Origin of the sequence: Quyinboa mangrovi, assembly GCF_042219825.1 — a bacterium.
In the GTDB taxonomy this organism is placed as follows: domain Bacteria; phylum Bacteroidota; class Bacteroidia; order Bacteroidales; family UBA5342; genus JBHJHP01.
In genome coordinates this window covers 576,716-634,386 of sequence record NZ_JBHJHQ010000002.1, presented here as the reverse complement: position 1 = coordinate 634,386, position 57,671 = coordinate 576,716, and the positions used below count along the sequence as shown (strand labels likewise).

Genomic DNA, 57,671 nt, shown 5'->3' with positions numbered 1-57,671 from the left:
CTGAGCTGTTAAAGGCACAAGCCAATATGTACAGTTTAAAACAACAAGTAATATTAATCTGATACATTTCGACATAATCCTAAAAAAGGTTGTCAATTGGTGTTTGACAACCTTTTCAATGCTAAAGTAGTATTTTTTTTATAAATCTTCAACCAAAGAATACACCACTTCGATGTAATAGTAACCTGCCTGTGCATAATCCACAGCGTTACCTAAAGCAATATCATCAAGTGCTACAGTTGAATTAGGGAATGTTGCAGGAACATTTGGTTTCAACCTGTAAGAAATTCTGAATTTATGTGTGGTTGGATTTCCATCTGCAGTACCGGGAGCACCATTTTCGTCCACTCCTGCGAGCGTGTTGTCACCACCCATTAAAAACTGTGTATTGGCGTCAGGAGTTGCATCATCCATACCAGAGTTGGTTAAACCTTTTAAAGATACAAGGTTGTTATCCAGACCAACACCACCTGTAATTGCCGAGTTATCGTAAGAAGAATTAATCTCAAGAATCTCAGCAGGTAAAACAGCTGCACCATTAGTTGAATAAGCTTCAACCTGTGTCCAGGTATCAGAAGCTGCATACACATACATGTCCCACGCAACGGTTGCATCAACCTCAAGCTGGGTCGCATTATACTTAACAATACCTTGCTTATATTCTGCTATGCTGCTAAAACTAAAATCAACCTGTGGATTAGTTGTCATAGTCAGGTTTAGGATTCCTTGCAAATCCATGGTAATATAAGCATACTCTTCGTCAGACAATTGAGCATATCCCGAAAACACACCCAATCCTGCAACAAACATTACTAAAGTTAATAATCTTTTTTTCATCTCATGAATTTTATAGTTATTCTGATACAAATTTACATTTATTTTACATTTAGAACAAATTAAATTATTATTTTTTTAACTATAAGTAAATGCAATGAATATACCTGCCTGAAATATTTCACGTATAATACTCTCTAGCAATACCTTACAGAGAAACAATTTATTTACACAAAAAGATTAATTTATAATAAATCTTAAAAAGACAATTTAAAATACGGGTTTTCAGTTTATAAGATGTAAACAAGCAATTTGATCCAAATTCCCGTTAATCATATTTATTTTTACATATCTTTCAGATACTTATTCAGTGCCATCAGGGCATTGGTGGCAGTCCGTTCTATGTTAACCTGGCGGGAGTAAGGCAATGAGAGTTTCTTTGCAAAACAATCTCCTTTTATGCACCACCCTAACCAAATAGTACCGACCGGTTTTTCAGGGGTACCTCCATCGGGACCGGCAATACCACTGGTTGCGATACCTATCGCGGTATTTAAGCGCCGGCTTACTCCCAATGCCATGGCAATGACGACCTCTTCTGAAACAGCACCATAATTAATAATCAATTCCTCCGGCACATCCAGCATATCCATTTTCACTGCATTATCGTAAGCAACCACTGAACCTTTAAAATACTTTGAACTTCCGGGTACAGACGTTATCTTATGCGCTATAAGACCACCGGTACAACTTTCTGCCGTGGCTACAGTCAGATTCTTATCCGATATCAGTCTGGCCAGAATCCGTTCAGGCAATATTTCATCTTCAGATACCAATATGCTGCCCACCTCATGCTTCAACCTGTTTAAATACGTATCATAAGCAGAACCTGCATTTTTTCCGGTCAGTCGTAGTTTGATATATCCGGGAGATGGTAAGTAAGCCAGACTAATACTTTCGGGCAAATCATATTCAAATTCGGACAGATTTTCAGCCAGCTCGGCTTCCGTGATTCCTGAAACCACAATAGTTTTATATATGTTCAGGTTCTGAAGGTTAAATTTCTGTATCAGCTGAGGAACGACATCCAATTCCATGGATTTTTTCATTTCATACGGAACACCGGGCATTGATACCACAACCCTGCCCTTTTCTTCAAACCACATAATCGGTGCTGTACCTAATGAGTTCATAATAATCCTGGCTTTTTCAGGTACTTCGGCCTGTGACCGGTTATGCGCATTGATATGTCCTATCCGCGGCAAAATAATGCGTTCAACATTTTCCAAAACGTCCTCATTAAACACAAATCCGGAATTAAAGTACGCTGCCAGAACTTTTTTTGTAATATCATCGTTTGTCGGTCCGAGTCCACCGGTTATTAACACCACATCAGAATTTTCCAGTGCGTAATCAAGTGCACTTACAATAGAGTTTCTTTCATCTTTTACACTTTGTTTTCCCGTAACCTCAAAGCCTTCTTTTGAGAGGTATTCTCCTATCCAGGCAGAATTTGTATCAATCACCTGACCAATCAGCAATTCATCGCCAATTGTAATTATATGAACGCGAACCATCTTCTGTTGTTATAAACCTGTTATACCGAATTCCAGTTTTAACAGCGACTGGAAGTTCTTAATCACTTTAAAAATCTCTTTCAGGGTAATTTGTTCAACCTGCGTTAATTTTGCCGGCTCAATAAAATTCGTAGGTTCAAGGTAATCGTGAATAATATTCTTTGCCTGAGCCTTTAAACGTAACCCCATCAGATAATAGTAGGCCTGGCTAAACTCCCTGTAATTATCCTGGTTCAGGATTCCTTTTTCCCGCAATGCCTGCAAACGCTCACCAGTATTGGTCTTATTAATTCCGTTTCGCAAACAAAGCATCCGTGCCAGGTCAACTATCGGCGTCATCGCTTTCTTAATATCAACAACCTTCCGCTCATTATCCTCAAAAGTCCGGATAGTATTGAATAATGTAATAGGCGGTTCGTACAAAAGAGCATTGTTTGCCATACTCCAATAGAACTTAGAACTGGCCTTTTCAAGCAACGCATTCACATGTAAGAATAGCCCGGTGAGCAATTCCGGTTCACCATGAATAAACCGGCAATCAAAAAACGTGGTTACATTAATAGCAGACTGCTTTCCAGCCTGATTGATCCACTCTTCGTAATTCCTTTTCCAATGCGATAATGAATGTGTCCAGTCAGGATTTTTTGCCATGTATCCACCTTTGCAAAAGCTAAAACCAATCCGGTCGAGCCGTTCAGAGACCAATGTGGCAAAGTGCAAAAAGTACTCCCGAACTTCTTCCCTGTGTTCATTGGCTTTGTCTTCGTATATAATGGCATTGTCCTGATCTGTCAATAACGTTTGTTCCTTGCGGCCTTCACTTCCCAGTACAAAAAAAGCAAATTTTGCAGGTGGCTCAGGAACAACCTTCAGCACACCCTCGATGACACGGTGCAGTATTGAATCGGAAATGGTAGTCACAATCTGGTTCACCACTGCGGCATTCACCCCACGTCCCAAAAGCTGATTCACAATTTCCGGTACCTGATCCCATTTTTCTTTCAGATCCTTAACAGACCACGCAGATTTAACAGACTGAATAAACAATAAAGGAGACTGTGCGTGTTCTGACAACAAACGGTGACGGTCGAGTACACCAACATGATCACCGGTTCGCACCAAAATATAGTTAATTTTTTCACGGAACATGGTCAGGATTGCCTCATAAACCAGAGTTTCACCTGACATTTCTACAACAGGTGTTTCCATAATTGCTTCTACAAAACCATCCGGAGAGAAATTTTCAGCCAGCCCTTTCTCAATGATGCTTCTATGTGTTACAAAACCGAGATAACGACCTTTTTCCTCCACGAACAGACATGGTACATTGTTCTGCTTCATTATTTTAGCTGCATCACGTAAGGAGGTATAGGGTGCACAAAAAACCACGTCGCGGGATTCAAACGCATTCAGTCTGCGGCTGTAGATCTGATCAGCATCCAGAAAATTTCCTTCCCTGGTATTATGTCGTCTGACAAAATGAGCATATTCATCGTTCAGGACTTTTTGCGCAAAAAGGGTTGTAAAATAGTTAAAGAAGCTACTGAAACTCCGGCATACTTCCTTAAATTCAACCTTATCCATAAAAAGAATCCGTGTTCCCTTTTTAGCAACCACCGTACGGATAGAAACTTTTTTATTCAGCAAAACTGAGCCACCGCCAAACACATAGCCGGTTTTATATACTTCATCCAGGCGCTGAACATTATTGCTGTCGTAAAAAAATGCATCGTATTGCCCCTCCACAATAATATCAATACCTTCCAGTTTGGTCTCATCCTGACGGTATATCAATGTTTCCTTAGTATAATACTTCTCTTCCATCAGTTCGGCCACATGCTCCAGAACCTCTTCGGGCAGTAAATCGAATGGCCGGGTCTGCCTTAAAAAATCTATCCGCTCTTCTTTCGTCATCCTTTTTTACATTACATATTTTAAAATCAACACAATGGCCGTCACAACAATCAGCCACAACAGGATATTCGCTATCCGTAGGGCAACAACATTCCGTTTTAATCCAATCTTTTGTACCTGATCCGAAATTACCTGATCCGTTATTATACCCCGTTTCTGAAGTTCAAAAAAACAGGACGCTGTAGTTTCTGCATCGTTCAGTGCATTATGAGGATTCTGTTGATTTTTATTGAATAATTTTCGGTATAGATCCTGCAATCTCAGGTATTGCGATCCTGAAGGAGCCAAACCTGCATCATGTGTAAGCTGCATGGTACAAAATGTTTTTAAGCGATCCGGATCATGCTGCACTCCTGACCTGTGAAATCCAACGTCCAGCATTTTACGGTCAAATTCAAGGAAATGGCCAACCACCAAAGGCTGATAAAATTCAAAATCCGCTGCCAATAGCTCTACAACCTCTTTACGGTCTTCGCCTATTTTCTCAAGCTTTTTTAAAGTGATCCCATGAATTCTACGGGATGATTTTTTAATCCTGATCCTTCCGGGTTTAATGTAGTGATTTTCGCTTTTAACTTTTTTACCAACTTCGTCATAAATCACCCAACTGATCTGCAGAATATAAGGCCACTTTTTTTCAAACAGAACCGGGTTATCCCAGTGCTTAGGAACGCCTGATGTCTCTGTATCTAAAAAAAGGATGTATTTCATAAATGGCAGCCCTCAATTCCGGATCAATACAAAATTGGTAAAATAAATTGACTAATGTACTGATTACTAAAAATCATTCTTAATTTTAATTATTTAAATATAATTTCATAAATTTACTTTTAATTATCATGTATTTTAAAACTATATATTTTAATTATCATGTATTTAAGAAAACAAATATTTGAAGAATCAGAAAATGAAAGTTTATTTCTTTGGGGTGCCAGACAAACTGGTAAAAGCACATTATTAAAATCTTTGTTTAACGATTCATTATGGTTTGACCTTCTAAAAACCGATATATTTGAACAGTTAAACCGAAAGCCTTCACAACTTAGAGAAATTATTTTGGCAACCCAACCACAAAAACCAATAATTATTGATGAGATACAAAAAATCCCTGCACTACTTAACGAAATCCATTGGCTTATAGAAAATAACCATAATATTTTTATTTTGAGTGGCTCCAGTCCAAGGAAAATTATTCGTAGCGAATCCAATCTACTCGGAGGAAGAGCTTTGCGTTACGAATTATTCCCGCTAACAAGTGCAGAAATACCAGATTTCGATTTAAAAAGGGCATTAAATAATGGTCTGCTCCCAAGACATTATCTATCTAACAATCCTAAGAAATTGATATCTGCATATATTGGGAATTATCTAAAGGAGGAAATAATAGCGGAAGCACGAATAAGAAACGCCTCTCTTTTTTCATTGTTCCTGGAAATGGCGGCCTTCTCAAACGGAGAAATAATTAACTATTCAAATATTGCTTCAGAATGTGGTGTAAGTGCTCCAACAGTCAGGGAATATTTTCAGATACTAATCGATACATTAACCGGAAGATTTCTTCCTTCCTTTCAAAAAAAACCAAAAAGAAGAGTAATACAAGCTCCAAAATTTTATTTTTTCGATATCGGAATTGTTAACTATTTATTGAAACGCGGTGAAATTGAAATTGGAAGCGAAGCTTTCGGGCATGCGTTTGAACACTTTATTTACCAGGAAATTACTGCCCACAGTCATTATAGTGGACTAAATTATCCTGTTCGTTATTGGCGTACAGCTTCACAAATTGAGGTAGACTTTATTTTAGGAGACCATGAAACAGCCATTGAAGTGAAATCAACCCGCAACGCCATTCCACGCCATGCAAAAGGGTTACAGCATTTTGCAGAAGAATATACTGTAAAAAATCAAATATTAATTACTAATGATACATATCCTCGTAAAATGGGGGACTGCCTGGTTTTACCATGGCAAATTTTTCTACAAAAATTATGGGCAGGAGAAATAATATCCTAAACATTTTGTATAGCATACTTACCCTAATGCAAAAACTTATACAAGTTACCGATATGGAAGTTATCAATTTTCGTATAGATTGCTTCTTTCAGACCTTTTGCAAAAATAAAGGAATCTCTATCTTTAACCAGAACAAAACAACCACTGCCGGAAGATTACCAACAGTGGCTGAATTGTTTGTTATAGCAAGAATTAAACAGATATCAGAACATCTGCGAACTATATTTATTGTTTAACTTTTCCAAAATTTTAAACTTTGGAAAAGCTCATTATCCGTTTCAACCCGCACCCCTCAATCCCCTAGGGGGATGTCATACACATACAGATGATTAATTGTCTCCTTTTTGAGGAGTCAGATGTCCTACTTGTTAGAGAGTCTTTACCGACAAATAGAAATGATGCTTAAACTTATATCGTAACACGATAATTTACTTCGCTTTGCTCATAATCGAACAATGCGGTTGATAAGTAGCGTTCTCCTGTATCGGGTAGCAAAATAACAATCGTTTTTCCTCTACTTTCAGGTCTGGATGCAATTTCAAGGCCTGCAGCAAGCGCTCCTCCTGATGAAATACCAACCAGAATCCCTTCATTTACGCCGAGCTTTCGGGCCGCATCTATTGCATCATCCTCGTTGACCCGAACAATTTCATCGTAAATTTCTGTATTTAGAATCTCAGGTACAAAACCGGCACCAATACCCTGTATTTTATGTGGCCCCGGATCTCCACCTGACAGTACAGGTGATTTTTCAGGCTCAACAGCCACGATTTTCACATCGCCTTTTTTACTTTTCAGAACTTCACCCACTCCGGTTATGGTTCCACCGGTTCCAATTCCTGCCACAAACACATCCACATCTCCTTTTGTATCTTCCCAAATCTCCCGAGCAGTTGTCTGACGATGTATATCAGGATTCGCCGTGTTCTTAAACTGTTGAGGAATAAAAGTTTTATCATATTTCTCTGCCAGTTCAAAAGAACGTGATATGGCACCTTTCATACCTCCCTCTTTTGGCGTCAGTTCAAGTTCTGCACCTAAGGCTTTTAGAATTTTTCGTCGTTCAATACTCATGCTTTCCGGCATGGTAAGGATCAAACGATATCCTTTTGAAGCACTGACCAAAGCCAGTCCGATACCGGTATTCCCGCTGGTTGGTTCAATGATAACGGTATCTTTATCCAACAATCCATCTTTCTCTGCCTGCTCTATCATATTTTTAGCGATCCTGTCTTTCACTGAACTACCCGGATTAAAGGCTTCCAGCTTAACCAATACATTTACACCTTCCGGTGCTAGTTTATTGAGTTTTACCAATGGTGTTTTACCAATTGTTTCTGTGATATTATTATAAATCATGATACTATATTTTAGTTTGAATAAGCAACTTTACGATTAAGGTTCAGATGTAAAGGTGTTGGGTTAGTAAGGTTATCATTTACCGGACAGCGTTGCTTAATAACCTTTACCCAATGATCCAGCTCTTCTTCGGAAGCTACAGTTACCGGTTCAAAATCCACTACTATGTTTTTGAAGCCTGCTCTGTCTTCCGTTTCATTACCGAATAATTTATCAGGATTCAGATTCCCGCTTACACTGATCTTCAATCCCTGCAGCACAATACCCAGTTCCTTTGCTGTAAGGTGAGCCACCACATTTAAACAACCTGCATAGCTTGCCAACAGATATTCCACCGGATTAGCTCCTTTATCTTCACCACCCAACGCAGGTGGCTCATCCACTACAATACTAAAATCCCTTGCAACTGCATTCAGGCGTGTTGCTGTTTCAGAACTCCCGTTAACTTTAAAATTTAAATCTGCCATTTTATTGAAATTAAAAACTTAAAAACGAAAAAAGCCCCCCGCAACTTGCGGAGGGCTTTCATATCTAACACTATTTATTTCTACTTCATATCAGACAATGAGATTTCCTTCCGCAAGGTTTTGCAGAACATCATACAACAACACATCATATTGGTATGGAAATATCTCATTTATCCTACTAATTTTATAGGGTACAAATTAAACCTATTTAGATTTAATTGACAAAATAAAATAACGCCTTTTTACAAATTAATTCTCAGAGCTCACCTGAAATATCTGACAACCAGCTCTCTATGCGTCTGTTTGTCAACTCGGGTTCGGAGTCTTCATCAATAGCCAAACCGACGAATTTGTCATCTACTATGGCTTTTGATTCATTAAAAGCATACCCATCTGTTGAAGTTTCACCAATAATCTGCAGTCCGGCAGCTTCCAGCTTTTTCTTCATATACATCATGTCGTCCACAAAGTTATCGGGATAAAGTACCTGATTACCCAGTCCTAAAAGCGCACCTTTTTTACCATCAAGGCGGATATTTTTTTGCTCCATATCTGCAAAGAAAGGTCTCCAGTCCATTTCTGTTTCTTTATTACTCCAGTAATCGGCACCAACAGTTGAACCACCGAAAATATAAGCATCAAAATCATTCAACTGCTCTGTTGTCATATCTTCCACACAGATAAAAGACACTGAAAAACCAGTAAGCTTCTCGTTGATGATGTTGGCAACATGTTCAACGCTACCACCTTTAGGCCAATAAATTAATGCAAGTTTTTTCATTTGTACTTTTTTAGATACAAGACACAAGAATCAAGACACAAGACGACTTATCAAATAACGTCTGAGAGTATATTCCTGATATCATATAATAGTTTTAATAATTCAGTAAATATCGGTTTTTATGATTAAAAAACAATAGGATAAGTGCAGTTGTTCAACAGCTATTTTATACCTGTTTTAGTTTACCCGCAATGTTACATAAAAAACAAATGGCGTAGCCATATAGACTACGCCAAACTTTGATTTTTTGTGATCAGATTAACACGAAATTATCCAAACACTTTTTAGTTTATAATAATTTTCTCTGTTTTTGTAAAGCCGCTACCGGAAATCTGAACAAGTAAAATACCTGTATTAAATGCAGAGAGATCATATGTAGAAGTTCCTTTCTGTGTATCATGGTAAAGAACCTTTCCTGTGATATCGATTATTTGTATTTTATAAGCTTCTTTTAAATCCATTTCAATTTTCAACATATTATTATAGCACGTCATGTGAATCATTTCATCCTTCCCACTATAATTTAAACCGTCATAAACCTGGGTGGATTGAATATTTGATCGTATTTCAACCTGATCAAGATTTACTGATTTAAGTCCGGAATTACACTCATTTGCGTAATTATCCGCAACAATGGCATAATATAAATCACCCAATGGAGGATTATGATCCGTATAGGAGTACACATTACCTGCTACATCTGCAATTTTAAACAGGTTATCCTGTGCAGATCCCCTGTAAATGCTATAGGTTCCTATGTCAACTCCTTCGTATGCCGTCCAAAGAAGGTTCCATGTTGAATTTAATCCTTTATTTAGCATCAGATGAATTGTCTTATGTAATGCACTCAGCGGTGTTTCGTAATCACACGTATTATCAAAAACTGAAATCTTGTACTGATATGGTTGTGTTGTACAATCTGATGTTTCATCTGTAAACTGAGAGACTGAAGCATCCACTGCCCCGATCTTCACATAATTGTTAATCTGGGATGTTCCTCTGTAAATATATACAGAATCGATACTTTCATCACTAACGGCGGACCAGAAAGGAATAGCCCGATTGTCTGAATTTACACTCACTCCACATAAAGATTTGGTCTCAGGCAATTTTAAAATATCAATGGCATAAGTAGAGTCAACACTTTCACATCCTTCTGTTTGTACAATTAATATAAAAGTATGACTTCCCTCTGTGTTCCATTTTACCTCATATGGTCCAGATCCACTTCCCGACTGTACAACCCCATTACCAAATACCCACATAAAATCTGCAGACAAATCTGCCTCCCCTTTAAATTCAATTTTAACACCTTCGTTCTGACATGCAACTGTTTCATAATCCAAAGTAAGCACTGGTGTCATTTTAACGGTAACAGAAAGATTCAAGGAGTCTACTACATTTAAGCTATTGTCATAAAGTATGGCCCATAAATGGTAATTTGTTGCATTTTGAAACCTAATGTCAAAAAATCCATTTTGATTTTTTAATGCTTCAATTTGTCCATCACAAAACCACTTAATACTATCCACATTATCATAATAATGCTCGATGTGATATTGAGCCAACACTCCTTTGCCGCAAACCGTTCTTGGGCCTAAAATCTTGACTGGCTTCACATAAAAACTGTCAATATCAGCCCAATCTGAACCATGTAAGGTATTATTTATAGATCTAACTGACCAGTACATCCAACCGGTATCGGCAACATTAGTTTGGTATCTGTAGCCCGGCGTATTAAGGTAAGCTTTAGATGGTAATCTGGCAGAGTTAGAAGTATTTTGAACTGATATTAAATTTGCTAATCTGTTATAGTCTTTGTTTATTTTAATCTCATTCCTCAGAATACGCATAAAACCCGGATTATTTTCCTCCCATGAAAAGGTAAAAAGATTATCCGTTTCACTGTATTCAGCTATAAGAGAAGTAGGCTTATTGGTTTTTTCAAAAGGATCTGCAATCATATTTGCTAAGTAAATATGATTTGACAATATTGCATCAGTATAATTATCATTATTTAAATCTACTATTCTGAGATCATTATTATATGATGGTGAATAAGTAAAAAGAGGTTCTTTATTTTCCAGTACCTTATGAATACTTATTTCATCCCATGTCAGCTCTGAAGAACTGCTGGCTAAATATGTTTTCACTCCATCATATTTCTTAACACTGTAAATAAGATCAAAGGAATTATTAAAATTGAAGCCGCAAAAGAACCAACTAAAATTTTCAAAATCTTCATCCAGAACAATCTCTGTTACAACAATTTCTTTACGATACAACGAAGAATAATATTTAAAAATTACATGATCAGCATATTCAATCCAAATTTTATCCAAAGTACCATCATTGTCTGCATCTAAATAAATCACATCATCAATATCATAGTCCCTTTCAAAAATCTGATAGCGAAACTTTAGGACAGAATCACTTTTTTCATCTACCGACATTAAGTATAATGTTCCATCATTTGAAACAATACTTTCATAGTATAGATTTACTCCCCCTAGATTTCCCGGATTATAAAATTTATTATTTCTAAAACTTAGTTTTGGCCAATTCTTAATAATTTTAGGCTCCTTGAATACGGAACCATTAAAAACAAATATTTTATCACCTGAAACAATATCCAGATCATTATCTTTATCCACATCCATAAAAACAAAGCGGTCAGTTATAGTTTCACCATCAGCCATTCCAGAGTCCCAAACAAAAGCCTCAGTGAAGTTATGGCCTTCATTATTTTTATATACATAAATGTACTCCTTTTGATCTGAGGCATAAAACATAACCAACATATCCGTATAGGTATCTGCATCATAGTCTCCGGCCATTATATATATTTCTTCAGGATTCACATAATGAATGTCCAAACTATTCAATAATGTGAAATTTGCAGAATTATCATTAGAAAATACAGAAAGTTTGCCCGCACTCCAATCGCAAGCAATAATATCAATTGATCCGTTATTATCAAAATCAAAAACCTCTAAACGTGTACTATCATTTTGAGGGATGCCTGTACCAGTAAGCTCTGTAAACAGATTTTCTTCCTGAGCTTTTAACAACGATCCTGATAACAGAATTAAAAAAGCAAATAATAATCTTTTCATGGTCATAAGTTTTTAAATTCAACAAAACAATACTGCTAATTTAGAAATAATGTTTTAAACTAAGTCAGTCAGGAGATCATAAAATCAGTATTTCTACAATTAACACTATATCAAACCTCTTGACCACAACCAAATATAAAAATGGCGTAGCCAAAGACTACGCCAAACTGTGATTGGAACGAGGGTTTCACTCAAGTGAAGCCCTCGTTAACGATTAAATTATTTATATTCCGCAATAATATCGGCTACCATTTCGGGAGCAACGCGGCCATAGGTCTTTTCTCCTACCATAACAACCGGTGCCAGTCCACAGGCGCCTACACAACGCAGGCAACTCAGCGAAAATTCGCCATCGGTTGTCACCTCACCCACTTCAATACTCAGTTGCTTTTTAAATTCATCCAGTACATTTTCTGCACCACGAACATAGCACGCTGTTCCGGTACAGATTGAGATTGGATTTTTACCCTTAGGTACCATGGTGAAGAAGGAGTAAAAGGTCACAACACCATAGACCTTGGCCACTGACATTTTCAGTTCTGCAGCGATCAATTCCTGAACCTCTGCAGGTAAATAGCCGAAGTGTTCCTGGGTTTTGTGCAATACATTTATCAGTTCACCTTTATCGTTTCTGAATTCCGCACAAATCTTTTTGATGAATTCAGTATCCTGTTTCTTAAGTTTTATTGTGATGTTATCTGCCATGATTCATGCTTTATTCGTTAACTTCTTCCTGAAATTTCACCTGTCTGTCAAAATAATTGGTATGCAACAGATGATGCGCTTTTTCACTCATAGGCTCACCCAGAAATTCTTCATACAGTTTAATGATGTACGGATTCTGGTGTGATTTACGGATTGGTTTTCCGGCATCCTCACGGTAAATAGCTTCCACCCGTTTTTTAAGAATAGAACTTTTTCCATGATGCAAGGGTTGACCACCTCCCCCGATACAACCGCCGGGACAGGACATTATTTCTATGGCATGATAGACGCATTTCCCGGTCTGAATGCATTCAAGCAATTTCCGTGCATTTCCAAGTCCGTGAGCGATACCGATATGAATGGGCGTGCCATCAAAATCGATGGTTGCCTGACGGAAACCTTCCATACCGCGCAGTTGTTTGAAGTCCACTTTTTCAAGTTCCTTGCCTGTATAAAGTTCGTAAGCTGTACGCACGGCCGCTTCAATAACACCTCCCGTTGCACCAAAGATAACAGCGGCACCGGATGAGTCACCCATTGGGCGGTCGAAATCTTTTTTCGGCAGTGATTTGAATTCTACATTCGCCCGTTTCACCAGATTGGCCAGCTCGCGGGTCGATAAAACATAGTTTACGTCAGGATCATTTTTTACTTTAAATTCATCACGCTGACGCTCATATTTTTTAGCCAGGCAGGGCATGATGGAAACCACAATCAGTTTTTCTCTTTGTATACCCAGTTTATCCGCAAAATAGGTTTTTGCAATTGAACCGAACATCTGTTGCGGTGACCTTGCTGTAGATGGAATATCGATCAAATCGGGGAACTGCTTTTCGAAGAAATTTACCCAGGCCGGACAACAGGACGTCAGGATCGGCAATTTAACCGATTCATCGCCTTTCAGATGTTTTTCCAAACGGGATAACAGCTCCGTTCCTTCTTCCATAATGGTCAGGTCGGCAGCAAAGTCGGTATCAAATACATAATCGAATCCCAGCTCTTTTAACGCTGAAACCATCTGGCCGGTCACCAGTGTACCGGCCTCATAACCAAACTCTTCTCCAAGGGCTGCTCTAACTGCTGGTGCTGTCTGAACAATGACTGTTTTATCCGGATCAGCCAGTGCCCGGATGACTTCATTCGTATGGTTAACCTCGGTCAATGCTCCGGTTGGACACACAGCCACACACTGCCCGCAATAGGTACAAACGGAATCCTTGAGGTCCATTTCGAACGCCGGTGAAACTACGGCATTAAACCCACGGTTAATACCGGATAAAGCACCTACAGTCTGAACCTCATTACACATGGTTTCGCACCGGCGACACATGATACATTTGTCCATATCGCGGATGATGGACGGAGAAAAGTCCTCACGGTACGTGGATTGTTCCCCCTGGTACCGGATCTCACGCACATCGAAACGGTGTGCCATGGATTGCAGGTCGCAGTTACCGGATTTAGGACAAATAAGACAGTCAGCAGGGTGATCGGACAACAACAGTTCCATCACGGTACGGCGTGCATTTAAAACACGCATGCTGTTGGTTCTTACGATCATACCTTCTGCTACATCCGTTGCACACGACGGTGCCAGATTACGGCGTCCGTCCACCTCTACCACACAAATACGGCAACCGGCAGGTTTGTTTTCAATGCCCATATCATCCAGCTTCATGTGACAAAGCGTGGGAATATCTATTCCAACAGAACGGGCAGCTTCCAGAATAGTGGTTCCTTTTTCGACCACTACTTTATGTTTATCGATGGTTAACGATACTATTTTTTTAGATTCCACAGTTCTTCTATTTTAATATTACGGCATTAAACTTACACTTGTCCACACACGCACCACATTTTATACATGTTTCCTGGTTTATGGTATGCAACATCTTCTTTTCTCCAGTTATGGCACCAACCGGACAGGCTCTTGCACAAGCCGTACAGCCCACACACTCCTCTTCGGTGATGTAATACTTCATTAATGCCTTACACGTTCCGGCGGCACATTTATGCTCTTCTACATGTTGAATATATTCATCCCAGAAGTTTTCCATGGTTGACAAAACCGGATTCGGCGACGTCTGCCCCAAACCGCACAGTGATGTATCTTTGATAACACTGCAAAGGTTTTTAAGGATATCAAGATCTTTCCGGGTGGCTTTTCCTTCCGTAATTTTTGTCAGTATCTCATGTAAACGTTTGTTTCCGACACGACAAGGCGCACATTTTCCACAAGATTCTTCCACGGTAAATTCAAGGAAGAACTTTGCCATGGACACCATACAGTCGGTTTCATCCATTACAATCATACCGCCCGATCCCATCATGGAACCGGCTGCAACCAGGTTATCAAAGTCAATGGCCGTCTCCAGGTGATTTTCCGTTAAACAACCTCCCGAGGGACCACCGGTCTGAACCGCTTTAAATTTCTTACCACCTTTGATTCCGCCTCCAATATCGTAAATGACTTCACGTAAGGTAATCCCCATTGGAACCTCAATCAACCCAACATTGTTGATCTTTCCGGCCAGGGCAAACACCTTGGTTCCCTTGCTTTTATCTGTACCAATCTTATTGAACCAATCCGCTCCTTTTAAGAATATTACCGGAATATTAGCCAGTGTTTCCACATTGTTCACGTTGGTCGGTTTATTCATATAACCGCTTTCTGCCGGAAACGGAGGCTTCAGTGTTGGTTCACCACGCTTCCCTTCCATAGAATGGATCAATGCTGTTTCCTCACCGCAAACAAATGCTCCGGCACCATAACGCAGTTCAATGTCGAACGCAAAACCGGTTCCGAAAATATCGTTGCCCAACAAGCCGTATTCTCTTGCCTGATCCAGGGCTATTTTAAGTCGTTTGATCGCTAACGGATATTCCGCACGGATGTATACCAGACCTTTACTGGCTCCGATGCAGTAACCACAAATAGCCATAGCTTCAATCACGGAATGCGGATCACCCTCCAGGATGGACCGGTCCATAAATGCGCCAGGGTCACCTTCATCGGCATTACACACCACATATTTCTGATCCGCCTTGTTTTTACGGGCAATATCCCATTTGATACCTGTGGGAAAACCACCTCCTCCACGTCCGCGGATTCCACTCTCAATAACCTCCAGAATAGCCTGTTCAGGAGATAATTCTGTCAGCACTTTCCCCAGTGCCACATAAGCATCTCTGGCAATGGATTCGTCTATGTTTTCAGGATTTACAAAACCACAGTTTCTAAGCGCGATACGCAACTGCTTTTTATAGAAATCCATTTTTTGTGTATCGCTTACGGACTCTTTTTTCTTTGGGTCAGTATAAAGCAGACGTTTTACCTTACGTCCTTTCACCAGGTGTTCCTTTACAATCTCGTCCACATCCTCCGGCGTCACCTGCACGTAGAAGGTATTATCCGGCATGATCTTAACAATGGGGCCTTTTTCACAAAAGCCGAAACAACCCGTACCTACAACCTGTGCTTCTTCAGCCAGGCCGTTTTCCTGTATAGCGGTTTTGAGGTTCTGAATGATCTCATCACTTCGTGATGCCTTACACCCGGTACCTGCACAAACCAGTATGTCAAATTTTGTATCTGTCATTCCGGGTCCTCCTATTCCTGAATATTTTTATACGAAACCGGAATAACGCCATCCACAAGCTGACCACCTTTAATGTAGGTTTCTATGATATCATCAGCCTTCGACATATCCACATGTCCGAATACGACCGGTTCCTTCCCCGGGATGGTTACTTCAACGGTAGGCTCAGCATAGCAATAGCCCATACAACCGGTCTGGGTTACTACAGCATCAATCTGGCGCTTTTTCAGAGCTGAGATGAAAAAGTTCATCGTTTCACGTGCTCCTGAAGCAATGCCACAGGTTGCCATTGCGACTTTTACCTGCACTACCTTTTCAGGATTCAGCCCTTTTTCCCTCATATCCATCTTGTTCTGAAGGTTTTCCCTGAGCTTTTTTAAATCATCGAGAGTTTTAACTTTTGTCATAGCTAACTGACAGTTTTTTTAAGATTGTTAGATAATTATTTTAGTTCTTTTATGTTATTCTTCACTATTTCTTTTAAGCCCATTACCACATCAAGGTCGTTTATCGGCAGTCCTTCAAAAAGCTGCTTTACTTCCCTTGTATCGAATATAAAATCGCCCTTTTCAGACGTGTAAGTCATGATAAAGTCTACCTCAGGATACCCCGTCGCAATATTGACAAACACATCATCTATTTCACCTTCGGGCGGACGATCGATGTGTGACAAGCCAAACGTTGCCTTTAGTTCGGTTCCTTTGCCCGGTACACTTTTTATGTCTACAGTGCCTCCACTAATCTCACAGTTCTGCACCAAAAGCGGTATGCCCAACCCTACTTTCCTTGTTTTACGCGTTGTATAAAACGGATTCGTCAGATTTTTCACTATGTCAGCATCCATTCCAATGCCGTCATCCTTAATCTCCAGTACAAGTGTATCCCTGGTTATATCCTTTTCCAGCGAAATATAAACCAGTGTAGCTTTTGCCCGCACTGAGTTTTCGGTTATATCAAGTATATGTGATGCAATGTCTTTCACACCTGAAATCCTACCTGTTCATCTTCATATTCAAACCCAATCACATGACGTCCTTTCTCATTTCTCAAGGCCTTTTTCAGCTCCCTGAATGTAGGTTTTTTAGCTTTTATCAGAGTCACTGCCCGGCCAATATCGTTCACCCGGTGTGCATCGGAAGAGGTCAGTAAAACATGATCAGCACTTTCCGGATATTTCCTTTTCAGTACGTTATCTTTCGTATTGTAGGAAAACTCCAGTGCATCCACTTTCAATCCCTGTGGCATTATCCCCAGCTGAGCATACAGTCCGTATGCCTGACGATCCACGTGTGCCGGGATAAACAATCCTCCCAAACTGTGAACCTTCGTTTCCACATCCTCAATACTTTGATCAATGGCCGATAAAAGCAGCCGTTTCTCATTATGAATAATGTGTTCTTCTGCATCTACTGCCACCTGAAAACCAAACACATGTTCCTTATTTTTTATATCTGGCAAATGCTCATCCAGGTAAACCTGAAACTCACCTGCCAGTTCCTTGTTTTGAAACAGACACAGCACATGAACATCTTCACGTGTTGTAACCTCCGCACCGTACAAGACTTTAATTCCAATCTGCTTTCCCATTTCCCTGATCACGCCCGCCTGTCTGGTGGAGTTATGATCAGTAATCGCAATGATATCAAGTCCTCTGACCTGTGCTTCTGAAATTATATTGGCAGGACTCATCTCCAGTTCACCACATGGTGAAAGTACCGAATGAATATGGAGATCAATCCTTAGTGTTTTCATTTTATAGTATCAGGTATCAAGTATCAAGTATCAGGAATCAAGATTATCGCATGTCTTGCGTCTTGATACTTGTGTCTTGTTTCTTTATTTAATCAGCTTGTATAATTTTCCACTCAGCGGAAATACTTCTTCGGTTGATCCCAGAACCGGCAAACCTTCCTCTTTAGCAAAATGCAGCATTTCTTCATCCGGTTCTATTCCCTTTGCCAGAATAACCGCAGCCACTTCCCTTAAGGTGGCAATAGCCACCACGTTTTTATGATTTTGTATGGTGATCCAAACAGAATCTTCTTCTACATTTCCCATGACGTCCGATAACAAATCGGATACATATCCGCCGTTAACCGGATTATCAAGATTTTCTTCTCCTGCATAAACAGAGAGATTCAATGCTTTCTTTATATCAGATATTTTCATTTTTGGCTCCTTTTTTCGTACAGTCTTTGTCCAGTCTTGATTTTCCCCAGACTTTTTCAATAATCTTAATGGCATGATCCGGGCTCAGCTTTTTATGTTTTTCCATTTGGCGTTGCATGAAAATACAGTGAGAAAGATTGGCTGTCCTGTTTACAATATCTTCTGCCAGGGCACGACAGGTAGGCGCACCACAGGCTCCACAATCAATCCCAGGCAGATAACACATCAGATCTCTGGCCCGCTGCATTTTTTTCATGGCTTTTACCATGTCTGCATCAAGCACAATGCTTCGGGGCTCAATGGGTTGATTCAGAAAGATTCGCTCAGTGAGATAATCCGCCTTGTCATCAAAATTTCTTACCGTTGGACCATTTTTTTCCTGAAAACGATCACGATGTTCCTTCACCCTGTTATTGAGCCTTTCCACAATTAAAAACCTGTTATCACAATTCAGAATACCTCCGGCACACGATTCGTCGCACATGCGTAATTCCAGAAAGTTAACACTGTTCATCTCATCATTTTCCACTTTTTCGAGAAAGGCGTTCGTATTACGTATCCCATCGATAGATAATGAGCGACCATGAATATGTTTAGCTTCACCATTGGTCAAAGGCCATCGAATAGAGATATCATCCAGGATATTTTCCTCTACTTCATCCGGTATGGGTGGATTTTCGGTTTTTATTATCTTAACCAGTTTATTGTAGACCGTATTAATATTTATGACGCCGTCTATCTGTGATTTTTCTTCTCCAACAGGACTTTTAATAGCAGCTATTTTAGCGGCACAAGGCGTAAGGTAAAAAATACCGATTTTATGTTTTTCATTTCCTTCTTCATGAAGCTTTTCACGGTAATACTCTGCAGCAATATCAGCAGGTGCTTTCAAATGAATAATATTGTCAACCAAAGACGGAAATTTCACCTGAATAGTTCTGACCACTGCCGGACAAAAAGATGAAATTAAAGGCTTAACGTCTGACTTTTCCACCTGTTTATTAATCTGGTCACGCAAAAGGTTCACTCCGGCTTCAATACCATAAATATGTGTGAAGCCAATATTCTTCATTAGTTTTCGGACAAGTTTTGGAGGAACAGCTGAAGGAAATTGTCCGTAAAAAACGGAAGGGATTAATGCAACACGGCAGTCGAACTGCATCATAGTCTCCATGTCATCGTGCACCACAGAATATGCATCTACCGGACAAACCCTGAAGCATTCGCCGCAATCCACGCAGCGTTCTGCACTCAGATGAGCCTTTCCGTTAACAATACGAATAGCTTCAGTCGGACAGGCTTTCATACAATGTGCACAGCCAATACATTTGTTATAATCTATTTCTATGGCATGAAAAAATCCTTTCACCTGATATAATTTGTTAATTCCAGTGTTGTTCCTACACCTACTTCAGAATTTATTTTCAGTTCATCCACATTTTCCTGAATGTTCGGCAAGCCCATTCCGGCACCAAAACCCATTTCCCGCACTGCCTTTGATGCCGTGGAAAAACCTTTGGTCATAGCCAGTGGAATATCCGGTATACCGGGTCCCTCATCCTGCAAAACAAGCTTTATCACATCCGGATCGATATCCACTTTAATTGCCCCTTTATGGGCATGCGCTGCAATATTTACTTCGGCTTCGTATAAGGCAATAACAGTACGTTTAATTATTTTATGATCCACACCAAGCTGCTTGAGGATTTTCTTCACCTCACTCGAAGCTTTCCCTGCCTGTGTAAAATCACCTCCTGTTACCTTAAACTCAAAGTGCATCCTTCTAATATATTGGTTCCAATCCTGCCTTATATAACATTCCCACTGCCCTGAACATTGATTTGGTAGAAGACAACAGAACCATGTTGTTTTCTTTGGCCAGCTCACACATTTCTGGTGTCACTGCTTTGTTACGGACAAAAATTATCTGTGATATATCTGCCATTTCTGCGGTTCTGATGGTTTGCAGATTAGCCAGACCTGTTATAAGAATCATATTGTCTGTATCCAGCGTCAACACATCGCTCATCATATCAGATGCAAATCCAAACCGGACCTCCCTGTTTAACATATCACCACCACACACCACCCTGGCATCCAGCACTTCTATAACATCAGATAATTTCATCAAATTTCAATCCTTTTAAACAACATCAACATACACCCGATGCAAATTTTCCGCAAAGATATGTGAAAAAATCATGACGATAACACACTAAAAGTCAGGTATTAGCAATTCATAATGCTTCTAAATTACAGAAATATTTCTTTAATGCAGAATATCAATATATTGAGTATACAATTAGAGGTATGTGAATAAGTATGCTATGTATCAGGAATGGCTTACAGCCCTTAGTTTTTAAAAATCAGAACATAAAAACCTAATCGATAATGATGTCATATTTGTCCAACAAACCGGTAATACTGTCCACTGAGAACTTTGCATTTTTAATGTTGTTTTCTTCCGGGTCAATGATAAAATTGAACGATTTTTTCAGATCTGCCTTTTGAAGGTTGGTCCGGTCGAATAATGCATTAGAGAGATTACAGTCGCGAATAATAATGCCTGACAGATCCGCTTCAGAAAAATCAGTTTCAATCAGATTACAGGTATAGAAAGAACTATTCTTAAGGTTCATCCCATGAAATGACGTCAGATTTAAAATACACCTCTGGAATGTCATTGCCAAAGCAAATGGATTGCAGACTTCAAACCGAACACCCAACAATTTACATCCGGTAAACTTTATGCTTTTTAAACCCGTATTGTCAAGCTTCACTGCAGTCATATCACAGTTAAGAAACTCACACTCCATAAAATTATAATCTGTCAGATCCTGTTTTGAAAGAATACAATTCTGAAACGTGCAGTTTTCATAATCGCCAGGTTCCAGAATTTCATCGTTAAAGTTAACACCGCTGTAATCTGTATCTTCAATCAAAGGTTTACTCATTCCCAAAATATTTTAATTCAAATTTAAGAATCTTCGTTTAAAAAAGAATGATCCCAGAGAAAAAACAGTAAATGTCTTCATAAATCTCTCAGAATGTGCTGAAAGACATTATGAAGTTATGTAATACCCTCTTTAAAGGATGGATAGCAGACATAATTACATTTTTTATAATAACTTAAATTACATGCAATTTTTATCGTAAATTTATTATAACGACAGGTAAATATACAAAACTATGTATAAGCTACTTTTATTAAGTATTTTAATAGTTGTTTCTTTCTCATGTGAAAAGGCTGAAAACAGGATAGAAGTTAAAGCATATATAAGTGATGCCCTGACCTACGAAAAAATAAAACATGCTAAGATACAGCTCCTTGAATGGCGCTATTCGTGGTTTACAGAAAGCCATTACTCTATTATAAAAGATTCTGTCTTTTCAAATGACGATGGACATTTTATTCTTCATTACAGTCCGGTAAAAGATTATGAATATTCTTTATCTGTTACCAAAGATTCTTACTTTCAAGATAATGGTAGTTTACCCCTGCCTTACCAGGACGTCAATCTTGTTCTATTTCCCCATGGTTACATTAAAACACATATAATTAATAAAATTGATTCCGCTAAATGGTTAGAAATTAATTTCACCCCCATATTTAATGATCAAGTTATATTCAGAAGTGGGTTTATTAATAACCAGATATTCTGCAAAGCATTTAAGGATACATCATTTATTACAAAAACTATTGGAGGAGTTAGTAACAATTTAAAAATTCTCATTAATTATACGGACTATATTCCGAACGAACAGATCATAGTAGATTCATCTATTCTGACAACAGTATTTGATACGGTAGATTTTGAAGTTATCCTTTCAAAATAGTTTTCTGATATATCGAAATTAGCACTTTAGTATCCAGGGAATCTCTGAAAACAAGGTTACAATCATTACCTGTTCTGAAAAATAGTTATTGGCAAAAAGTATAACGGAATTATTTTAAATCCAAGTTTCGATACCAAACCTGCCGTAATAAATTGCTCAACAGTGGAATCAAAAAACTCTTCTGGCGAACAGTACGTAGTTTTACGTCCCAAAATAGCAGCCAATCCGGCCTGATATTGAAACCTGAATAAGGATTTAACCTTGAACCTGCCTATCATCATTCTCATACTATTCATAACTTCAGTATTTTTTTAAAAATAAATCCATACTATAGATAAACCCACTTTTCAACATGTTCAACTCTAAACCACCTACCATTCCAGCTATATTATAAATTCCTAACGTAGGATTTATTGCATAACCATAAATTTTATTTTTACCTGTCACTTTGCAGAATTTATCATTAAAATAAAAACAACACTTGTTAAAAATGTTAATCCCGACTTTTAATTTGTATGATACCTTTCATCTTTATTAGATGTCTTACTTCATAAATAAGGGGAACTGTAACTATTTCTTTACATCCATCACCTATTGCAATCCTATTGAAAGCCCCAGATTAATAACTGTTAGGTTTATTTTTGTTTCCGGGAATACAGAAGTATGGGTTTCTGGTGTACTTGTAGCAATACCGGTTCTATGCTCTTTTATGTATGGCCCGACAATGGACCCCGGTGTCCAACTGAATTTAATCTTTAGTGCTAAAAACCATTTTTCCTTGTTCAACATATGATAAGAATACGCAAGGTAGCCCCCAAATTTATTATAACTATATTCAGGGTTATCCGTCACACTGGTTTCCTTTACATCATGCTTAAAATAAGAAGGACCAGCATAAAAATGATGTAGCTGATTAATTGTTCGATATGTATAACATACAGATAACGACCACAACTCACTTTTTAAAAACAAGTAATTTCCTATACCAATATCTTCCCATCCATTAACCTCAACATTATCTGCCATTCCACCATTTATGGTGATTCCTCCCTTTTCGGAAAAAAAATAAGCGGCCTCTAAATCAAATACAGGAACTTTTGTTGTATTAGGATGTTTTGTTGGACCACCAAACCAACCACCAGGTGATGTATCATCAAAACCGGAAGCTATCATTTCTGATACCAAGCTACTTTTTGCACCTAACATTGAACCACCCACAAATAAGGAAATATTAAATTTGTTATGTATTTCCTGGGTGTACCCATTAAATGCAAATAACCAAGTACTTATAACAGCAATTATTCTGTACATTATTTTCTTTAACGACATATCTGTTATAATTTTATTTTAGAATAATGTAATCAATTTAACAGGTAACCGAGGACTTCTTTAACTCATATAAATTTTTTACAACAATGAGTTATCCGGAGAGATTGTAAAACTCTATTTTTATCTAGAATAATTATACATAATTAACAAAATTTCAAATAATAAGCAACTTAAGGGCAAACTATTTGCTGATTAAACTCTTGAAATTATTATTAATATGGCTTTATTTGTGAATTAAACAATGATCAGTACTGTAAAGATCATATAAGTTAGTGTAGCATCAATCCCGGTTACATTTTTGTAAAAAGCAGAATTCGTCATGATTAGCGACTTAAGCACAATTATGTAAAAAATTAATAAACTACACTGATTATATCAAATTAATATGCTCACATTAACACAACCTGAACTATCAAAACTTCCGAATGTCTATTTCTTTAACTTCATGTAGACTTTAGAGAAAGTTGGTTGTGCCAGGATCCATGGCACCTCAGACAACAAGGTTACAAACATAACCCTTTCTGAAAAATAGTTGTTGGCAAACAATATGATAAGTCCGTTATTCATAACTCCAAACAGTAGTGCATTCGACCAGCGCTCTTTTTTATTGGCTGCAGGCATAACATAGCCGGTTAAATACCGGATCACAAATACGGAGGTCAGCATTAAAAGCAATGGAATTGTATCCCACTGAAACAGATGCTGGCTTAAAAATGCATGATTATGTGCAATAACGATGGCTATAAAAAAGGACATATTGATGCTGCCAACCGTTCCAGAATAACGCATAAACCGATCAGATAAACCCGAAAAATATTTACGGAAAACATAGGCCAGAAGTGCTGGAGGAAAAACTATTTTGGCCAGAAAAAGAATCATATCCAATCCTGATATCTCCATGCTTATTCCAAACATAAGCTTTACCAGAAGAGGTAAAACAAACGGTATTAATGAGGAGGATATGACCACATAAACAACGGCCCAGAGCACATTCAAACCCACGAAACTGGCAATCAAGGGAGTCAGCATACCTCCGCAGGCAGCCATAATCAGGAATAGTCCTGTCCGGGTTTCGACATTCAGAAATGGAGTAATAAAATAAAGTAATACGGGTAATACCACCAGGTTCAGAAAAGTAAAAAGGATGAGTTTGCCCCAGTTGGATTTCAAATGAACTGCTTCTTCAAAGTCTATGCGTAAGCAACCCAAAAAGAACGAAAACATCAACAGTTTATCTGTAATACTGGTTCCCCAGCTGAACAGGTCTGGTACTAAAAAACCAATAACCGAGAATAACAGCATCCAGAATCCGAAATTCTGCTCTATTTTTTTAAAGATATTTTTGCCCATACAAAAGATTCGGGCATAAAGGTACAATTATGTATGATATAAAACAGAGAACCTTAATTTTGTTGCTGTGAGAGCCAACTTGTCTTATCACATAAAATTAATCCGCAATTTGATGCAACCAAATCTTATTTATTCACATCATTATCAATGATGTATTGAAATTAATGCTATAATTCCAACTTAAAACTGATATTATGAAATACGGTGTTTTAGTACTTATGTTTCTTATCACCATGCTTTATGCATGCGAGGAAAATGGATTCGATAATAATGGATCAGATTCAGGCAGTGCCGTCCAGGGCAATATTGTTGGAAAAGTGTTACAAACTGACAGCAAGGCAAAGGTAGTCGTCAGTCAGGTTAACGGGATTGATTCCACTGAGATTAATCCGGTTGACGGTTCATTTGAAATAAAAAATTTACCCGTTGGAAACTACGATTTAACCGTTAATGCAGATATGTTCCGTAAATACAACCTTCATAATGTAAATGTTCTGGCATCAGGAAATACGTATGTTGGCGAAATTGACCTCTCAACGGTACCTGACCTCATCTCATCTCACTATCCCGAAGATAAGTCTGAAATTATCTATAATAACCAGTATTCACGTCTGACAATCTCCATAATTTTTACACAGCCCATGGATCGTGAAAGTGTTGAAAAGGCGTTCTCTACAACTCCCTCAACAGACGGAATATTTCATTGGGGACAATACTCAACAGCTCCTAACCGTATATACTACAGCAACGATGCAACGAACTGGGGATATGATGCCGGTTCAACAATTACCACATACAGTAAAATTACAGCTTTTAGCTACCAGGTCAGTCAAAAAGACAGTTATGTGGATACTACCTATGCCGTCACATTATCTACTGAAGCTCAGGACACATCCGGAAATCATTTGCGCTTTCCTCTTGAATTCAGTTTTAGTACCATCCAGTCCGAGAGTACACAAAATGCTATACTCAGCAGTCCCAGTAATGGTGATAACGAGGTGGACCTCATAATGACCCAGGGAATTCAGATTTCATTTCCACGGAATATGGATCAGGTTTCAACTGAACAGGCACTTACCGTTTCCCCTGAATCAGATGCCATACTCATATGGCCGGCACAAAACCATTTAACCATTTATACGGGAGGCGTTTTACATGCCGAAACAACATACGATATTACTATTGGCGCTTCGGCTAAAGATGCTGATGGGATTGAACTCGGCAATCCGTTTCAGTTTTCTTTTAATACTTCACCTGTAAGAGTTACAAACACTTCTCCCCAAAATGGTGAAGTTTTTGTATCGGAATCCACGGCGATATATTTTTATTTCAACACCTATATGCAGAAATCAACGGTGCAAAATGCCATTAGTATCTCACCCTCTGTTTCGGGCACATTGGATTGGTACGGTAATTCAAAAACGACCATGAGATTCGACCCAAATCAGGATTTGCAGCATAACAAAAAATATACGATCACAATTGGAACAGAAGCAAAAGACCTGTACGGAACGGCTCTGAATGAACCATATACATTTTCATTTATTGTAAGACCGGAGTAAGATCACAGAAGGAATTATTTTACATTAGTTTCACAGGGATCCACACTTCCTCTTCTGAATCGGGACTATTGTTGCTGTATTTTGGACCCAAAACTTCAAAATGCGGCCGGTCATCAAGCATATATTCTGAATTTGGCAACCACTCGCGGAAGATATAATCAAAAAATGGCTGAGCCTTTGCAGGTAAACCCTTGTAAATAAATACAGCATAGGCTCCTTCCTGTAACTTAAAAGTGACCATGCCTTCAGGAATATTCACTAAACGGCTGACTTCCCGAAGTGTCCATTTTCTGAATATCCTTTTGGGATTAAAGGTTTCAAAAAATCCCGGTTCATAAATCTGAAGCGAAATCAGATCATTATTTAATGTGTTTTCAATCCCACTCTGTCTTGGCATGAAAGATCTCCAAAGTTCATGTGTTTTATTATCTGCATAGGACATTTCCATGGTCATGCCAATGAACATTTTTTCTTTTATAGTAACTATTTCAGGGTTCATATGGGTTAACTTAGCAACCGGATCATAATAAAATCTGTATTAAAATCCACTAGTTTTTAGCGTTTGTTTTGTTTGGTGTTGTCTTTCTTCGGGTATTTCTTTTTACCGTTGCTTTCTTTTTTTCCTTATTCTTTACATAAATCAGTTTATGTTTACTTTTGGGATTATCTCTCTGTTCCAGTTCAAATTCACCAATGGATTTAATCAACGGAGTCAGTTTTTGAAAGCCGTAATTTCTGGAATCAAAATTTGGTTGTTTTTTCTGTAGTAAACTCCCCACATCACCCAGAAATGCCCAACCATCATCATCCGAAAGATCAGAAATGGTAGTGGCAATCAGTTTAATCTCCCGGACAGTTATTTTATCTACGGAATCTTTATTATCATCCTTATCGTTACCGGAATCACTTTCCTTAGACTGATGCTTAAGAATTTCTATGTAAATAAACTTATCACAGGCAACAATAAAGGGATTAGGTGTCTTTTTCTCTCCAATGCCAATAACCAGCATCCCGGCTTCTTTTAAACGGGTAGCCAGTCTAGTAAAATCACTATCGCTCGAAACCAGGCAGAATCCGTTTACCTTTTCAGAATAAAGAATATCCATTGCATCGATTATCATGGCTGAATCCGTTGAATTTTTACCTGATGTATAACCATATTGCTGTATTGGAGTGATGGCATTTTCAAGGAGTATGTTCTTCCATTTGGATAAATTAGGTTTGGTCCAGTCACCGTAAATGCGCTTAATGGTAGGATTACCGTATTTGGCAATTTCTTCCATCATTTCTTTAATGTATGCCGACGGGATATTATCCCCGTCAATTAAGATTGCTAAATTCATATTTTTTGTTTGTGTAAAGGTAGTTATAATTAATGGGGACTGTATTTCTCAGCTGAATACTTTGTGGTGCAGACTTATTTTTATTGTTTTAATGAACCGAATCCAAATCCAGAAACATTTAAGAAGTAAAAATTTCAGTTATATTTCCTGCTACTTCAAGCCCTGCATTTCTTCCCCTATCCTCAAATATAACATTTCCCTTTTTATCTGTGAGCCTGATGTCAATTTCGGATGTCATGCTTTCATTAATCCGGCCTTCCATCAATCCGGCAATAGGAGAAGCCAGTTCTGCTTCATTTTCACGGTGAGCCAAAACTGTTAGTACATAATGTCGATTCTTAAACATCAGCTTAACGCATTTGCGATCAGCAAATGACCTTAAAAGTTTGGTTCCGTTATAAGTAGTGAATTTATATAACTTATTATTGACCCAAACACCAGCGATGAAACCTGTAAATGAACTGCGGAGCCATGGAATTTTTGCAACTGAGGCTTTAAAGGAAATTCCATCATTTGAAAAATGATTGCTTTGTATCCAGAAGTAGGCGGATGGAAAGGTATGCCCCCAATCCTTCTCGATATATCCTTTCCCATCTGTAAAATCTACCTCTTGCCCTTTATATTTCAATGCCCCGCTTATGTCGTGATCCAGACTTATAATACCGTGGTAACACTCCATAAAAGGCACAAATGTGTAAGGTCCCATAATTCCCGGAGCATAAAAGTGATCCGTCCATTCCACAGGATTACTGAAGGTGAGCGAGCCAGAAATTTCCGGCATGTCGAGTACTAAACTTTGCGGGGTAAAAAGATTGGAACCAAGTTGTATCTCAAACCGGTCGGTTTTGTAACTGAATGCTGAATAATCGAATTTATAGTATTCCGAAGAATTTTCCTTCCCGTCAAGGACCTGAATAAACCCATGCCGGGTCCCCTTTTTATCCATCGCAACTCCGGGAATAACGGCTATTGCCTTTTTCTCGTTGGCAGTAATCAGCTTATAATACCACCCCTCAAAATATCGTTTTGTTTTTCCAATTCCCTGATAACGTTCCGGATGGAACAGTACGCTGAACTTACTTAACATAAACTGTTATTTAGAGTTTTCCGGAGCAATAAGTGTTTGTTTGAGGTTATATTTCAAATGTAAGGATTAAATTTTTAATCCCAAACATACTTCCAGCTTCCATCCTTTTGCTTCTTCCATATGGTATGAAAAACACCTTCAAATTTCACTGTATCATTTGTCTCTGAAAGGGCCTTCCATATATACCTCCCGTAAGTGTAAGCTAATGTACCATCATCAGACACATCCACAAACTCCGGAGTCCAGGTAAGGCTTAGGGGATCGATGCCACGATCAGTGTAGTATGCCTTTATGTTTTCCCTGCCGGAAATCAGCGTATCATTTAATCTTTTTATGACAGCATTTTCATCTGCAAAACAGAAGAAAGCTTCAGCAAGCCCCTTTCCTGCCACCATGTTTTCAAATGCTTTCTCTGTTTGAATTATTTCTGACTTCATTTCTTCCTTTTCAGTTTTATACTTACAGGAAAATAATAAGATCCCGGATAAAACAAATGCTAAAAGTATTTTCATGCTTAAAATGTTAGTCATTTTTTGTTACAAAATAAGGTACAATATCTGTGCGTTGAATTTTGGATGATTCCATTTGAACTGAAAGATCAGCTCCTCCACCCTTCTGAAAAAATTCAATTTTTAGAGGATGTTTCCCTTTCTTTAGTTTCAGCGCTCCTTCTTTTTCTGTCAAACCATGCAAACCATCGTGATCAACAACTACAGTGTTATCAATGTAAAATCTACTGCCATCATCCGAGGCAAGGTAAAATGTATATGTGCCGGTGGCTGGAATATCCAGAAAACCTTCAAAAAATAGTCCATAATCAGTTCCCGGAGTAGGGATCTTGCTTAAACTAATCGTGACGCAAGATCCTGAATCCACGGGTTCAATCCTTTTGAATTCAGGCAATTCACTCCAGCTTCCCCTATATAGTTTATATCGCAGTCCTGTATTTTGGTGAAATTCAGATTTTGACACCACGGCACTGCACGCACCATTACCACCAGGATAAGCAACAGCCTGTATTGTCATGGGCAACTTTAAATTTAAAGGTGTAGTAAACAACTTCGACTTATCAGTTGGTTCAGTTCCATCCAGTGTATAAAATATATGTGCATTCGGAGTTGACTTTATATCCACCAAAACTCTTTCTTCTGATCCGTTATTAACCTTCCTTGTTTGTATTTCCGGACATTCGGCAATATTCCCCGACAACTTTAGTAAATCGTATTGTGGTAAATATTCAGGTTGGTTCATAGCAACTTCCTGTATCACCTTCAATGCATTATTCCAGCGTGAATTAAACCGGTGTATTTCTGCATTGAGTTTTTCTGGATAATATTCTATGAACTGACCAAACTGTGAAAGTGCCGTTATATCTCCGGACTGAAACTTTCCTCTGTCCCAGCCATGTGTCACCCTGAAATCCTCAAAGTTACGCATGTATTTTAATCGCCCTCTCATTTCAGAGAGCATGGCAGGATCATTATCAGAAAATTCAATTTCAACATTCACCCGTTTATTTACTGATTGCTCCGGAACGTAAACCACCAAATCAAATGTATTGCCGTTATAAAACCATGAGCCGAACTGCTGTTCTTTACTGTATTTCATAGCTGTACCATTTACCAGGACACTTAGCGGAGGAAATGTATTGGGAAAGCGAAGTTCATAAGCCCGCTTTGAAAACATACCTGGAAATGAGCCTTCAACAGGTGAAATAGTCAGTCTTAATTTGTTTGTGTCTTTAATAAAAGTTACCGGTGTTACAGAAAATGCACTGTTTTTAAAGTTGTTATTATTCCCTTCATCTTCATATAATCTTAGACTCCCTGAACTTCCCGGATACACAGAAAGAATTAACGGATCTGTTGTCCCGTTTTTAACCCGTTTCATTTTAGTCTGCATAGGTATTATTGCACCTTCCTTTATGAACACAGGAATATCTTCAATTGTACAAGGGAAATCAATAATCTGATCACCATTAAACAGACTCCCCTTACTCATTTCAAACCAACTACCCTTTGGTAACCAAACCTTCTGCATCGTATACAAACTATCCTTCCCTAGTGGCTTTGTCACCGGAGCAACCAGCATGTCGCGCCCAAACATATATTGGTGCGTAAACTGATAAGCTTCTTCATCCCCGGGATAGTCATAATACATTGGATGGACAGTTGATACGCCCGATTCATAGGTATAATATGCTTCATTGTAAATATATGGGATCATGGTATACCTTAACTGATAGGCATCGCGCATAATTTTAAAATAATCAAGCGGGTAAGCCCATATTCTACGTTCAAGTGCAGTATCTGACGTACAATGTGTTCTGAATATCGGACTGAAAATACCCCATTGTATCCACCGTGTGTACAATTCGGGGGAGCCAGGTTTTCCCATGTGACCGCCAATATCATGACTCCAGTAGCCAAAACCAACATTTGCTGCTGTAGCTGTAAAATATGGCTGATATTGTAATGATTTCCAGGTAATATGGGTATCACCTGAAAAACCGATCTGATAGCGATGATTCCCCAGTCCTCCCCAGCGGTGAAAAATTAACGGCCGTGCTTTACCCTGACGTTCCATATCGCTGTAATGCACATAATTGAGATAAAAAGTGGGATTAACGCCTGGGATATTTGTATTTCCCCATTGCTGCCAGTCCAGCCACCAGAAATCCACCCCATCCTTTTCAAAAGGATGCAGTATAATGTCCATATAATTGCTCGCAAATTTTTTATCGGTGATATCGAACGGCACGTATTTCTTTGTTTTCGGATCAATGCCCATGGCCTTTGCCATTTCAGGATATTTGGCTTCAAAAGGCTGAATACCGGACGCGGGATGCAGATTCAGACAAGTCTTTAAATCCTTCTCATTCGTCCATTGCAGAAATTTTTTCGGATCGGGAAAATAATCCGTATCCCAGGTATAACCTGTCCAGCCAAAGGTTTCTCCTGCCTGATCCCGTTGAAGCTGTCCGTTTTTAAAAAATTGCGGAAGCGATCTGTAATGCCAGTCAATATCTATAACCAACACATCCAGAGGTACATCATGCATCTCAAATTCATCTATCAGATCCCTGAATTGAGTATCGGTGTACTGACGATACCTGGACCACCATGCACCGAAAGCAAATTTAGGTGGCAGAGCAATTTTACCGGCAATTGCTGTAAAATCCTTTAAAGCTGTTTTATAATCAGTTCCGTAAACGAACAGGTAATAATCCTGCTGACCAATTTCCCGTCGTGCCATCACCCAGGGCCAGTCTGAATTATCGAACAAAGGACGATCCGAATCATCGACCATCACCCATCCATCCCTCGAAATTATGCCCTGCTCAAGGCTTTCAGGCGCACCATCCACGTTATCCAGCGTGCGTGTTGTTCCCAGTAAATTTCCGGGATTTGCCTTTCCGGGACACCATGTTCCTTTGTTTCCGTAGGGACTAAATTCTACATTCAGATTCTCTTTTGTAAACCTGCCTGATCCGGTTTTATAGGTCAGGGTTAATACACCGGTCCTTATAACTAATTGCCCATCCGTTTCTTTAGTTTCAAATTCCGGAACGGGCAACCTCCTGTTTACAAAGGTTAGCGTTGCATTATCCGTAAAAGATCCACCAGGTGCCCATTCCATCCGGATCACCCGTGGCGTTAATACCGTAAACCTTGCGTTTCCGGATATGACAACTGCATTCGGATCAGCCACAGGATCATATTCAACGGCAAAGGCACAAAATGTTACGATAAAACTAAGCAGCACAGGAAAAGCAAGCGTTTTCATTATAATAAAATGTTAGCAACAGGATTAAAAAAAAATAAAGTTACATATTTATAATATAACCAGACCTTCTATTTTACTCATATTCGGACTTATAATACTTGAGGTTGAAAACTATTCATATTTCATGATGGGTTTAAGATTTTCTCCATTCATTTTTTTCTATTTTTAGCGTTGCGACTTCATATAAAACAGAGCATACGAATGAAAATTCATTTTATAGCCATTGGAGGCAGTGCCATGCACAATCTTGCCCTTGCCCTTCATCATAAAGGTTACGAGGTTACCGGGTCGGATGATGAGATATTTGAACCCTCAAAGTCACGGTTAAAAGCGGCCGGTATTCTTCCGGAAGCATGGGGCTGGTATCCGGAAAAGATCACAAAAGAACTGGATGCAATTATACTTGGAATGCATGCAAGAAAAGACAATCCTGAATTGCTGGAAGCGCAGAAAAAAGGCATTAAGGTTTATTCTTATCCCGAATATCTTTACGAACAAACAAAAGATAAAAAACGTGTGGTAATTGGTGGCAGTCATGGCAAAACTACCATCACGTCTATGGTAATGCATGTACTGCGCCATCAAAATATTAACTTTGATTACATGGTTGGTGCTCAACTGGAAGGCTTTGACACCATGGTAAGGCTTAGCCACGATGCAGAAATTGCTGTTTTCGAAGGGGACGAATACCTGTCCTCGCCTATCGATATGCGTCCGAAGTTCCATTTATACCAGCCACACATTGCACTCCTTTCCGGCGTTGCCTGGGACCATATCAACGTATTTCCCACTTTTGATGAATATGTGATGCAGTTTCAGACCTTTGTGCAACTCATTGAGATAAGAGGTGAACTGGTCTATTTTGAGGCAGACGAAATACTGAAGCATATTGCACGTCAGTCAAGAAGTGATATTAGAAAAACACCGTACGGTACACCTAAATATAAGGTGATTAACGAAGTTATGAATCTGGAAACAGAATATGGTCCTGTCCCCCTGAATGTATTTGGGGAACACAACCTGCAAAATATCGAAGGCGCAAGAAATGTCTGCAAGGCTTTAGGTGTAAACGATAAAGATTTTTATGCTGCAATTGAATCGTTCATGGGAGCCAGCAAACGTTTACAGACTCTGGCTAAAAACGATAACCTGGCCGTTTATCTTGACTTTGCCCATTCTCCATCCAAACTGAAGGCAACCGTTGATGCGGTTAAACTTAAATATCCCGATAAAACCGTTATCGCCTGTATGGAACTGCATACATTCAGCAGTCTGAAAAAAGATTTTTTACCACAGTACTCCGGCTCAATGGAAAAAGCTGATGAGGCCAACGTGTATTTTAATCCGCATGTGGTTGAACATAAAAAGCTGGATCCCATAACAAAGCAGGACGTAGCCAATGGATTCAACGGAAAGAATGTAACGGTTTATGATCATTCGGATCAACTTATAACTAACCTTAAAACAAAGGATTTACGAAATTGCGTCGTTTTATTAATGAGTTCGGGCAATTTTGACGGCGTGGATTTAGCTACCTTTGCACTGGAATTGGCAGAAAAATATGATTGATCAGTTTACCATAGAAAAGATTCATGATGCGGCTCGCATTGAAGAGGTGGTTTCGGAGTATGTAACCCTGAAACGCAGAGGGGTGAATTTTATCGGGTTGTGTCCTTTTCATGATGAAAAAACACCGTCTTTTACAGTCTCGCCATCCAAGGGCATATGTAAGTGTTTTGGCTGTGGCAAAGGCGGAAATGCCGTTAATTTTCTGATGGAAGTAGAACAGATATCTTATGTGGAAGCACTTAGGATTCTGGCAAAGAAATATAATATCGAAATCCAGGAAAAAGAGCTGACAACTGAAGAAAAACAATTTCAGAATGACCGCGAAAGCATGATGGTGGTCAATGAATTTGCTGCTAAATATTTTTCGGATCAGCTGAAAAAGGATGAAGGCAAAGCTGTTGGACTGAGTTATTTTCTGGAGCGTGGTTTCACTGAAACCATTCTTGAAAAATTTCAACTGGGCTACTCACCCGAAAAAAAAGATGCACTTACACAGGAAGCACTTTCAAACGGATACAAACTGGATTACCTTGTAAAAACCGGGTTAACAGTTAAAGGTGAAAATTATCAAAGCGACAGGTTTCGTGGTCGGGTCATATTTCCTATACACGGACTTTCGGGCAAAGTGCTTGGTTTTGGCGGTCGGATTCTGAAATCGGATGCCAAAACAGCCAAATACCTGAATTCACCGGAATCGGAGGTTTACCATAAGAGTCGTGTTCTGTACGGGATTTTTCATGCAAAAAAGGAAATTGTAAAACAGGACCGCTGCTACCTGGTGGAAGGCTATACCGATGTACTTTCATTTCATCAGTCTGGGATTGAAAATGTGGTGGCTTCGTCAGGAACAGCTTTGACGCCCGATCAAATTCGCCTGATCAGTAGGTTCACAAGTAATATTACAGTAATCTACGATGGCGACCAGGCGGGAATTAATGCTTCTATCCGCGGAATTGATCTGATACTTGAACAAAATATCAACGTAAAGGTGCTGCTACTTCCCGATGGCGAGGACCCGGATTCATTTGCCAAATCACACAGCTCAACAGAACTGATTGCCTATATCGGGCAAAACGAAACGGATTTCATCCATTTCAAAACGAAACTTTTGCTGGAAAGTGCCAAGGGTGATCCGGTAAGAAAAGCCCAGCTTATTGGTGATATTGTCAAATCCATTGCTATTATTCCGGATGGCATTATCAGATCCGTTTATATTAAAGAATGCAGTAACCTGCTGGATGTACGCGAAGAGGTACTATACACCGAAATCAACAAGATAAACCGACAACGCAGGAACGAACAGTATAAACGTAACTCGTACCAGCAGCAGGATCAGGTTACGATTCAGACACATCAAACACCTCAGGTTCAACACCAAAGAACTGAAGTAAACTACGAAGAATATGAACTGATAAAATACCTGGTTCGTTACGGAAACCTGGAAATCAATTTTGAAGTTCAGGATGACAAGGGAGAAGTTGCAGAAAATGTTGGGATCAAAGTGAGCGATTTCATCATTAAATCCATCGATGAAGATGACCTGCAACTCAGTATTCCTCTTTATCAGAAAATTTTTGACCTGTATCGTGAAAATGCTGAAAACGAGGGGTTCGATCCACAGCGTTTTTTTACCAATCATGCACATCCTGATGTTGCACAACTTGCCGTGGATCTGACCACTGAAAAACATGTATTAAGTAAGATATATACCAAATCAGCCAGTATAGAAACAACAGAAGAACGCTTATCTGAACTTGTTCCAAGGGTGGTTTATGACTTTAAACTAAAAGTGGTTCAGACATTACTGAACCAAAAGCTGGAACTTCTGAAAACGGAAAAAGACAGTGAAGTACTGATGCAGACCATGACAGAGATTCAAAATCTGAATGAGGTAAAAAAACAGTTGGGAAGCATACTGGGCGGAAGAATAGTTATTTAGAGATATAAGACACAAGATATAAGACACAAGATATAAGACGCAAGACTATTATAAATTAGAAATTACAATCTTTAAAAGATAATCCTGTCTCTTGGTTCTTGGTTCCAAAATAAAAAAATGAAAATACTTGTTGTATATAATTTGCCGCGTGAAGGGTTTAAGGCATTAACAGATGCGGGACATGAAGTTGTATTTCCTGAAGAAACCAAATTCTCATCAGATCAGCTACTGAAAAAGCTGCATGATATAGATGTAGTTGTATCAGTATTTACTGAACCGTTTACGAAGGAACACATCGAAGCTGCGCCAGATCTGAAACTTATAGCAAATTACGGTGTAGGATACAATACCATTGATGTGGAATGTGCTACAAAAAAAGGCATAACCGTCACCAACACGCCTGATCCCGTGATTGAACCAACAGCAGAGCTGGCCATGGCACTGATGCTGGCTATTTCAAGAAGAGTGACAGAACTGAACCAAAAAATCAGGGTTAAGGATGGGCTGAAATGGGGCATCATGGAAAACCTTAGCACTTCCCTTGAAGGTAAAACTCTGGGGATTATCGGCATGGGAAATATCGGGCAATCCCTGGCAAGAAGAGCATTGGCTAGTCGGATGAAGATCATTTATCACAACCGCCACAAACTGGATCAGCGCATTGAAAAAATTTACGATGCTGAATATGTGGATCTGAATACTTTGCTATCCACTTCAGATTATATTTCATTGAATGCTCCGTATACCAAAGCAACGCATCATATTCTGGATAAGCGTGCATTTGAGAAAATGAAATCCTCTGTTTATATTATCAATACGGCCAGGGGACCGCTAATTGATGAAGCGGCGCTGACGGAAGCGTTACAAACCAAACGCATTGCGGGTGCAGCCCTTGATGTATTTGAAAACGAACCGGAGATCCATCCCGGATTATTGAAACAGGATAACGTTATTATGGTTCCTCATGTAGGGACAGGAACCATTGATACCCGTATTGAATTGGGTAAAAGTGTATCGAAAAACATTCTGAATTTCATTTCGGGAAAAGGAAAGATTGATATGGTGAATTAAGCTTATATTTCCCCGGGTTACATCATCTGCTATTTGCATAGAATATTAACATTTACTACATTTAACTTCCTTTTCCAGCACCATCGAAAACTACGTTCAGAAAGGCAAATTTCAATTGAGTAAAATTTTACTCATACTTGTATAACAATTAACCTAATACTAATTTTAAATTTTTTAAAATGGAAAATCAAACAATCAATCCGGAACAAAAAAGTGACCGGAATTTTGTAGCAATGCTTTTACTGTGTTTCTTTCTTGGAAGTTTAGGCGTACACAGATTTTATGCCGGTAAGATAGGCACAGGTATTTTAATGCTTATAACAATTGGAGGATTGGGAATCTGGACTATCATTGATTTCATAATGATTGCAGTTGGTAGTTTCAAAGATAAAGAAGGCAGATACATTAAAAATTAAATCGTATAAAAAGGAATGGTTGCAAAATCATTCCTTTTATATTTTTACCCTAAAATAATAAGCCTTTACAAAAAATTTGAATTAATAAATAGTCTGCTTTAAATCATAAGCAGAACTGCTGATTCCTGTGGTATCTGCAACGACAAAATCAACCGACAGATTTTTGAAATGAGTGCTACCTGCGGGATTTTCTGAATAACTGCTTTTCCCAACAGTTACACTTACGGAAGTGCCCGGTCCGGGAGCATCATTACTGGTTTCTTCAAGGTAAATTTTGTATGTCCCCTCCGGTACACGGTTTCCCATATAATCTTTCAGGTTCCAGGCCACATCAAAGGTCTGCGTACCTAAAATGGTAGCACCTGTTACAGCATCTGTCGTGATCCCCTTGGATGAACCATACCATTTTACCAGATATTGTTTTCTTGCCTGTGCATAAACGGCCAGAGATGTTACAAATTCTCCATTTGAATCTTCTACCCATACCGCCATAACATACCTTGGCGCATAACGTCCAGAAAGATTGGCAGTGGAAAATTTGAAATTAAGATGATCTCCGCTTATCGTCACATTTGTTGATCCTGACGGATTTGAAGTTGATTTTTGACAGGCTGTAAAACCTAAAACAACGAAGAGAAATATCAACACTCCCCATAAAATGTTCCTTCTGTTCATATTCTTAACTGTTTAATTAAAATCCAATACTTTATACAGCAGTTGTGTAAATACTATTCAATCAACGTGCTGTGCGATTAATTGTACATGGGAAGTAATTGAGATCAATTAAAAAAATTGTAAAAATCGTTTACATATTTATTTGTTTGGAATATGAACTATTCTTTAATTATGGACGCATGCTCCGATGTGAGCATTCGGTTATCACCTGTAATAAGGATACATTCCACGCCTCTCAGCTTATTGATCAGCATTAAGCCGGTCTCAGGCCCCAATACCGAAACTGATGTTGCCAGTCCGTCTGCCAGTTCCGCATCGGGACAAATGATGGTTACACTTCTCATTTTTTCAACCGGCCACCCGGATTTTGGATCAATAATATGCGAAAGATTAGCTGTATCAGTCTGAATGTGATATACGTAGTCGCCCGAAGTGACCACAGCCATATCACTCACTTCGAGCCAACCAAGGGCTTTGGAACGATTATCGGGAGAGGCAAGTCCTACTTTCCACGGCTCACCATTATTTGAACCCCAGAACAAAATATCGCCGCTGGCATCTACATAGCCGTTTTCAATTCCCAATGCAGTCATTATGCCTTTTGCACGGTTTGCCGCATATCCCTTTCCGATAGCTCCAAAACCTATCCTCATTCCCTTCTTCTTCAGGAAAATTGTCGTATCCTTCTGATTAAGTATGATATTGTGATAGTCAATAAGACTTTTCAAAGAGTCGGCCCTTGCATGATCCGGAACTTTACCGTAGCCTGACTTAAAATCCCATAACTTATCGGTAACTGCGTATGAAATATCAAATGCACCATCGGTGAGCCGCGATAATTTAAGGGAACGTTCCACCAGATCATACAATTCAGGATCAACCTTAACCGGTTTTATTCCCGACATATTATTGACCTGCGAAGTTTGTGAATTGGATCTGTAAGAAGATATTAACTCTTCTATGCGTGAAATTTCAATAATGGCACGCCGAATGGCTTCATCTGCAACTTCAGGATCTTCATGCAGCGCACATATCTCAAAGGCTGTTCCCATAAGCGTTAAATCCTGCTTATGTTCCATTAATTTGTTCTGACCAGAAAGTGTAAATACGGAAAGAACAGCTGCAATGCAGATCAGAAAGAATTTCATTTTTTATGAATCCCGTCGTCCAGTAATTTTATGAAGGAGGTTACCGGAATATCCTTGTAACCTGTAGCAAAAACCCTCTCTCCCTGTCCGTTAACTACTACCAGGTAAGGAAACTGACCATCCTTATCATATTTATCAGCCAGCGTTTCATTAAATTTTTTCAGCGGTTTTTCCTGCTTAGTACGATACGGAAAGTCTGCCTGATATAATTTAAAATCTTTAGCATATTGCATGAATTCATTCGAATCCAGTAGTTCAGCTTTCATTTTAATGCATGGCTTGCACCAGTCTGAACCCGAAAAATATATCAAATATAATTCCGTAGAGGGTTCATTAAAATTTACCTTTGTATAATCCTGCGACCACTTTTTCTCTTCGGCATGTAACGATACCATTACCGTCAACACCATCATTATCAAAGCTATTCTTTTCATTCCAGTACTATTTTTTGTGTCCAGACAAATTCATTTGTTTTAACCTGTAAAAAATATGCGCCTTTATTTAATGTGGGGTCTCTGTCGAATTTTAAGGTTTGCTTCCCTGAAAGAATAACACCTGAATAAAGTCTGTCAGATGAACGTCCGGTCAGATCGATAAGCTCAACAGTTGTAAAAAGAGGTTTTGAAAACTCAACGTTCATGTTCAGACTTTCCTTTACAGGATTTGGATAAAAACTTATTTCCGGGTTGCTATCCAATCCATTAATTGGGGTTGCATCATTACTGGTGTATTCCAGTGTCATATTTTTATAATAGGTATCACCGGTTGGATTCTCTGTATAACTGCTGCCTCCTACTGTAAACTGAATACTTTTTTTAGGTCCGGCGCTATTCTGACTTGTAGCTTCAATCATGAGAATATAGGTTCCATCGGGAACACGGTTTCCACTATAGTCTTTCAGATTCCAGGTAACGTTATAAGTTCTGAAACTGCTTACAGTTGCACCTGTAACCGCATCACCCTTTATTCCTTTCGAGGCCCCATACCATGTAGAAAGATACCCCAGACGTCTGTTTCCGTAAACGGCAAGACTGTTAATATAGTTACCGTTTGAATCTTCTACCCAAATGGCAATAACGTGCCGTGGTGCAAAGTTGCCCGGAATATTGGATACATTCACAGAAAATGAAATCTGTGAATCGCCCTGAGTCTGTGCCATTGCAGGAAGAAACAATACTAAACTTAATGTGATGTAAAAAAATCTTCTCATTCCAATACTATTTTCTTTGTCCAAATAAATCTGTCTGTTTTCAGGGTAATAAAGTAGTTACCTGCCTTTATCATTGGGTCCCTGCTAAAAGTTAACGTTTGGTCACCAGCAAAAATCATACCTAAAAATAAATCATCCACTGTTTTACCACTGAGATCAACCAGATCAATATGCGCTAAGGCCGGCATGGACAAATGACTTTTCAGTACGATTTCATTCTGAACCGGATTCGGATACACTGTAATTTCCGCTTGACTAAACACCTTGCTGACAGGTGTATTATCATTTGTAACATAGTCCAGTTCAAGATTGGTAAAATGTGTATCACCTTCAGGCTTTAAGGTGTACGCTGCCCCTCCAACCGTAAATTCAAAACTGTAATTCGGACCTTCCCAATCGTCACTTGTTGCTTCAACCCACATCACATAGGTTCCATCAGGCACCGTATTTTCGTTATAATCTTTTAAATTCCAGGTAACGTTGTAAGTCTGGAACTGTAGCTGCGTCGCCCCGGTAACTGCGTCAGCCTTTAATCCTTTTGATGCAGCCCACCAGGCCCAAAGGTTTCCCAGACGTTCATTTCCATAAACAGCCAGACTGTTCACATAATTACCAGTCGCATCCACGATCCAAATCGCCATAACATGTTTAGGAGTGTATGGCCCCTGAATATTCGAAACATCAACTGTAAAATCCACTCTTGCAGTATTCTGAGCATTCACCACAACTGGCAGAATCATTAAAAAAACCAGGGCTCCGAATATCTTTTTCATAATATACTTTTTATAACGTAAATGTAAGATCTATGCTTCCAAAAAATGAGTGCAGTCCATCAGATCTTTGATATATCCCACCCCTGAAATTGATGCTTTTGAATGCTGTATGATGATTCAGAAAATTGGTACTGTTTGAACGGGAGATTCCAAATGGCGGAGATAAACGCATTCCTGCTCCAATCTTCTGACTGGTAAATCCGGAGAGATCATAGTCGGATGTGTAGAACTTTTCACCAGGCACATGTTCATTGAACGGCTTGAAATATGTTGAAGCTGTTTGGCGGTAATATCTGTAAAAAGGATAAACCGAGAAGAAGCGGGTGAATTTGACCGGGAGCTCTATCTCTGCCGTGTAGGACTCAATTCCGAACGAGTCGAAATAGTATCTGAAAAAGTTTCTTATAATCAGTGAATTAAATGGATATGCCGATGTGCGTAAACCAAATGCATGTTTATTTCTGAAATCCGGTAACTTTTCGATGCTGACGGTTTTAAAAAAGTCACCTACACTTCTGCCATCATTAAAAACCACACGGTGAAAGGGGGTGGACAAAATACCCTTTTGGTAGGTATATTCATAAATTAAAGCAGCCTGAAAGCGCGGGGTCAGGACACGCGAAAGCACAACTGATCCACTAAACGTATTTCGTATATGTGTTTGCAAAAGCGTATCCGGTCGACCCTGCAGATAACGAAGCTCCACCGGATAAATCAATTTCCAGTTATCCCTCATACCTACAAGATTGAATTGAAGACTGGTATTTTTATCTGCCGATTCAATGGAATAACCTCCATTTGCAGAAAATGATGTTACATCAAACTCACTGCTGAAACCCAGCCCCACATTATACGACTGATTATCTTTGAACATATTGGTAAAACCAAAATTCCCGTATTTTCGCTGATCCTTGTAAGAAGCTCCGGTTAAGGGATATGGATCACCGCGTAAAGCATAAGGAACCGGAATTCCCGGATCGATAGCCGCAGATGAAGCTGATGTATATGAGTCGAAACTTAATTTTGCATTATAGATATACTGTGAATCAACAGGAATTTTTAATTCGACCGCAAAAACCTGGTCATGCAGTGCCTGACTACCAATACCTCCTAAAACAGCCCCATGATCTCCATCCTGCTGATAATAACTGGAAATGAAGTCTACTTCAACGTCTCCTATATCATATTTCCTATTGCCGGACCCCGTCTGGGCAATCGTGACATTCCTCATGGAGAAAAGCAGGAAAAAACCTAAAGTTAAGCGCCTTAGTTGCATCCGCATCCTCCTCCCGTTTTACCGCCTTCGGCACCCGAACTCCCTTCGCGATAGGTTTGAAAACTACTTTCGTAATATTGAAGCGGCCTGGCTGAAAGCTCCATCTCCTCGTCGTTGAGGTAGACTTTCTGATAACTTTTAACAGATTGACAGGAAACAAACAGTAGCAGGCCTGTCACAATCAGGAGTACAAACTTTATAATGCTTTTTTTCATCTCGACAAAACTCGTTATACTATAGAATAAGTAGTATAAATCAATCAACACAAATTAAAGGAAATTGTTGGTCTGGGATTGTTCTTTCCTGACTTATATCAGTTTTATTAACAATTAATGGATGAATTTAACGAATAGAAATCCGGTAGAATTAAAAATTAAATTAAGGTTCAAAAGACACATTGAGTTGCCGTTTATTTCCTAAAAGCGCAATTCGAATTTAGTGCATTAACAAAAGAGACCCGCCACACATAATTATAACCTGTCTGCCAGAATATCGGCTATATGAATGGTTTGTATGGGCAGGTTATGCTTTTTAATATAGCCCTGCATATTCATCATGCAGGAGGCCTCTGTGGCAATAATGTATTCTGCTCCGGTATCCAGGGCATTGCTCACCTTCATTTCGGCCATTGCTGATGAGACCGGTTCAAACTTTACAGAGAATGTTCCGCCAAAGCCGCAGCACACATCAGTATCTGCCATCTCAATCAACTCAAGCCCCTTCACCTTACTCAGGAGCAAGCGGGGTTCATCTTTTATGCCATAATCCCGCAAAGCATGGCACGAATCGTGAAAGGTAACCTTGTGATTAAATTCTGCATTAAAATCCGTAAATTTTAAATGATTGACCAGAAAATCAGTGAGTTCAAACACACGTGGACTGAGGTTATCACAATTATTAAGTTGTTCCGGATCATCCTTAAACAAGCGTTTGTAATGATTTTTCACGTAACCGGTACACGATCCACTTGGAGAAATAATAGGGTTTGATCCGGGAAAATCACGCATAAACTTCAGTGCCAGATCGCGGCTTTTGTCCCAATGACCGCTATTATAAAAAGGCTGGCCACAACATGTTTGTTCCGGATTATAGTTGACTGTACACCCTGCTTTTTCCAGAACTTTAATGGTATTAAACGCCGTATCAGGATATAACTGATCTATAAAACAGGGCACAAACAAATCAACTTCCATAATCCTAATGTTTGAGCGCAAATGTAATGAAATTCGTTTTATCCCTACAATTAGCTGCACCTCTAATTCACTGGGTGATTATGTGCGATGTGTTTATATTCACCCGGTGAATCAGGGAAAACATTTCGTTTTAAGATACTTACAATATGTTTGTTAATTTGCCTATAAACATTTGTTATTTACTGTTATAAATATCAAAACAACAACATATACAGATTTTTTAATATATATTTGTACCACACTAAGGTGAACATTAATGCTTGCAAACAAATTCTTCACATTCGCGGAAATCATTCCGGACTTAACAGAACGGTTCAAAGACAATATTGCATTAAGCTATATTGATGAGGATGGTTTAACTTATGCGCAGATGGCGTGTAAGATCAGTGCTGTTATGGCTTTTTCTGAACAGCTTGGCTTAAAACCCGGTGATAAGGTGATTATTTTAAGTCAGAACATGCCTAACTGGGGCATTACCTATCTGGCGATGTTAAGCATGGGGATTATTGCAGTGCCTGTTCTTCCTGACTTTACAGAGGAAGAAGTGGCAAACGTAATAGAACATTCGGAAGCCCGGACTGCATTTGTGTCTAAAAGTCTGATGCCAAAGCTTAAGGAAAAAGCATCTGCTTATATCAAACACCTTATTCATATTGAAGATTTCACTCTGACACAGGAAAGTGAAGTTTCTTTTGATGAAAATGCAAAGCCATTAAATCAATACACAACAAACGAAAACGATCTTGCGATTTTAATTTACACATCCGGCACTACCGGTAATTCCAAAGGTGTAATGCTGTCGCAGAAAAATGTGATTAGCAACGTTATTCAGTCATCGGGAGTACAGGAGATTAATGAAAATGACCGGTTTTTATCGGTTCTGCCCTTATCGCATACGTATGAGAATACGATAGGATTTTTACTCCCACTCCTTGCTGGTGCCAGTGTTACCTACCTGCGTAAACCACCAACACCGGCGATCCTGGTTCCGGCCATGAAAAAAGTCAGGCCGACGCTGATGCTGACGGTTCCGTTGATTATTGAAAAGATATTTCGAAATAAAGTGCTTCCTGAACTGGAGGGAAAAACCGTCACAAGAGTATTGTACAAATTTCCACCCACAAGAAAACTACTGCACAGGGTAGCAGGGAAAAAATTGATGCAAACCTTTGGTGGCCAGCTGAAATTCTTTGGAATAGGCGGAGCCAAACTCGATGGAACTGTTGAGCGCTTTCTTAGAGAAGCCCGTTTCCCGTATGCTATTGGTTATGGACTGACGGAAACATCACCTCTCCTTGCAGGATCTAATCCGACCAATACAAAATTTCAGGCTATCGGACCAGTGGTTGAAAACTGCGAAATCAAAATTAATGAACCTGATTCCAGAACAGGTGAAGGTGAAATCTGGGCCAAAGGGCCGAATGTGATGTTGGGTTACTATAAAAACCAGGAGGAAACAGAGAAAGTACTGACTACGGATGGCTGGTTTAAAACCGGTGATTTGGGTGTATTTGACAGACAAGGCTGGCTGAGCCATAAAGGGCGTTTGAAAAATGTGCTGGTTGGAGCCAACGGCGAAAATATTTACCCGGAAGAAATTGAGTCCGTTATCAATAACTTTAAACATGTGCTGGAATCCATCGTGGTTCAGAAGAAGGGAAAACTGGTAGCCATGGTGCATTTTAATCGTGAAGAAGTGGAACTGAAGCTGCAGGAAGTAAAACACAATCTTTCGCAAAGACTTGATGACACAATCATCGGTGATTTATCAAAACATGTGGATGAAAAAATAGAAGAGCTGGCCCGTGAACTGAAGGAACATATTAACGCCAGGGTCAATAAATTCTCAAAAATCCAGAATCTTATCATTCAGTCTGATCCGTTTAAAAAGACAGCTACCAAAAAGATTAAACGGTATTTGTATACCTGACGGAGATATAATCACATTTTAAATCCTCCGTCCCGATTATTATGATATAACATCGGGACACCTCTCCCGAAGCCTCGGGACAAGTAAGGAGGACAGTTACATTTGAATTGCAGGTTTAGAAGTCCCCCTTAGGTTGCTGAGTAGCGCAGACAAGATCGTCTATGCATATCGAAGCAAAAAGGGGGTGCGAAGCGGGGGATTTAATATCGGTTAAGAACCGCAAAAACTGACACGAAAGTATTAATCTGAAAGTTTTCCAACGCGCTAATCTGCACTCTTACAGCGACCAACACACAATTCAAATCATATTAAACTTCTTTTACTCTAACAATGACCCATTAAGGGTCCAATTAAAGTAGCCTTAGGTCAATGAGCAATGCGAATGCCGCCCCGGATTTAAGTAGGTTATATAAATCAAGGCCAGAATAATACTTTTAAATACACAAAAATCGTATCAGAACCATCTTTTCAAAAAGGTTAATGAAATATAATCTCTTTCAGTCATAAATTTGTCAACAGAACATAGTACCTCAATCATATAAATGCAGTTACACGACTCAAAGTCCCACTCTCACTCCCACTCTGCTTACAATTCCTTACCTTTGTTAAAACCAATTTGCTATGATCCGATCCGTCAGAACATCCGATGCTGGAGCTATATGTACTATCTATAACCATTTTGTGAAACACACAGTAGTGACCTTTGAGGAAGAACCTGTAACCACCTCCGAAATGGAAAACCGTATTAAAGAAATTTCCATGCGCTTTCCTTATATTGTTCTGGAACTGGATGGTACGATTAAAGGATATGCGTATGCCACTACCTGGAAAACAAGAGCATCTTATCGGTTTTCAGTGGAAACAACGGTTTATTTAGAGCCCGGAACAGAAGGAAACGGATATGGATTTGCCTTATATTCTCACCTGATTGACCTGTTGAAACAGCAGAACATCCATTCTGTTATCGGAGGCATCTCACTGCCAAATCACGCAAGCATCAGGCTTCATGAAAAATGCGGATTTAAATACCTTGGAAAATTCAGTGAAGTGGGATACAAATTTAATAACTGGGTTGATGTGGGCTACTGGGAGTTAATACTTTAGTCCCTTAGCGTCCGGTTCCCCTTAATGTGCTTTGGAAAATACGCACAATGCCTGCATCCGTTCCCGCAACAATAGCCCCTGTCTCTGTGGTACTTCTCAGTAAATATCCTGAAACCGCGCTTATCCATGTAATAATCTTCTCCCTCTTTCAAAGGTGTTGGTGTAAATTCTATATCGTCGTACATTTTTTTCTAAATTCTCTGTTCTTAAAACATTAACTCTTATCAAAGGTTCATTCCTAACGAACCATGAATCCCGGATTAGCTGATCAATGTAAAATGTGACATTAGAAAATTTTTACTCTGCGCATATCTGCGAAATATTTCAGCGTACATCAGCGAGAACAAGTAATCCGTTATTTTTTAAAAATTATTTCTCGCAGAATACCGCAGATTAAACCGCAGATTTACGCTAAATTTCATTTAGAAACTCAATTACGGTTAAAATATAAGTTTGCCCTCTTATTTCCCATGTGATCTGACTATAAATCTATGACATTAAATCCTGCCAATCCAAGATCTTTCCAGTATCCCGGGTATGACTTAGAAACCACGCCAGGCTCATTAATTATTATTCCCGGGAACATCACCGCTGCCGGAGCAAAAGCCATGGCCATCCGGTGATCCTCATAGGTATCAATTGCTATATTTTCCTTTTTCTCACTGGTAGATCCGTCCCAGGCCATGCAGCCTTCTTTTGGTTCCGTGATCACAAATCCCATCTTACCAAGTTCCTTTATCAGCGCAGCCACACGGTTTGTTTCCTTAATTTTCAAACTGTGCAGTCCTTTAAAATAAAACGGAATACCCTTTAAAGCACAGGTCACCACAAATGTTTGAGCCAAATCCGGTTGATCCACGAAATCCACTTCCAGCTTTTCCACGGTTGAACCCGAATTTTCCAGAATCGCCCCTTTATCAGTATAGGTTGTTTTTACGCCCAGCTGTTCAAACAATTCACCACAGCGGCTGTCACCCTGGTAGCTTTCTTTTGTCAGATCAGGAATTTCCACTTTGGCTCCCGGAACAAGCGAAACAATCTGGTACCAGTACGATGCTGCGCTCCAGTCCGGTTCCACAAAAAACTCCCGTGGTTGGTAATTCTGTTGTGCAATGGTGATGGTATCTCCTTCCCATTCGGCTTTTACACCAAAATACTCCATCATATGCAAAGTCATGCGGATATAAGGTTTGGAGATAATCTTATTTTTAAGTTTCAGTATCAGTCCGCCCTGAACCGTCGGGCCAATCATCAGCAATGCCGAAATATACTGACTGCTTACATTACCTTCCAGTTCCAGTGTTTTGCTGTAAAGGGCACTGCCATAAATTTTTAGCGGTGGATAACCTTCCTTTTCCATATATTCGATGCGGGCGCCTAATTCGTTCAGCGCATCCACCAGGATTTTTATGGGCCGGTTTTTCATGCGATCACTACCGGTAACCACCCACTCTCCCATTATTTTCGACAAAAATGCCGTAATAAAACGCATGGCTGTTCCTGCAGGCCCAACATCAAACACGTTGCTGTTTGAATTCAGTGCTTTCAATAACACCTGTGTATCATCACTTTCGCTCAGGTTCTGAACCGGAATACCACTGTAACTTAAGCCTGATATAATCAGTGCCCGGTTGCTGATGCTTTTGGATGCCGGCAATACAATTCGGGAATCAATGGTCTTAGGTGCGGTTATCGAATATTGCATGCTAAACTCCTGTTACCTTGCGTAAATAATCCAGTGAATCGTCAATTTCTTTGCGTGTACAGTTCATGTTGATCTGCACCTCACCGATGTTTTTCATAAAGGTAAAGTTGATCATTCCACCTTTGTTCTTTTTATCGTGAAGCATCAGTTCATATAAGCGGTCATAGTCATCTGAAGAAAACTGAAATGAGCCGTAATTCCTGACAACCAGGTCAACCAGTTGATCCAGTGCCTTTTCCGGGAAGTTCAGTTTTTTATGCGATAAATACAGTTCACTTATCAGTCCCCAGGCAACTGCATAGCCGTGAAGTACAGGACGTCCCTGTTCCATGGCCATACTTTCCAGTGCATGCCCGATGGTATGCCCCAGGTTCAGTGCCTTACGAATACCTTTTTCATACGGATCCTCCGCTACAACACGTTCCTTTATGCCAATGGATTTCCCAACGATTGGTTTCAAAAGTTCGTAATCAGGATCTGTTGTGTCATAAGCACAAATCTCATCCCAGTCTGCCTGTGAGCTCAGCAAGGCATGTTTGATCATCTCTGCGTACCCTGAAATAAAGTTTTCCTGATCCAGTGTTTTCAGAAAGCGGGTATCTACGAGTACGGCTTCCGCATGGTTAATGACACCGATCTCATTTTTCAGGCCTTCAAAGTTAATACCAGTCTTCCCTCCAACAGCTGCATCCACAATAGCCAGAAGCGTAGTCGGCACATTAAAAAAGCGCACACCCCGTTTAAACGTTGACGCTGCAAAACCTCCAAGGTCGGTTACCATACCGCCTCCAAGACTGACAAACAAGGAGTGACGGTCAGCGCCGTTATGGGTCATATATTTCCATACATCCACTAAAGCATCTACTTTTTTGTGGTCATCGCCCGATTTAATGGTGATAAAATGTGCACCGGCCAGTGTAATATTCTCTTTCAGAATATCAGCACACTTTTCAAACGTATTATCGTCAGTAAGAATAAAGATTTCAGAAGATTTATACCCTTCCAAAAACGGTTCAATATCAACCGCCACGTTGTCGCAGATCCTAACCTTATTGTTTGCAGATTCTATGATCATAACTGAATTTTTTGCGGTCACAAAGATAAGGGCAAATTCGGGTTATTGCAATACTGTGCCTTAGCCAGGGCTTCGTTTAAAACGAAACCCTGACTGGAAAAATGTTTCTAACTAAATCACGACCACAACATAACACTATCATCACACTGATAATGTAAAAGTTAATACTATATCTTCTAATAAATCAGCAGCCAAATATTGTGTCTAACACAAACAAGAATATCAGGGTTATAACTTCATACTTATTAGTTAATTCCGTAACTTTAATGGTCCAAAATGAACTGCCCCTCTTTCTCAGGAAAGCCTTGTAATACAAAAAGATATTCTACTACGTGAGGATCAGCCCTCTATTTTGAATTACAACAAAATACCCCATGAAAACATTTGCACTAATCCTTATTTGGTTTGGATGGTTTTCCTTTGCCAGTGCACAGGAAGCAATTACTACGACCGGTGGTTCTGCATCCGGCACGAATGGAAGTGTAAGCTACACCGTTGGGCAGGTTACCTACCAAACCCGAAGCGGAACAAATGGTTCAGTTGCAGAAGGTGTGCAACAACCTTTTGAAATTTCTGTAATTTCTACAATCAAAGAAACTGATGGAATATCACTTAATTTCATAGTTTATCCTAATCCAGCCAAAACCAATCTTACTTTGGATATCGCTGATTTTGAGCTTTCAAATTTAATCTTTGAACTTTTTGACGTAAACGGAAAGATTTTAAAGACAGGGGAAATTACAAACACCCGGACAAATATTGATATTTCCAGCCTTGAATCAGCATCATATTTGGTTAAAGTCATTCGGGATAATCAGGAAATAAAAACATTTAAAATCATAAAATATTAAGGAGGACTAAACAATGAGAAAGTTATATGCTTTTTTAATAGGATTGTTATTAACCTCATTACTATGGGCACAAAGCCCCGAGAAAATGAGTTACCAGGCAGTAGTCCGTAATTCTGATAGTGAACTTGTAATTAATTCATCCATTGGAATGCAAATTAGTATTATACAGGGTTCAGTATCCGGAACTTCTGTCTATGTAGAAAGACACTTCCCCACAACAAATGAGAATGGCCTTGTAAGCCTTGAAATAGGAACAGGAACCATTATCAGTGGTGTTTTCGCTGATATCGATTGGTCTGCAGGTCCGTATTTTATGAAGACAGAAACAGATTTGAATGGTGGGGCAAATTATACGATTACCGGAATAAAACAGTTATTGAGTGTTCCTTATGCTTTATATGCTAAAGAAGCAGGCAATAAAGATGATGCCGATGCAGATCCTGAGAATGAGTTGCAATCGATAAGTTTGGATGGTGATCAGTTAACATTATCCAACGGAGGTTCTGTAACACTACCCAAGGATACATTAGCCTTTATTTCATCAGATGGTATTACACACAATGCAAATTTAACTGATAATTTTGTTTTTGGATCAACTTCACTGGATAGCTTACAAGGCAATGAAGATGATGCACGTATGTTTTTCAATAAAGCAAAAGGTTCATTCAGGGCAGGTACAGCTGTTGGATCGGAATGGAACGATGATAATATTGGGGTTAATTCATTTGCATCTGGATTGAATAACATAGCATCTGGGAATGGTTCGACTGCAATAGGTATTAATACGACAGCTTCAGGAGGTTGTTCTTTGGCTTCAGGATTTAAAACCTCTGCAATCGGATCAAATTCTTTAGCTCTGGGATACGAAACTTTAGCAACAGGTCCCTCATGTATCGCACTGGGTTTAAATACTACGGCTACATCACTTTCTTCATTTGCTTTAGGCACCCATTCTTCCGCATATAATAATTTTTCAACAGCAATAGGTTACTATTCTGAAGCACAAGGGGTTTCTTCAGTAGCCATTGGAAGAGGTGTAACGGCATATTCATTTAATGAAATTGTATTTGGTCAAAATAATACATCGTACACACCTGAAAACACAAGTAATTGGGATGAGGCTGACAGGCTTTTTGTAATAGGTAACGGAACATCAAATCCAAGCGATGCTTTAACGGTACTCAAAAGTGGAAATGTTGGGATTGGAGATAGTAATCCTTTTCAGAAATTATCTGTTAACGGAATGATTTATTCACGGGAAGAAGGATTTATGTTCCCGGATGGTACAGTTCAAACTACCGCAGTTGATCCAATAAGAGGAATTAAAATCATACCAAATATATTAATTGGGGAGTCAGCTGGAGAAGATTCTGATTCAACAAGATATATAATTGCAATCGGTGATTTTGCATTATATAATAATGGAATCGGGGCAACACAAAACTATCATGCAACGGCAAATACTGGAATTGGCTACAGGTCATTGTGTTACAACACAACAGGTTATAAAAATACTGCCAATGGTTTTACAGCGTTGTTTTCTAATACCGAAGGACATGATAATACAGCGAATGGATACCGTGCTTTATTCATTAACGCGACAGGAAATCAAAATACAGCAAGTGGTTCGTTGGCTTTATGCTTAAATACCTATGGAAGTGATAATACAGCCAATGGTTGTGCTGCGTTGTATTCTAACACAATAGGGTCTAATAACACAGCAAATGGTCGTCATGCTTTGTATTCTAATACTGAAGGGCAAGATAATACCGCAAATGGATATTATGCCCTTAATGAAAATACAACCGGTAATTATAACGTTGCAATGGGTAACAATGCCCTCTTAAGTAACACAACTGCAAACGACAATACAGCTTTAGGGCGTGCAGCTCTGAAGAATAATACAACTGGTTATGAGAATACAGCTACAGGCTCATGGGCACTTTTAAGTAATACCGAAGGTAACTTTAATTCGGCTTATGGGCGTGCTGCGATGTATCATAATACAGAAGGTAATAATAATACAGCTATTGGATATGAATCACTGAATAAAAATATTTCAGGTTCTTCAAATGTTGCAATTGGGACTCGGGCTCTTTACAATAGCACTGATCGATGTAATCTGGTAGCAATAGGTGATTCTGCTTTATTTAATAATGGAATTGGAGCAACCGTTTGGGTTGATGGAACTAGTAATACTGCTGTTGGTTCGAAATCACTTTACTCCAATACAACCGGTTATAGAAATACTGCAAATGGATACGAAGCACTCTATTTCAATACGACAGGTAATAATAATTCTGCAAGTGGATACAGGGCTCTTTATTCCAATACAACTGGTAAATATAATACTGCTAATGGATATGCGGCGTTGTATAATAATACTGAAGGAGGTGATAATACAGCAAATGGATATTATGCACTTCAAGCCAATACAACAGGATCTTCTAATACAGCAAATGGATACTCAGCGCTCCATATTAATTCATCAGGTAAATGTAATACCTCAAATGGAACCAATGCGCTCTATTCCAATACAACAGGTTCATATAATACAGCAAATGGATACTCGGCGCTCTATTCCAATAAAACAGGTAATTACAATACAGCTATTGGTTATCGTGCCGGGCCCGACAATGTTTGGGGTTTGTACAATACAGGTGCATTTGGCTCTGATGCCTGGGTACAAGAAAGTAATACCATTCGAATCGGAAATACCAGTATTTCTAAAATTAGTGGGCAGGTAGCATGGTCTTATCCTTCAGATGGACGTTTTAAAACAAATGTGAAAGCCAATGTTCCGGGTTTAGAATTTATAAGAAAATTAAATCCTGTTACCTTTAATTGGGACATCCACAAACTAGATAGATTTAAAGGTGTTTCCGATAGTATATATGCCCAAAGCCCCAAAATGGAAGAAGCCAGATTACAGCAGGAAGCTAAGATATATAGTGGTTTTATTGCACAAGAGGTTGAAGAAGCCGCCAATGCCGTTGGTTATGATTTTAGCGGTTTAAAAAAACCCAAAAATGAAAGATCAGAATATGAGCTTGCGTATTCAGAATTTGTAGTTCCTCTGGTTAAAGCAGTACAGGAACAACAACACATGATTGAAGAAATGAAAAAAGAAATTGAAGATTTAAAACGTCAGATAAATCAATGAATTTATTGTGGACATGTAGATAAAAATAGTCTGAAGTAGCCGAAAGCTGATGAATGCTGCTTCTTTGGATTATAATTTAATAAAGATATATCAGCCCCTCTTTCATAGGAAAGCCTTTTATATCAATGATAATTTTCATTTGTAACATTCGTCTTTATTAAAATTTCTTTAAAAAGTACCCCATGAAAACTGTTTTTAGAAAAGAGCGCATTACTTATAATGTGTTTTTGTTAATGGCCATTGGAGCAACGTTGTATTTATGGAGTTGTTGCAAAGAAAAGTTTGAAAACAGCAGTCCTGTAGCAATTATCAGTGCTGACGTAACTGAAGGTAACAGGCCATTGGTAGTTACTTTTAGTGCCAGCCAGTCATACGACCCGGATGAAGATGAACTCACGTACTATTGGGATTTTGGAGACGGAACAAATTCCAATGAAGATTATTACCCAAAAGTATTCAATGAAACAGGTAGTTTCAATGTCAAACTCAAAGTTACAGATCCTGGTGGACTGGAAGCAACAGATAATGTTACTATTAAAGTAAACAAACCACCAGATTTATTCCCGATATCAGAGAATGCTCAATGGATTTACAAGGTAACTGCCAGAGATACCGAAAATGGAAAATTAAGCGATTATGATGAAGGCACTTTGTGCCTGGTTGTTACGGAATTAAATAATGAATCACAGGATATTCAGTTTATTAAACTCAGGATTACAGGAGAAAGATATTATAATAATAAAGGTTTTGCGGAGTATATTTTAATTTCACATGTACCTGGTAAAAAAGTGGGAGTCTATCATATATTAAATAATACATTTGAGGATGGAGGTTATAAAACCATGATAAATATGGCTGAGAATACCTGGTCAGGGTTTGGAATGTTCTTTTCAAATACTTCTACGCAAAGTGTAACACAATCAACAACCAGTATCAATATGGGATTAGGCAATTATTCAGCCTATAAAATCCGGTATCATAGTGATAACATAGGAGAAAATTATGTAAGTGAACGCTATGATGTTACAGAGGAGGAATATTATAATCCACAAATCGGTTTGTTATACAGAACAACTTCAAGGTATGTTGATTTTTTAGATTGTTTTACCTGCCCGGTTTATGGTGGTGGAACTGAAATTGAATTGACGGGTTATTACATTGTTCTAAGTGATGGAACAAAATTAGAGGGCGGTACAGGCTATAATCCCGGTAATCCTTATGGTGGGAATATGGGTCTATTGACTGTATGGAATAAAATTGACCTGGGATATACAAGTATTTACCTGGATGGTGATTATGTTGGAACCATACAAAAATATTTCCCTGACGGAATAAGTTGTGATGATGGAAATGCGGTAAATGTTTTTCGTCCTGAAGGTACTTACACTCTTACTGCCGAATCACCTAAAGGATATAAATGGGAAACAGAAATAGAATTTAAACAAGGTGAATGTTTATCCCTTGAATTTATTGTCAGTAATAAAAGTATTAAAATCCACAATAATCAAATCGTTTTGGCTCCATTAAATTAAATTTTGGATATGGGATTTAACGAAGATTTATGACATTTTGAGCATACACGTCACATCTTAATTCAAATTAAGGTGAATAAAATATTACCCGATAGAAATAATTAGCAGGATTTCCATCCTACACAGGATCACATATTACTTCCATAGCTCAAAACAATTTCAACACCGAAGGTGCCATAGTATGAAAATCTTTCAATTAGTACAAAAAACCAGAACATGGCTTAAAGCTACTCTTCCTCATACATAAATACTTCGTTGATTTGTTTATGAAAGACATCTGATATTTTAAATGCCAGTTCCAGTGAAGGAGAGTATTTGCCCTTTTCAATGGCAACAATGGTTTGCCTTGATGCACTGACTTTATCTGCCAGCTCCTGTTGTGTCATTTCATCGGCATCGAACCGTAAGCGTCTTATGTTACTTTTTATTATCTTTTTCATTTATAGCCCCTTTCTGTGAAAATAAATCTGCGTTCCGTTATCAACAACTTCGGAAAGCAGGGCACTGATGATAAAAACAATAAAAATACTATATACCGGTAAACCGATTGAAAGTCCAAGAATACCAAGTACAAAACCACCTGAAAACACATAATATGAATTACGCATGCCTTTTAATTTAATCAGTTTTACCCGTTCGTCTTCAACCGGTATTTTGTCTTCGCGTGTAGCAATAGCATTAATAATGTGAAATATAATGTATATGATAATTCTGGCTACTACTGAAACACCAATAAAAATCAAAAATACAACACCCCATTTTCTGTAATCCGCGGTAAGGTCAATTACTCCCGAAACATGTTTCTGGTATACAATCCAACTGTAAACCATAGTGATTAACAAACCACTAAAGATGTTTACAACGTTTTCTTTTTCCTGATAAGTCATATCCTGTAAGTTTATAATATTTAACAATAAAACTAAAATATTTGACACAAAGATATATATTTTTTACTTTATGTAAAGTTTTTTTTACATAAATTTTTTGTTTTATTATGTAAAGAACACTGAATATCATTTGCAAAGCCCCTGAATATTCCTTTAATTTGCGCCGTTAAACACAGACAGTTCGAAACCATCCTGTCTCTAAAAAAAACTAGGGAAATGAAAAATAAACAATTACATAAGGCCAAAGAGCCTTCGCTTGCCGTTTCAGGCAATAGTTCAACAGAGTTTATTAAATATCCGGTGCAGTCATGAAAAAGGCTGTTGTATTGCTATCGGGTGGATTAGATTCAACCATAGCGCTCTACCTTGCCAAAAGTGAGGGATACCAGGTTTATGCCCTGTCGTTCGATTACGGACAGAAACATAACCGGGAACTGGAATGTGCCAAAACTTCATCACAACAAGTCGGTGTGGCCGAACACAAAATTGTCAGTCTGAACCTGAACCTTGGGAGCAGCAGCTCACTCACCAATCCTGATGTACAGGTAGAAGATGGTGATGCGGACCGCACTGATATTCCTCAAACCTATGTCCCCGCACGTAACATGGTGTTTCTTTCGGTTGCTGCATCTTACGCTGAATCAGTTCAGGCCCAACATATTTTTATCGGTGTAAGCCAGGTGGATTATTCCGGCTATGTGGATTGCCGAGAGAGTTTCATCAAAGCTATGGAGAACGCCATCAATCAGGGTACGTTGATGGCTGTTGAAGAGCACAAACCTATTAGTATCCATGCACCGTTTTTATTTAAATCAAAGACAGAGGAAATAAAACTGGGTGCAGAACTCAACGTGGATTTCAGTCACACCTGGTCGTGTTATCGTGGTGGAGAAACGCCTTGTGGAACCTGCGACAGTTGTCTGTTGCGTGCCAGGGCATTTGCCGAAGCCGGTGTTATGGACACAGCATTAAATCAGGAGGGAAAAGCATGAGTCAGTTATTTTTAGCACCGGAAGGTATTTTTCCTGCCACAAAAGATGCTGCCGGGAATCCCATAAAGAAAAAGCCGGCAACGGGTTTTACCATTCCAGGAACCATTCAGGGAGAAGGGAAAATGGCCGGTTTGCCAGCCCTGTTTTTACGCCTCTCAGGTTGTAATTTAAGATGTATGTGGAACCTTCCCAATGGCGATATAAGTATCTGTGACACACCTCACGCTTCTTTCAGCACAGATTTTGAAACCCTGGAGAATACTGAAGATGTCGCCCGTAAAATAATCTATAACCTGGGAAACATTCCTTTGCTGGTAATTTCGGGAGGCGAACCCTTAATTCAGGCTAACGGGCTGATGGATCTTATCAAACATTTGCGTTCAGAAAAACCAGA

Annotated in this window: 54 protein-coding genes (1 of these 54 cut by a window edge); 14 read left to right on the top strand and 40 right to left on the bottom strand. The window is 39.0% G+C overall.

Annotated elements, in window-relative coordinates:
- Window positions 1-138 precede the first annotated feature (138 nt).
- The 4 genes from ACE1ET_RS05970 to ACE1ET_RS05955 form a co-directional block, all read right to left on the bottom strand.
- Window positions 139-837: a hypothetical protein gene (locus ACE1ET_RS05970; RefSeq protein ID WP_375727453.1), complete on the bottom strand. Its 699-nt coding sequence runs from the start codon at window positions 835-837 to the stop codon at window positions 139-141.
- A 281-nt stretch (window positions 838-1,118) separates the two neighbouring features.
- Window positions 1,119-2,351 carry a CinA family nicotinamide mononucleotide deamidase-related protein gene (locus tag ACE1ET_RS05965; protein WP_375727452.1) on the bottom strand — a complete coding sequence of 411 codons (1,233 nt, stop codon included), beginning with the start codon at window positions 2,349-2,351 and terminating at the stop codon, window positions 1,119-1,121.
- A gap of 9 nt (window positions 2,352-2,360) precedes the next feature.
- Entirely contained in the window at window positions 2,361-4,265 is a 1,905-nt protein-coding gene (locus tag ACE1ET_RS05960) for a DUF294 nucleotidyltransferase-like domain-containing protein (protein ID WP_375727451.1), read from the bottom strand.
- Between the two features lie 6 nt (window positions 4,266-4,271).
- Window positions 4,272-4,976, bottom strand: coding sequence for a 3'-5' exonuclease (locus ACE1ET_RS05955; RefSeq protein WP_375727450.1), 705 nt, complete (start codon window positions 4,974-4,976; stop codon window positions 4,272-4,274).
- 159 nt (window positions 4,977-5,135) lie between these two features.
- On the opposite strand from ACE1ET_RS05955, the gene ACE1ET_RS05950 reads away from it, so the two are divergent.
- The gene (locus ACE1ET_RS05950; protein WP_375727449.1) at window positions 5,136-6,278 is read left to right on the top strand and encodes an ATP-binding protein; all 1,143 of its coding nucleotides are present in this window, start codon (window positions 5,136-5,138) and stop codon (window positions 6,276-6,278) included.
- A 408-nt stretch (window positions 6,279-6,686) separates the two neighbouring features.
- Here ACE1ET_RS05950 and cysK read toward each other — a convergent pair whose 3' ends face one another.
- From cysK to ACE1ET_RS05875, 15 genes are all read right to left on the bottom strand, one after another.
- Window positions 6,687-7,637 (bottom strand): cysteine synthase A, encoded by a 951-nt coding sequence (cysK, locus tag ACE1ET_RS05945; protein WP_375727448.1) that lies wholly within the window; start codon window positions 7,635-7,637, stop codon window positions 6,687-6,689.
- A gap of 11 nt (window positions 7,638-7,648) precedes the next feature.
- On the bottom strand, window positions 7,649-8,104 hold the full coding sequence (locus tag ACE1ET_RS05940; RefSeq protein WP_375727447.1) for an OsmC family protein: 456 nt from the start codon (window positions 8,102-8,104) through the stop codon (window positions 7,649-7,651).
- Window positions 8,105-8,360: 256 nt separating this feature from the next.
- Complete coding sequence (locus ACE1ET_RS05935; protein WP_375727446.1) at window positions 8,361-8,885, bottom strand: flavodoxin domain-containing protein; 525 nt, start codon at window positions 8,883-8,885, stop codon at window positions 8,361-8,363.
- 284 nt (window positions 8,886-9,169) lie between these two features.
- The gene (locus tag ACE1ET_RS05930; protein ID WP_375727445.1) at window positions 9,170-12,001 is read right to left on the bottom strand and encodes a T9SS type A sorting domain-containing protein; all 2,832 of its coding nucleotides are present in this window, start codon (window positions 11,999-12,001) and stop codon (window positions 9,170-9,172) included.
- 219 nt (window positions 12,002-12,220) lie between these two features.
- A complete protein-coding gene (nuoE, locus tag ACE1ET_RS05925) occupies window positions 12,221-12,706 on the bottom strand; it encodes an NADH-quinone oxidoreductase subunit NuoE (RefSeq protein ID WP_375727444.1) in 486 nt (161 codons plus the stop codon).
- Window positions 12,707-12,716: 10 nt separating this feature from the next.
- Complete coding sequence (locus ACE1ET_RS05920; RefSeq protein ID WP_375727443.1) at window positions 12,717-14,504, bottom strand: NADH-dependent [FeFe] hydrogenase, group A6; 1,788 nt, start codon at window positions 14,502-14,504, stop codon at window positions 12,717-12,719.
- 7 nt (window positions 14,505-14,511) lie between these two features.
- Window positions 14,512-16,305 carry an NADH-ubiquinone oxidoreductase-F iron-sulfur binding region domain-containing protein gene (locus tag ACE1ET_RS05915; RefSeq protein WP_375727442.1) on the bottom strand — a complete coding sequence of 598 codons (1,794 nt, stop codon included), beginning with the start codon at window positions 16,303-16,305 and terminating at the stop codon, window positions 14,512-14,514.
- A gap of 11 nt (window positions 16,306-16,316) precedes the next feature.
- Window positions 16,317-16,712, bottom strand: coding sequence for a (2Fe-2S) ferredoxin domain-containing protein (locus ACE1ET_RS05910; protein WP_375722282.1), 396 nt, complete (start codon window positions 16,710-16,712; stop codon window positions 16,317-16,319).
- Window positions 16,713-16,747: 35 nt separating this feature from the next.
- The gene (locus tag ACE1ET_RS05905; protein ID WP_375727441.1) at window positions 16,748-17,287 is read right to left on the bottom strand and encodes an ATP-binding protein; all 540 of its coding nucleotides are present in this window, start codon (window positions 17,285-17,287) and stop codon (window positions 16,748-16,750) included.
- Window positions 17,284-18,057, bottom strand: coding sequence for a PHP domain-containing protein (locus tag ACE1ET_RS05900; RefSeq protein WP_375727440.1), 774 nt, complete (start codon window positions 18,055-18,057; stop codon window positions 17,284-17,286). The genes ACE1ET_RS05905 and ACE1ET_RS05900 overlap by 4 nt, the downstream gene beginning before the upstream one ends.
- An 84-nt stretch (window positions 18,058-18,141) precedes the next feature.
- A complete protein-coding gene (locus ACE1ET_RS05895) occupies window positions 18,142-18,474 on the bottom strand; it encodes a DRTGG domain-containing protein (RefSeq protein ID WP_375727439.1) in 333 nt (110 codons plus the stop codon).
- Window positions 18,461-19,843 (bottom strand): [Fe-Fe] hydrogenase large subunit C-terminal domain-containing protein, encoded by a 1,383-nt coding sequence (locus ACE1ET_RS05890; protein ID WP_375727438.1) that lies wholly within the window; start codon window positions 19,841-19,843, stop codon window positions 18,461-18,463. Before ACE1ET_RS05890 ends, ACE1ET_RS05895 begins: the two co-directional genes overlap by 14 nt.
- Window positions 19,840-20,253, bottom strand: a complete 414-nt coding sequence (locus ACE1ET_RS05885) for an ATP-binding protein (RefSeq protein WP_375727437.1) — start codon at window positions 20,251-20,253, stop codon at window positions 19,840-19,842. Before ACE1ET_RS05885 ends, ACE1ET_RS05890 begins: the two co-directional genes overlap by 4 nt.
- A 4-nt stretch (window positions 20,254-20,257) precedes the next feature.
- The gene (locus ACE1ET_RS05880; RefSeq protein ID WP_375727436.1) at window positions 20,258-20,602 is read right to left on the bottom strand and encodes a DRTGG domain-containing protein; all 345 of its coding nucleotides are present in this window, start codon (window positions 20,600-20,602) and stop codon (window positions 20,258-20,260) included.
- A gap of 253 nt (window positions 20,603-20,855) precedes the next feature.
- On the bottom strand, window positions 20,856-21,428 hold the full coding sequence (locus ACE1ET_RS05875) for a pentapeptide repeat-containing protein (protein WP_375727435.1): 573 nt from the start codon (window positions 21,426-21,428) through the stop codon (window positions 20,856-20,858).
- Between the two features lie 235 nt (window positions 21,429-21,663).
- Between ACE1ET_RS05875 and ACE1ET_RS05870 the strand changes: the two genes are divergently transcribed.
- Complete coding sequence (locus tag ACE1ET_RS05870; protein ID WP_375727434.1) at window positions 21,664-22,311, top strand: hypothetical protein; 648 nt, start codon at window positions 21,664-21,666, stop codon at window positions 22,309-22,311.
- A gap of 65 nt (window positions 22,312-22,376) precedes the next feature.
- On the opposite strand, the gene ACE1ET_RS05865 is transcribed toward ACE1ET_RS05870, so the two are convergent.
- The 3 genes from ACE1ET_RS05865 to ACE1ET_RS05855 form a co-directional block, all read right to left on the bottom strand.
- Complete coding sequence (locus tag ACE1ET_RS05865; protein ID WP_375727433.1) at window positions 22,377-22,607, bottom strand: hypothetical protein; 231 nt, start codon at window positions 22,605-22,607, stop codon at window positions 22,377-22,379.
- 295 nt (window positions 22,608-22,902) lie between these two features.
- The gene (locus ACE1ET_RS05860; RefSeq protein WP_375727432.1) at window positions 22,903-23,622 is read right to left on the bottom strand and encodes a hypothetical protein; all 720 of its coding nucleotides are present in this window, start codon (window positions 23,620-23,622) and stop codon (window positions 22,903-22,905) included.
- Between the two features lie 447 nt (window positions 23,623-24,069).
- The gene (locus tag ACE1ET_RS05855; RefSeq protein ID WP_375727431.1) at window positions 24,070-24,990 is read right to left on the bottom strand and encodes a bile acid:sodium symporter family protein; all 921 of its coding nucleotides are present in this window, start codon (window positions 24,988-24,990) and stop codon (window positions 24,070-24,072) included.
- A gap of 194 nt (window positions 24,991-25,184) precedes the next feature.
- On the opposite strand from ACE1ET_RS05855, the gene ACE1ET_RS05850 reads away from it, so the two are divergent.
- Window positions 25,185-26,552 (top strand): Ig-like domain-containing protein, encoded by a 1,368-nt coding sequence (locus ACE1ET_RS05850; protein ID WP_375727430.1) that lies wholly within the window; start codon window positions 25,185-25,187, stop codon window positions 26,550-26,552.
- A 19-nt stretch (window positions 26,553-26,571) separates the two neighbouring features.
- Here the strand turns inward: ACE1ET_RS05850 and ACE1ET_RS05845 are convergent, their stop codons facing one another.
- The 5 genes from ACE1ET_RS05845 to ACE1ET_RS05825 form a co-directional block, all read right to left on the bottom strand.
- On the bottom strand, window positions 26,572-27,051 hold the full coding sequence (locus tag ACE1ET_RS05845) for a GyrI-like domain-containing protein (RefSeq protein WP_375727429.1): 480 nt from the start codon (window positions 27,049-27,051) through the stop codon (window positions 26,572-26,574).
- 49 nt (window positions 27,052-27,100) lie between these two features.
- Window positions 27,101-27,895, bottom strand: coding sequence for an NYN domain-containing protein (locus tag ACE1ET_RS05840; protein ID WP_375727428.1), 795 nt, complete (start codon window positions 27,893-27,895; stop codon window positions 27,101-27,103).
- A 118-nt stretch (window positions 27,896-28,013) separates the two neighbouring features.
- Window positions 28,014-28,982, bottom strand: coding sequence for a tocopherol cyclase family protein (locus tag ACE1ET_RS05835; protein ID WP_375727427.1), 969 nt, complete (start codon window positions 28,980-28,982; stop codon window positions 28,014-28,016).
- Between the two features lie 74 nt (window positions 28,983-29,056).
- Window positions 29,057-29,494, bottom strand: a complete 438-nt coding sequence (locus ACE1ET_RS05830) for a YybH family protein (RefSeq protein WP_375727426.1) — start codon at window positions 29,492-29,494, stop codon at window positions 29,057-29,059.
- A 10-nt stretch (window positions 29,495-29,504) separates the two neighbouring features.
- Complete coding sequence (locus tag ACE1ET_RS05825; protein WP_375727425.1) at window positions 29,505-32,768, bottom strand: TIM-barrel domain-containing protein; 3,264 nt, start codon at window positions 32,766-32,768, stop codon at window positions 29,505-29,507.
- A gap of 201 nt (window positions 32,769-32,969) precedes the next feature.
- On the opposite strand from ACE1ET_RS05825, the gene ACE1ET_RS05820 reads away from it, so the two are divergent.
- From ACE1ET_RS05820 to ACE1ET_RS05805, 4 genes are all read left to right on the top strand, one after another.
- Window positions 32,970-34,337: a UDP-N-acetylmuramate--L-alanine ligase gene (locus ACE1ET_RS05820; protein ID WP_375727424.1), complete on the top strand. Its 1,368-nt coding sequence runs from the start codon at window positions 32,970-32,972 to the stop codon at window positions 34,335-34,337.
- Entirely contained in the window at window positions 34,330-36,276 is a 1,947-nt protein-coding gene (dnaG, locus tag ACE1ET_RS05815) for a DNA primase (RefSeq protein WP_375727423.1), read from the top strand. Before ACE1ET_RS05820 ends, dnaG begins: the two co-directional genes overlap by 8 nt.
- 117 nt (window positions 36,277-36,393) lie before the next feature.
- On the top strand, window positions 36,394-37,347 hold the full coding sequence (locus ACE1ET_RS05810) for an NAD(P)-dependent oxidoreductase (protein WP_375727422.1): 954 nt from the start codon (window positions 36,394-36,396) through the stop codon (window positions 37,345-37,347).
- A 179-nt stretch (window positions 37,348-37,526) separates the two neighbouring features.
- A complete protein-coding gene (locus tag ACE1ET_RS05805) occupies window positions 37,527-37,763 on the top strand; it encodes a TM2 domain-containing protein (protein WP_375727421.1) in 237 nt (78 codons plus the stop codon).
- 81 nt (window positions 37,764-37,844) lie between these two features.
- Here the strand turns inward: ACE1ET_RS05805 and ACE1ET_RS05800 are convergent, their stop codons facing one another.
- The 8 genes from ACE1ET_RS05800 to ACE1ET_RS05765 all read right to left on the bottom strand — a co-directional run bounded on the left by ACE1ET_RS05800 (window position 37,845) and on the right by ACE1ET_RS05765 (window position 44,038).
- On the bottom strand, window positions 37,845-38,438 hold the full coding sequence (locus tag ACE1ET_RS05800; RefSeq protein WP_375727420.1) for a DUF2271 domain-containing protein: 594 nt from the start codon (window positions 38,436-38,438) through the stop codon (window positions 37,845-37,847).
- Between the two features lie 158 nt (window positions 38,439-38,596).
- Window positions 38,597-39,586, bottom strand: coding sequence for an FAD:protein FMN transferase (locus tag ACE1ET_RS05795; protein ID WP_375727419.1), 990 nt, complete (start codon window positions 39,584-39,586; stop codon window positions 38,597-38,599).
- A complete protein-coding gene (locus ACE1ET_RS05790) occupies window positions 39,583-40,020 on the bottom strand; it encodes a thioredoxin fold domain-containing protein (protein ID WP_375727418.1) in 438 nt (145 codons plus the stop codon). Before ACE1ET_RS05790 ends, ACE1ET_RS05795 begins: the two co-directional genes overlap by 4 nt.
- On the bottom strand, window positions 40,017-40,796 hold the full coding sequence (locus ACE1ET_RS05785) for a DUF2271 domain-containing protein (RefSeq protein ID WP_375727417.1): 780 nt from the start codon (window positions 40,794-40,796) through the stop codon (window positions 40,017-40,019). The genes ACE1ET_RS05790 and ACE1ET_RS05785 overlap by 4 nt, the downstream gene beginning before the upstream one ends.
- Entirely contained in the window at window positions 40,793-41,569 is a 777-nt protein-coding gene (locus ACE1ET_RS05780) for a DUF2271 domain-containing protein (protein WP_375727416.1), read from the bottom strand. The genes ACE1ET_RS05785 and ACE1ET_RS05780 overlap by 4 nt, the downstream gene beginning before the upstream one ends.
- A gap of 10 nt (window positions 41,570-41,579) precedes the next feature.
- Window positions 41,580-42,851 (bottom strand): DUF3570 domain-containing protein, encoded by a 1,272-nt coding sequence (locus ACE1ET_RS05775; RefSeq protein WP_375727415.1) that lies wholly within the window; start codon window positions 42,849-42,851, stop codon window positions 41,580-41,582.
- Window positions 42,836-43,060 carry a DUF4266 domain-containing protein gene (locus ACE1ET_RS05770; protein ID WP_375727414.1) on the bottom strand — a complete coding sequence of 75 codons (225 nt, stop codon included), beginning with the start codon at window positions 43,058-43,060 and terminating at the stop codon, window positions 42,836-42,838. The genes ACE1ET_RS05775 and ACE1ET_RS05770 overlap by 16 nt, the downstream gene beginning before the upstream one ends.
- Window positions 43,061-43,315: 255 nt before the next feature.
- On the bottom strand, window positions 43,316-44,038 hold the full coding sequence (locus ACE1ET_RS05765) for a (Fe-S)-binding protein (protein WP_375727413.1): 723 nt from the start codon (window positions 44,036-44,038) through the stop codon (window positions 43,316-43,318).
- A gap of 256 nt (window positions 44,039-44,294) precedes the next feature.
- Between ACE1ET_RS05765 and ACE1ET_RS05760 the strand changes: the two genes are divergently transcribed.
- Window positions 44,295-45,968: an AMP-binding protein gene (locus ACE1ET_RS05760; RefSeq protein WP_375727412.1), complete on the top strand. Its 1,674-nt coding sequence runs from the start codon at window positions 44,295-44,297 to the stop codon at window positions 45,966-45,968.
- 621 nt (window positions 45,969-46,589) lie between these two features.
- Window positions 46,590-47,072 carry an arsinothricin resistance N-acetyltransferase ArsN1 family B gene (locus ACE1ET_RS05755; protein ID WP_375727411.1) on the top strand — a complete coding sequence of 161 codons (483 nt, stop codon included), beginning with the start codon at window positions 46,590-46,592 and terminating at the stop codon, window positions 47,070-47,072.
- Here the strand turns inward: ACE1ET_RS05755 and ACE1ET_RS05750 are convergent.
- The 3 genes from ACE1ET_RS05750 to aroB all read right to left on the bottom strand — a co-directional run bounded on the left by ACE1ET_RS05750 (window position 47,069) and on the right by aroB (window position 49,852).
- Window positions 47,069-47,257, bottom strand: coding sequence for a C1orf53 family protein (locus tag ACE1ET_RS05750; RefSeq protein ID WP_375722251.1), 189 nt, complete (start codon window positions 47,255-47,257; stop codon window positions 47,069-47,071). The genes ACE1ET_RS05755 and ACE1ET_RS05750 overlap by 4 nt on opposite strands.
- 296 nt (window positions 47,258-47,553) lie before the next feature.
- Window positions 47,554-48,777, bottom strand: coding sequence for a 3-phosphoshikimate 1-carboxyvinyltransferase (locus ACE1ET_RS05745; RefSeq protein ID WP_375727410.1), 1,224 nt, complete (start codon window positions 48,775-48,777; stop codon window positions 47,554-47,556).
- Window position 48,778: 1 nt separating this feature from the next.
- Window positions 48,779-49,852: a 3-dehydroquinate synthase gene (gene aroB / locus ACE1ET_RS05740; RefSeq protein ID WP_375727409.1), complete on the bottom strand. Its 1,074-nt coding sequence runs from the start codon at window positions 49,850-49,852 to the stop codon at window positions 48,779-48,781.
- Between the two features lie 374 nt (window positions 49,853-50,226).
- Between aroB and ACE1ET_RS05735 the strand changes: the two genes are divergently transcribed.
- From ACE1ET_RS05735 to ACE1ET_RS05725, 3 genes are all read left to right on the top strand, one after another.
- The gene (locus ACE1ET_RS05735; RefSeq protein WP_375727408.1) at window positions 50,227-50,703 is read left to right on the top strand and encodes a T9SS type A sorting domain-containing protein; all 477 of its coding nucleotides are present in this window, start codon (window positions 50,227-50,229) and stop codon (window positions 50,701-50,703) included.
- Window positions 50,704-50,716: 13 nt separating this feature from the next.
- Window positions 50,717-53,866, top strand: coding sequence for a tail fiber domain-containing protein (locus ACE1ET_RS05730; RefSeq protein WP_375727407.1), 3,150 nt, complete (start codon window positions 50,717-50,719; stop codon window positions 53,864-53,866).
- Between the two features lie 182 nt (window positions 53,867-54,048).
- Window positions 54,049-55,398 carry a PKD domain-containing protein gene (locus ACE1ET_RS05725; RefSeq protein ID WP_375727406.1) on the top strand — a complete coding sequence of 450 codons (1,350 nt, stop codon included), beginning with the start codon at window positions 54,049-54,051 and terminating at the stop codon, window positions 55,396-55,398.
- Window positions 55,399-55,625: 227 nt separating this feature from the next.
- Here ACE1ET_RS05725 and ACE1ET_RS05720 read toward each other — a convergent pair whose 3' ends face one another.
- Both ACE1ET_RS05720 and ACE1ET_RS05715 read right to left on the bottom strand, forming a co-directional pair.
- Entirely contained in the window at window positions 55,626-55,838 is a 213-nt protein-coding gene (locus tag ACE1ET_RS05720) for a helix-turn-helix transcriptional regulator (protein ID WP_375727405.1), read from the bottom strand.
- Window positions 55,839-56,285, bottom strand: coding sequence for a hypothetical protein (locus ACE1ET_RS05715; protein ID WP_375727404.1), 447 nt, complete (start codon window positions 56,283-56,285; stop codon window positions 55,839-55,841).
- A gap of 308 nt (window positions 56,286-56,593) precedes the next feature.
- On the opposite strand from ACE1ET_RS05715, the gene queC reads away from it, so the two are divergent.
- On the top strand, window positions 56,594-57,277 hold the full coding sequence (gene queC, locus ACE1ET_RS05710) for a 7-cyano-7-deazaguanine synthase QueC (RefSeq protein ID WP_375727403.1): 684 nt from the start codon (window positions 56,594-56,596) through the stop codon (window positions 57,275-57,277).
- On the top strand, window positions 57,274-57,671 hold the 5' portion of the coding sequence (locus ACE1ET_RS05705) for a 7-carboxy-7-deazaguanine synthase QueE (protein ID WP_375727402.1). 466 nt of this gene lie beyond the right edge of the window; 398 of the gene's 864 nt are visible here — the first part of the coding sequence; the start codon lies at window positions 57,274-57,276; its stop codon lies beyond the right edge, outside the window. Before queC ends, ACE1ET_RS05705 begins: the two co-directional genes overlap by 4 nt.

Excerpts from the sequence above, each read along its gene's own strand:
- ACE1ET_RS05970 (WP_375727453.1), bottom strand. The coding sequence starts at position 837 with ATGAAAAAAAGATTATTAACTTTAGTAATGTTTGTTGCAGGATTGGGT.
- ACE1ET_RS05965 (WP_375727452.1), bottom strand. The coding sequence starts at position 2,351 with ATGGTTCGCGTTCATATAATTACAATTGGCGATGAATTGCTGATTGGT.
- ACE1ET_RS05960 (WP_375727451.1), bottom strand. The coding sequence starts at position 4,265 with ATGACGAAAGAAGAGCGGATAGATTTTTTAAGGCAGACCCGGCCATTC.
- ACE1ET_RS05955 (WP_375727450.1), bottom strand. The coding sequence starts at position 4,976 with ATGAAATACATCCTTTTTTTAGATACAGAGACATCAGGCGTTCCTAAG.
- ACE1ET_RS05950 (WP_375727449.1), top strand. The coding sequence starts at position 5,136 with ATGTATTTAAGAAAACAAATATTTGAAGAATCAGAAAATGAAAGTTTA.
- cysK (WP_375727448.1), bottom strand. The coding sequence starts at position 7,637 with ATGATTTATAATAATATCACAGAAACAATTGGTAAAACACCATTGGTA.
- ACE1ET_RS05940 (WP_375727447.1), bottom strand. The coding sequence starts at position 8,104 with ATGGCAGATTTAAATTTTAAAGTTAACGGGAGTTCTGAAACAGCAACA.
- ACE1ET_RS05935 (WP_375727446.1), bottom strand. The coding sequence starts at position 8,885 with ATGAAAAAACTTGCATTAATTTATTGGCCTAAAGGTGGTAGCGTTGAA.
- ACE1ET_RS05930 (WP_375727445.1), bottom strand. The coding sequence starts at position 12,001 with ATGAAAAGATTATTATTTGCTTTTTTAATTCTGTTATCAGGATCGTTG.
- nuoE (WP_375727444.1), bottom strand. The coding sequence starts at position 12,706 with ATGGCAGATAACATCACAATAAAACTTAAGAAACAGGATACTGAATTC.
- ACE1ET_RS05915 (WP_375727442.1), bottom strand. The coding sequence starts at position 16,305 with ATGACAGATACAAAATTTGACATACTGGTTTGTGCAGGTACCGGGTGT.
- ACE1ET_RS05910 (WP_375722282.1), bottom strand. The coding sequence starts at position 16,712 with ATGACAAAAGTTAAAACTCTCGATGATTTAAAAAAGCTCAGGGAAAAC.
- ACE1ET_RS05900 (WP_375727440.1), bottom strand. The coding sequence starts at position 18,057 with ATGAAAACACTAAGGATTGATCTCCATATTCATTCGGTACTTTCACCA.
- ACE1ET_RS05895 (WP_375727439.1), bottom strand. The coding sequence starts at position 18,474 with ATGAAAATATCTGATATAAAGAAAGCATTGAATCTCTCTGTTTATGCA.
- ACE1ET_RS05885 (WP_375727437.1), bottom strand. The coding sequence starts at position 20,253 with ATGCACTTTGAGTTTAAGGTAACAGGAGGTGATTTTACACAGGCAGGG.
- ACE1ET_RS05880 (WP_375727436.1), bottom strand. The coding sequence starts at position 20,602 with ATGAAATTATCTGATGTTATAGAAGTGCTGGATGCCAGGGTGGTGTGT.
- ACE1ET_RS05875 (WP_375727435.1), bottom strand. The coding sequence starts at position 21,428 with ATGAGTAAACCTTTGATTGAAGATACAGATTACAGCGGTGTTAACTTT.
- ACE1ET_RS05870 (WP_375727434.1), top strand. The coding sequence starts at position 21,664 with ATGTATAAGCTACTTTTATTAAGTATTTTAATAGTTGTTTCTTTCTCA.
- ACE1ET_RS05865 (WP_375727433.1), bottom strand. The coding sequence starts at position 22,607 with ATGAATAGTATGAGAATGATGATAGGCAGGTTCAAGGTTAAATCCTTA.
- ACE1ET_RS05860 (WP_375727432.1), bottom strand. The coding sequence starts at position 23,622 with ATGTACAGAATAATTGCTGTTATAAGTACTTGGTTATTTGCATTTAAT.
- ACE1ET_RS05855 (WP_375727431.1), bottom strand. The coding sequence starts at position 24,990 with ATGGGCAAAAATATCTTTAAAAAAATAGAGCAGAATTTCGGATTCTGG.
- ACE1ET_RS05850 (WP_375727430.1), top strand. The coding sequence starts at position 25,185 with ATGAAATACGGTGTTTTAGTACTTATGTTTCTTATCACCATGCTTTAT.
- ACE1ET_RS05845 (WP_375727429.1), bottom strand. The coding sequence starts at position 27,051 with ATGAACCCTGAAATAGTTACTATAAAAGAAAAAATGTTCATTGGCATG.
- ACE1ET_RS05840 (WP_375727428.1), bottom strand. The coding sequence starts at position 27,895 with ATGAATTTAGCAATCTTAATTGACGGGGATAATATCCCGTCGGCATAC.
- ACE1ET_RS05835 (WP_375727427.1), bottom strand. The coding sequence starts at position 28,982 with ATGTTAAGTAAGTTCAGCGTACTGTTCCATCCGGAACGTTATCAGGGA.
- ACE1ET_RS05830 (WP_375727426.1), bottom strand. The coding sequence starts at position 29,494 with ATGAAAATACTTTTAGCATTTGTTTTATCCGGGATCTTATTATTTTCC.
- ACE1ET_RS05825 (WP_375727425.1), bottom strand. The coding sequence starts at position 32,768 with ATGAAAACGCTTGCTTTTCCTGTGCTGCTTAGTTTTATCGTAACATTT.
- ACE1ET_RS05820 (WP_375727424.1), top strand. The coding sequence starts at position 32,970 with ATGAAAATTCATTTTATAGCCATTGGAGGCAGTGCCATGCACAATCTT.
- dnaG (WP_375727423.1), top strand. The coding sequence starts at position 34,330 with ATGATTGATCAGTTTACCATAGAAAAGATTCATGATGCGGCTCGCATT.
- ACE1ET_RS05810 (WP_375727422.1), top strand. The coding sequence starts at position 36,394 with ATGAAAATACTTGTTGTATATAATTTGCCGCGTGAAGGGTTTAAGGCA.
- ACE1ET_RS05805 (WP_375727421.1), top strand. The coding sequence starts at position 37,527 with ATGGAAAATCAAACAATCAATCCGGAACAAAAAAGTGACCGGAATTTT.
- ACE1ET_RS05800 (WP_375727420.1), bottom strand. The coding sequence starts at position 38,438 with ATGAACAGAAGGAACATTTTATGGGGAGTGTTGATATTTCTCTTCGTT.
- ACE1ET_RS05795 (WP_375727419.1), bottom strand. The coding sequence starts at position 39,586 with ATGAAATTCTTTCTGATCTGCATTGCAGCTGTTCTTTCCGTATTTACA.
- ACE1ET_RS05790 (WP_375727418.1), bottom strand. The coding sequence starts at position 40,020 with ATGAAAAGAATAGCTTTGATAATGATGGTGTTGACGGTAATGGTATCG.
- ACE1ET_RS05785 (WP_375727417.1), bottom strand. The coding sequence starts at position 40,796 with ATGAGAAGATTTTTTTACATCACATTAAGTTTAGTATTGTTTCTTCCT.
- ACE1ET_RS05780 (WP_375727416.1), bottom strand. The coding sequence starts at position 41,569 with ATGAAAAAGATATTCGGAGCCCTGGTTTTTTTAATGATTCTGCCAGTT.
- ACE1ET_RS05775 (WP_375727415.1), bottom strand. The coding sequence starts at position 42,851 with ATGCGGATGCAACTAAGGCGCTTAACTTTAGGTTTTTTCCTGCTTTTC.
- ACE1ET_RS05770 (WP_375727414.1), bottom strand. The coding sequence starts at position 43,060 with ATGAAAAAAAGCATTATAAAGTTTGTACTCCTGATTGTGACAGGCCTG.
- ACE1ET_RS05765 (WP_375727413.1), bottom strand. The coding sequence starts at position 44,038 with ATGGAAGTTGATTTGTTTGTGCCCTGTTTTATAGATCAGTTATATCCT.
- ACE1ET_RS05760 (WP_375727412.1), top strand. The coding sequence starts at position 44,295 with ATGCTTGCAAACAAATTCTTCACATTCGCGGAAATCATTCCGGACTTA.
- ACE1ET_RS05755 (WP_375727411.1), top strand. The coding sequence starts at position 46,590 with ATGATCCGATCCGTCAGAACATCCGATGCTGGAGCTATATGTACTATC.
- ACE1ET_RS05750 (WP_375722251.1), bottom strand. The coding sequence starts at position 47,257 with ATGTACGACGATATAGAATTTACACCAACACCTTTGAAAGAGGGAGAA.
- ACE1ET_RS05745 (WP_375727410.1), bottom strand. The coding sequence starts at position 48,777 with ATGCAATATTCGATAACCGCACCTAAGACCATTGATTCCCGAATTGTA.
- aroB (WP_375727409.1), bottom strand. The coding sequence starts at position 49,852 with ATGATCATAGAATCTGCAAACAATAAGGTTAGGATCTGCGACAACGTG.
- ACE1ET_RS05735 (WP_375727408.1), top strand. The coding sequence starts at position 50,227 with ATGAAAACATTTGCACTAATCCTTATTTGGTTTGGATGGTTTTCCTTT.
- ACE1ET_RS05730 (WP_375727407.1), top strand. The coding sequence starts at position 50,717 with ATGAGAAAGTTATATGCTTTTTTAATAGGATTGTTATTAACCTCATTA.
- ACE1ET_RS05725 (WP_375727406.1), top strand. The coding sequence starts at position 54,049 with ATGAAAACTGTTTTTAGAAAAGAGCGCATTACTTATAATGTGTTTTTG.
- ACE1ET_RS05720 (WP_375727405.1), bottom strand. The coding sequence starts at position 55,838 with ATGAAAAAGATAATAAAAAGTAACATAAGACGCTTACGGTTCGATGCC.
- ACE1ET_RS05715 (WP_375727404.1), bottom strand. The coding sequence starts at position 56,285 with ATGACTTATCAGGAAAAAGAAAACGTTGTAAACATCTTTAGTGGTTTG.
- queC (WP_375727403.1), top strand. The coding sequence starts at position 56,594 with ATGAAAAAGGCTGTTGTATTGCTATCGGGTGGATTAGATTCAACCATA.